Consider the following 47,233-nt stretch of genomic DNA (forward strand, 5'->3'; position numbering starts at 1 on the left):
TCAGCCGGGCGGCCCGAATGACAGGCCGGCGTACCATGAGGCGCCCGTTCCGGCGAAGCCGTTGACCGGCTCGTAGCGTTTGTCGAGCAGGTTTTCGGCGCGCACCAGCAGGTCCACGCCGTCGCGCAGGCGGTGGCGCGCCGCCAGGTTGACTGTCGAGTAACCGCCTTCGCGCACTCTCGCGAAAGTGACGCGGCCAATGTCGGTGGCCGGGCCGTTGACATTCCATTGCAGGTTCAGCGATGTGCCGGGACGGGGCCGCCACGACAAGTCAAACCCGGCTTTTCTGAGCGGGCGGCGCAGCAGGCGCCGGCGGTTGCCGTCTTTGGCGGAAGTCAGCGTGTAGTCAACGCGCAGGCCGAAGGTGTCCGACATCTGCCAGCGCAGGTAACTTTCCAGGCCTTCAATGGAGGCGCGGTTGCGGTTGGTCAGCGTTCGCCCGGAGGGCGCCGTGTCAATCAGGTCGCGTATCCGGTTGCGGAACCAGATTGCGCCGACGCCGACGCCGCCCGCCTCCCAGTCAAAACCGGCTTCGCGGCTGCGGCTGGTTTCCGGCCTGAGATCGGGGTTGGCGAAGAATGAAAAGGCCGGGAAATCCCGGAAGCGGTTGCTCAGCGACGGCGCCTTGAAGCCGGTGCCGAACGCCGCATGAAAGCGCAGGCCCGCGAACGGCGCGAACACGGCGGACAGGTTGTAACTTCTCTCGCTGCCGAAATCATCCGGGTCTTCGTTGCGCCAGCCGGCGCCGAAAGACAGATCGTCGGCGGGCGTCCATTCAATCTGCGCGTGCAGCGCGCGGCTGCGCGCGCTGCGGCTGAAGTCACCGCCGACGCGCAATTTTTCCAGTTCGGTCTCGGCGCCCGCCAGCAGCCGGAAACGCGGGCCGAGAACAAACCGGTTGCGCCAGGCGGCCTGAAAACGCCGGCTGTCGGTGTGGCCGGTGCGCGCGGCGCCTTCGCGGTTAATCTCTTCCCTTGAAAAAGACGCCAGCGACCAGCGCGGACGCCACAAGCCGCCGAAATAATCGCCGTCAAACCGCAGCGATGTGGCGCGCTCGTGGCCACTGCGCGCAGACGCCGGGTTTTCGCCGGCGCCGCTGTCGTATTCGGCGTCAAAATGGCTGTAACTGTGCGTCAGCGACAGCCGCGCCGCATCGGTGATTTGCCACCCCGCCTTCAGCCCGGCGGCGGCGCGTTCGTAGCCGTCGCGCTCGCGGCCGCCGCCGCCGCGCAGGCGGCGCGGCGTGTGGCTTTCGCCGTCGGTAACAAAACGCGACACATTCGCCGACCAATCCAGCGCGCCGGCGGCGCCCGACGCCTCCAGCGCGATGTCTTCGGAGCCGAACGAACCGGCCTCGGTGCGTGCGCGCAGCGACGGTTTGCCGGTGCCGCGCTTCGTGATGATGTGGATGACGCCGCCGATGGCCTCGGAGCCGTACTGCGCGCTGTGCGCGCCGCGCACAATCTCGATGCGCTCGACGCGGTCGAGGCGGAAGTCGGCGAAGGCAAACCGGTCGTTCGACGGGTCGGTCATCTGGACGCCGTCCACCAGCACCAGCACATGGTCGGATTCGGCGCCGCGCACAAACACCGAGGTCTGCGCGCCGACAACGCCGGTGCGCGCGACATGCAAACCGGGCACGCCCGCCAGCGCGGCGGACAACTCACGGTACTGATGGCGGGCGATGTCGGCGGCGGTGATGACGGTGACGCCGCCGGCGATACGCGCCGGCGGCGTCGGCATCCGCGTCGCGGTGATGACCAGCCGCTCGGCTTCGTCGCCGCCCGCGCGTGCCGCGTGCGCCGGCGGCGCGGCGAGCAGCGCGGCGAATAACATGGCCAGCGGCACGGCGGGCGGCGCGGCGTTCAGCATGGAGAGCGGCACAACACGCAACATAGCGAGCGGCGCGGCGGAAAAAGAACAGACAAGCTAAATCTTGCGGTAAATCTCGGCGCCCGAGTCCCGGAATTCCTTCGCTTTCTCGTCAAGGCCGGACTCAACGGCAATCCGCACATCGCGCAGCCCCCTGCTTTTGGCGTAGGCGCGAACATCCTGCGTAATCTTCATCGAGCAGAAATGCGGGCCGCACATCGAGCAGAAGTGCGCGACCTTGGCCGACTCCTGCGGCAGCGTCCGGTCGTGGAATTCGCGCGCGCGTTCGGGGTCGAGGCCGAGGTTGAACTGGTCCTGCCAGCGGAATTCAAAGCGCGCCTTTGAAAGCGCGTTGTCGCGCAGTTGCGCGCCCGGGTGGCCCTTGGCGAGGTCGGCGGCGTGGGCCGCGATCTTGTAGGCGATGAGGCCGTCGCGCACATCGTCGCGGTCGGGCAGGCCGAGGTGCTCCTTCGGCGTCACATAGCACAGCATCGCGGTGCCGAACCAGCCGATCATCGCCGCGCCGATGGCCGAAGTGATGTGGTCGTAGGCCGGCGCGATGTCGGTGACCAGCGGCCCCAAAGTGTAAAACGGCGCCTCGCCGCACTCGCGCAATTCGCGCTCGACATTCTCGTGCACGAGTTGCATCGGAATGTGCCCCGGCCCCTCGATCATCACCTGCACATCGTGCTTCCAGGCGGTGCGCGTCAGTTCGCCGAGGGTCTTGAGTTCGGCGAACTGCGCCTCGTCGTTGGCGTCGGCGATGCAGCCCGGACGCAGGCCGTCGCCCAGCGAGAAGGCGACATCATACTGCTTCATGATGTCGCACATCTCGTCGAAATGCGCGTAGAGGAAATTCTCGCGGTGGTGCGCCAGGCACCACTTCGCCAGGATTGAGCCGCCGCGCGAGACAATGCCGGTCACGCGCTCCGCCGTCAGCGGCACATGGCGCAGCAGCACGCCCGCGTGTATCGTGAAATAATCCACGCCCTGCTCGGCCTGTTCAATCAGCGTGTCGCGGAAAACCTCCCAGTCCAGTTCCTCGGCCTTGCCGCCGACTTTCTCAAGCGCCTGGTAAATCGGCACCGTGCCGATGGGCACCGGCGAGTTGCGCAGTATCCACTCGCGCGTCTCGTGGATGTTCTTGCCGGTCGAGAGATCCATCACCGTGTCGGCGCCCCAGCGCGCCGCCCACACCATCTTCTCGACTTCCTCGGCGACCGACGAGGTCACCGCCGAATTGCCGATGTTGGCGTTGACCTTGACCAGGAAATTGCGGCCAATGGCCATCGGCTCGGATTCGGGGTGGTTGATGTTGGCCGGGATGATGGCGCGCCCGCGCGCGACCTCGTCGCGGACGAACTCCGGCGTCACCTCGCGCGGCACGGCGGCGTTGAAATCGCGCCCGGCGTGCTGGCGCAGCAGTTTCGCGTAGGCCGGGTCGTCGCGCAACTCGCGCAGGCGCAGGTCCTCGCGGATGGCGACATATTCCATCTCCGGCGTCACGATGCCGCGCCGGGCGTAGTGCATCTGCGTTACATTGCAACCGGCGCGCGCGCGCCGCGGCGGGCGCCGCGCCTCAAAACGAACGGCGTCAACGCGGCGGTCGGCGGCGCGGTCGCGGGTGAAGTCCGAACCGGGGCGTTGCAGCGTCTCGCTGTCGCCGCGCCCGGCAATCCAGCCGTCGCGCACCGGCGCAAGCCCGCTCAGCAAATCCGTTTCCGCGTGTTCGGCGGAATAAGGCCCGGCGGTGTCGTACACCGGAATCGGCGGGTTGCGTTCGCTGCCGAAACTCGTCGGCGTGTCATCCTGCGTTATCTCGCGCATGCCGACGCGCACATCGGCGCGCGACCCGGCCACATACACCTTGCGCAGGCGGCGCTCGCCGGACGGCAGTTGCCGGACTATCTCCTGAATTTGCTGTGTTGCGGTACTCATCTCGCGCCGGAACCCGGAGACAGTATAATGCCATATTTCCACTGTGCCGCCATCATCACCGCCCATGCAGGACCTGCCGCCACGCGACCTTGAACGCTTTCTGGAAAGCCTCCCAGGGGGTTTCCCCGGCGGCGCGCACGCGCCGTGCACGCTGCTGGATGTCCGCGAGCAGTGGGAATTTGACATCGTGCACCTGCCCGGCTCGGTGCTGATTCCGCTGTCGCAACTGCCGCGGCGCATCGGCAATCTCGACGCAGGCCGCCCCGTCGTCGTCATCTGCCACCACGGCGTTCGCAGCCGCGCGGCGGCGCAACTGCTGGAACAAAGCGGCTTCACCCAGGTCATCAACCTGAAAGGCGGCATTGACGCCTGGGCACGCGAAGTCAACCCGAACATGGCCGTCTATGCCTGACAAAGTGCCGTTCGCCGCGCTGTTGATTGCATTGTTTGCCGTGCCGGCGGCGGCGAGTGATGCCGACGACCTGGCCGGCCTGTATGAACTGGCCGTTGAAAACGACGCGCGTTTTCATGCCAGCCGCGCGCGCTACGAGGCCGTCGTGCTGAACCCCGCCATCAGCCGTGCGCGCCTGCTGCCGCAAATTTCGCTGTCGGCGTCGCGCTCGCGCTTTCCGGAGCGCAAAATTCGCGGCCAGGCCTTCGGCCTGCGGCAGAACGAGCGGAATGAATTCTCGTACAATTTTCGCTCGCACTCGGTGAATGTGACGCAGTCGCTTTTCAATCTTGAGTACTACATTGAACTGCAAAAATCCAACTCGGAAGCGGAACGCGCGCGGCTTGATTTTGAGGCGGCGCGCCAGGATTTGATTGTCAGGCTGGCCGAGGCGTATTTCGGCGTGCTGTCGGCGCAGGATGACCTGGAATTCGCGCGCGCCGAGAAAGAGGCGCTGGCGCGCCAACTGGAACAGGCGCAAAGCCGCTTTGAACTCGGCCTGGACCCGATCACCGACACCCGCAGGGCCGAGGCCGCCTACGACCTCGCCGTCGCCGACGAGATTTCGGCGGCCAACCGGCTGGATGTCAGCCGCTCGGTGCTGCGCGTCATCACCGGGCGCGCCGCCGGTGAACTGCGCGCGCTGGCCGACACGGCGCCGACCGTCGCGCCGTCCCCGGACAACGCCGCGGCGTGGATTGAGGCCGCGCTCGGCAAGAACCTGCGCCTTCTGTCGCAGCAACTGGCGGCCAACATCGCCGCCGCCGAGGCCGAACGCCTGCGCGCCGGCCACTACCCGACGCTCGACCTCTACGCCGACCGCAACGAACGCGATGTGCGCGGCGGACCGTCGCCGCAAACGGTGCGCGATGTTGAGGTCGGCGTGCGCCTGAACCTGCCGCTGTTCTCCGGCGGCGGCGTCCACTACCGCACCCGGCAGGCCGCGCACCTGCACCAGGAGGCGATGCAGCAACTGGAGGAAACCCGCCGCGACACGCGCCAGATGGCGGAGGAAGCCTATCTGAACGCCGCCGCCGGCGTCAGCCGCGTCGCGGCGCTGGCGAAAGCGCGGGAATCGGCGCGGGTCTCGTACGAGTCGAACCAGGCCGGCTTCGCCGTCGGCACGCGCTCGTCGGTGGATGTGCTGCTGGCGCTGGAAGACCTGTTTGACGCCGAACGCGATTACAGCGACACGCGCCACGAATACATCCTGAACACGCTGCGGCTGAAACGGGTCGCCGGTTCGCTGTCGCACGAAGATGTGCGGGCAATCTCGCACTGGCTGAAATAACCGGCCCCGCATGACGCGCCTTCTTTACCGCAGCCTGCTGCAACTCGCGTTTCCCGCCGTTTTGCTGCACGCGGCGGCGCTGGCGGTGCGCGACCGCTCGGCGCGCTACCTGTTGCAGCGTTTCGGGCTGCGGCTGCCGGCGCCGGCGGCGGCGCCGCTGTGGATACACTGCGCGTCGGTCGGCGAACTGAACACTGCGCTGACGCTGGCCGCAGCCTGGCGCAAGGCGCGCCCCGGCGACGACATCCTGCTGACGAGCGCGACGGTGTCGGCGCACCGCCTGCTGCGGCGCAAGGCCGGCGCCGACCTGCGCCACTGCTACCTGCCGCTCGACTACCCGCTGCTGTGCCGGCGCTTCCTGAAGGCCGTCCGCCCGCGCTGCGCGCTGATGATGGAGGCCGAGATCTGGCTCAACCTGTTCGGCGAATGCGACGCGCGCGGCGTTCCCGTCATCATCGTCAACGGGCGGCTGTCCGGCAGGACGATGAAACCGGCGCGGCGTTTCGGCGGTTATTACCGGCAAAGCCTGTCGCATGTGCGCGCGGTTCTTGCGCGTTCGGATCAGGACCGCGACCGTTTTGTCGCGCTCGGCATGGCGCCCGCCGCCGCCGAAACCGCCGGCAACCTGAAATACTCCGCTGCGATGCCGGCGCAAATGCCCGACCGCATTGGCCGCCCCTACTGCCTCGCCGCCTCGACGCACGACGGCGAAGAGACGCAAATTGCGCGCGCGTGGCGGCGCGCCGACACCGGCGGCCTGCCGCTGGTTGTCGCGCCGAGACATCCGCAACGCTGCGCCGCCGTCGCCCGGCAACTGCGCCGCGCCGGTTTTGATGTCGCGGCGCACGATGGCGGTGATGGCGATGGCGGTAGTGGCGGCGGTGGCAGCGGCGGCGGCAGCGGCGGCGGCAGCGACGGTGGCGACAGTAATGGCGGCGGCGCCGCAAACAACGCCGCAAACAACGCCGAAGTGGTGCTGTTCTGCGAAGTCGGGCATCTGCCGGCGCTGATTCGTCATGCGGTGTGCGTGTTTCTCGGCGGCTCGCTGGTGCAGAAAGGCGGACACAACCTGCTGGAAGCGGCGCGCCTCGGCACGCCGCAGGCCACCGGCCCGCACCTCGACAACTTCGCGCAGGAAGCGCGCGCATTGCAACAGGCCGGCGGCCTGCTGATTGCAAACAACGAAGACGAACTGGCCGCATTCTTCACCCGCGCCGCCGCCGGCGAATGCCGCACACAAGCCGACAACGCCGCCGCCTTCATGCGCGAACACGACGATGTCGCCGCGCACTATGTCAAGCGGCTGCAATCGTTCGGTTTGTGAATGCCGGAGGAAACCGGCAGCAGCGCCGCCGGACGCGCGCGCAATGACATGGCCCGCGCCGCATCAAGCGCGCAATCCCCCGGTTTCCGGTTCGCGGTTTTGTCAGCCGCCGCAGTAGGCGTCGCGCAGTGCGTTGAAGTCGGCGCGGCTGAAGTACAGCGCGCTGTATTGCGCGGACAGTTTGTCGAGCGAGCGTTCAAGGCGCGCGATGTTGGCGCGCTTCCAGTGGTTGGCGGCGCGGCGGATGCGCGAGCGGTCGAAATCCACCAGCACGACCGCCGCGGCGTCCTTGTCCACCAGCACATTGTGGGCGTTCAGGTCGGCGTGCCACACGCCTTCGTCGTGAAAGCGGCGCAGCGTCTTGCCGATGGCGCGCCAGTTGGCCTCGCCGAGCGGCGCCGCGCGCAGCAGGCCGGACAGCGGCAGCGCCGGGCGGCAACTGGCGACAATCAAATCCGCCGTATAGACGGCGCCGCGGCGGCGGAACGACGCGGCCACCGGGCGCGGCGCCGGCAGGCCGCGCCGGTGCAGCGCCGCCAGCAGGCGCCATTCGGCGAACGGGCGCGTGTGGTTCCAGCCGCGGTACAGGTAGCGGTCTTCGGTCAGGCGCGCGGGCAGGCCGCCGCGGCCATAGTGCTTGACCAGGTATTCGGCGCCGTCGGCGCGAAAGAATTCGGCGCGCTGCCTGCCGCCGCCGGCTTCCTCCGCCGCCCACCCGCGCCGCCGGCGCTCGTCGGCTTCAAACCAGCCGGGGTCGAAGGCGCTGGCGCCATCGTATAGGATATGGCGGCCCGCAATCAGAATATGTGACGCTTGGAAACTCAATGTCCGGACTCTTTGCACAACCTCCGCAGAACCTGTGCCTGATTCGCCTGTCGGCGGTGGGCGATGTCGTCCATCTGCTGCCCATTGTCCATACTATAAAAAAATTCCGGCAAAACACAAAGATTGCGTGGATTATCGGCCAGGCCGAGCATTCGCTGGTGGCCGGGCTGCCCGGCGTCGAGTTCATCGTCTTTGACAAGGCGGCGGGGCCTGCGGCCTATGTCGGCCTTGCCCGCAAACTGCGGCGGCGGCGTTTTGACGCGCTGCTGCTGATGCAATATTCAATGCGCGCGCACCTGGCGAGTTTGTGCGTGCGCGCGCCGGTTCGCATCGGCTTTGACCGGGCGAGATCGAAAGACCTGCACGGCTGGTTTGTCAACCGCCGCATCAAGGCGTGCGAACGCGGGCATGTGCTCGACGGCCTGTTCGGTTTCACCGAGGCGCTCGGCATCGGCGAACGGCAACTGCGCTGGCAGCGCTGCCACGACGATGAAGAACAGGCGTTCGCACAACGCCGCCTGCCCGGCGCGCAAAAAACGCTGTTGATCAGCCCGTGTTCAAGCCATCCGCTTCGCAACTGGCCGGCGCCGCGCTACGCCGAAGTCGCCGATTACGCGGCGCGGCGCCACGCCATGCGCGTCGTGCTGACCGGCGGCAACAGCGCGGTTGAGCGCCACTACCGCGACGACATCGTGCGGCGTGCGCGCGGCGACATCATTGACCTGGTCGGGCGCACGACGCTGCGGCAACTGGCGGCGCTGATTGCGCGCGCCGACGCCGTTGTCGCGCCCGACTCGGGGCCGGCGCACATCGCGGCGTGTTCGGCGACGCCGGTCATCGGCCTGTATGCGGCGACCAACCCCGACCGCGCCGCGCCGCGCCTGAGCCGGCAATGGTGCGTCAACCGCTATCCCGAAACGGTGCGCGCCGAACTCGGCGCGGCGGTGGACGACATTGCGTGGGGAACCAAACTGGAACGCCCCGGCGTGATGGAGCGCATCACGACGGAAGAAGTGTGCGCGATGCTGGACCGGTTGATGGAGGGCGGGGGGCAGGCCGTGCGCGGTGCGCGGCGGCGGGCGTGAACACCCGTACAAAAAAGAAGCCATCCTGCGTGCAGGATGGCTTCCTGGTGATATGAACTTCCTTCTGAACTTCCTTTGCAATCAGATGGGCTTCTGGACTCTAATCCTGCTGTTCGCTTCCCTTATGCGGTCCCACTCGGCGCGCCTCGAATCAACCTCGGGCGTCGCGGGCGCCGCCGCCGAAGAGCCGCTGATGCTGCCGCCCATGCTGTCGTGGCCGCTGTAATAGCCGCCGTACATCCAGCCCGGGAGACCGCCGCTGATGCTGTCCAGTTGCTCGTCGGTCATGTCCGGAATCTCGTCCGGAACCACGACATGTATCTGGCCGGCCTTGCTGTGGTGAACCACAACTTCCACATCCGACGGAATCTCCCGGCCAATCAGTTTGGAGATTGCCGCCTTCGGGTCCTTGTCAAATTCCGCGCGAAACTCTTCGTTCTCGCGGTACGCCAGCGACCAACGCGCCGCGGCCAATTCAGGCGTTATCCGCCCTTCTTGCCTGTCTTCCATCATTCATACCTCCTGCTGGTTACAGAATGAAAACCAATGCCCGCACAATACCATGTGCCCGCGAAGGAATCAATGCTGACAAAGGTTTCTGAACGGCGGCAAGCGCCGCAAAAGACGGGCGTTTGCGCGGCGCCGGAGCAGCCGCCGGCGGGCGGGAGCCGGACATTCGCGGCGTGCGCTTGCGTGCGCGGACAGCGTACAAAAAAGAAGCCATCCGGCCCGAAGGCGGGATGGCTTCCCGGAACGGCGCGGCTTTGTCAGCCGCGCTGTCCTTCACACCCAACCGAAGGAAACCCGCCAATCATCCTGCAAATGGCGGCGTTGCCGGAGGTTGGCTGTTAATCCCCGATCGGGCCAAGAAATCCCAGTGTGGCCAGCGCCGTAACCACCTGAGTCAACTGCTCACGACTCGCGGTCACAGGCGCAGCGGGCGCTGCGGGCGCCGCAGGCGCAGCGGGCGCAGGCGCAGGCGTGTTGTACGGCTTTGCGAGGCCGCTGAAGGAATCCCAGTAATGCCCGGGCGGCGGATCCTGGTTGGTCCTGCCACCGCTGATGCTCCCCAGTTGCTCGTCGCCCATTTCCGAACTCGTGTCCGGAACCACGACATGCACCTGGCCGGGTTTGGTGCGGTGAACCACGACTTCCACATCCGGCGAAAGATCGCGGCCAACCAGTTTGGAGATTGCCGCCTTCGGGTCTTTGTCAAAAGCCGCGCGAAATTTCCCGTCTTCGCGGTAAGCGTTTGAAAATTGCGCCGACACCATTTCGGGCGTCATCAGCGCTTTCTTTTCGTCTGTCATGATGCAGTCCTCCTGATAAATTCATGAAAAACCATGCACAAAAAATACCATACATCCGCCCGAAAAGGCAATACTGACAAAGGTTTCTGAACGGCGGCAAGCGCCGCAAAAAGCGCGGTGTGCGCGGCGCCGGAGCGTTCGTCGGAGGGCGGAGCCGGACATTCGCAACGCGCGTTTGCGTGCGCGAACATCCGTACAAAAAAGAAGCCATCCTGCGCGCGGCGGGATGGCTTCTTGAAGTGCGGGTAATCCCGCCGGCCCGTCAACCCGGGCGCTCGCCCGGGCCATGCGGCATGATGTCGCCCCACTTGTTGCGGGGAGGATAGCTGGGCACCTCAGACCAATACCCGTCACCCCAGTTGCTGTTTCCGCGTGAGGGGGCCATAAAGCCCAGCCTGGTGCCTCCGCTGACATCTTTCAGTTGCGCGTCGGACATGCCCCGCATTTCCTCCGGAACCACGACATGCACCTGGCCGGGTTTGGAGTGGTGCACCACAATTTCCACATCTTGCGGAAATTCCTGCCCAAGCAGCGTGGAAATCGTCGCTTTCGGGTCCTTGTCAAAGTCCGCGCGAAATATCTCGTTCTTGCGGTAAAGCAAAGACCACTGTGCCGCCATCATTTCAGGCGTTATCTGCACTTTCTGTTTGTTTTCCATCATGTATTCCTCCTGATAAACAGATTGAAAATCACCGGAAACAGATTACCGGAATGCGCCGGAAGAATCAACACTGACAAAGGTTTCTGAACGGGGAAAAGCGTGCGCGGCGGCGGTATTTTTGCGCGGCGGCTGCGGGCGGCGTCACGCCCGGTGAACGCCCTGCCGATGTTGCGCGAGCCATTCAAGATAACGCCCGACGCCCTGTTCAAGCGAGGTGAATTCGCCGTCGTAGCCCGCCGCCCGCAGGCGCGTCAAATCGGCTTCGGTGAAATCCTGATAAACGGACTTCAATTCGTCCGGAAACGGAATGTATTCAACTTCGCCCGCGCCGTGCCAGGCGACGACCGCGTCGGCGACCTCCCTGAAAGTGCGCGCGGCGCCGCTGCCGAGATTGAAAACGCCGCTCGGCCTGTTTTCGGCGTCCAGCCACCACAGTTTGACGCGCACCACATCGTCCACATGCGTGAAATCGCGGCGGTGCTCGCCAGCGGCGCAGGTCTCGTTGGCGCCGAAGACGCGCACCCTGCCGTCTTCGCGCAACTGGCGGTTGAAATGCCACGGCGCGCTGCACATGAAATCCTTGTGCCCCTCGCGCGGCCCATACACATTGAAATACCGGAAGCCCGCGACCGGCGAGCCGTCCCCGGCCAGCACGCGCCGCACAGTGCGGTCGAAAAGCCATTTTGAGTAGGCGTAAATCGTCATCGGCCTTTCGTTGGCCTCGTCCTCGGCGAAGACGCCGCTGTTGCCATAGACGCCCGCCGACGACGCATATTGCAGCGGAATCGCGTGGCGGCGGCAGTAGTGCAGCAGGACTTTTGAGTACTCAAAATTGTTGTGCATCATGTAGCGCCCGTCCCACTCGACGGTGGAAGTGCAGGCGCCCTCGTGAATGACCGCCTCGACGGACGGGAAGGTGTGGCCGTCTTCAAGGCGCTCGAAGAAGTCGTCCTTGTCCATGTAGTCGGCGATTTTCAGGTCGCCGAGATTGGCCACCTTGCGCCCGTTCTCAAGGTTGTCCACGGCCAGGATGTCGTCCGTGCCGCGTTCGTTCAGCGCGGCGACGACATTGCTGCCGATGAAACCCGCGGCGCCGGTGACAATCAGCATCGGCCCTGCGGCGGCGTCGCCGTTGTCGTCGCCGTTATCGCCGCCGCGCGCAGGCGGCGGTGCAGCGACAGCACATAGATTGAGATGAACAGCGCCAGCAGGCACTCCTTCAGTTCGCCGCCTTTCATGTACAGCCACTCCGGCGCGGCGTCGCCGAACGACTCGACCAGCCCGTCAAAGGGGCTTGTAACCAACACCGCAACCGACACCGGCAGACAAACCCAGGTCGGCCACAACCAGTACGGCCAGGCATCGCGGTCGTCTTCTGACAGCAGCCGGGCGAGCCGGCCTTGCGTGGTGGGGCGGCGTGCGTTTTGCTTTGTGCCCTTCTCCGATGCCGGCTGACTGGTTTGCTCCTGCGCGGCGGTGCGAGGCGCGTTTTGCTCTGCGGCCTTCTCCGATACCGGCTGATTGAGCTGCCCCTGCGCGGGCGGGCGGCGTGCGGCGCGGCGGCGGTACAGCGGCACCGCGACGCCGCCGACAAACGCGGCCAGCGTCAGCAGCGCGCGCGGCAGTTGATCAAACAGCGCATGGACATTGTGCAGGTTGGTTTCCTGCTGCGGGTTCAGTTGCCGCCAGGTTTCCGGTGTCGCCCACTGAAAAACATGCTGCCCCCAGCTCAATTCCTCGCCGGCAAAATAAACCGCGCCGAGCAGCAGCAGCAGCGCCCAGACAACAAGCCAGCGCGGCCCGCGCCCCGTCGCCAACCGCAACACGCGCACGCCGTAAACAATCGCGGCCAGCAAAAACACCACCGTCAGCCACTCAATGGCGCCGGCCTCGCCATACAACCACGCCTGCCGCCCGCCAACCCACTGCGCCGCATAAGGCGCCACAACCACCAGCAACGGCGCCCCCAGATAAACAACGGCGGGCAATTCGCGGGTTTGCGTGGAATCATTCATGGCGTTTTTTGGCGGTTCACCGGGCGGCGCGCCCGGCATTATAGCAACCTGCGGGCAGGCGGGGCGGTGGCCGTGTATGCGGCCCTGCGGGTTGGCCTGATTGCCGACCTGCCATATAATGGCGCTGACCCCAAACCACAAAGCCCAATCACCATGCCGCCCGCTGAAAAACACGAGAAAATCACTAAAAGTGGCAGAAACGGAATACGCCAACCCGCCGCCGCACACAACCCGCAACACACGCTGCCGGGACAACGGCGGGCGGCAAGGCCGCGTTTGCAATGTGGAAAAAGAATAATGGCTTCTGAACAAAGGTGAAATCCGGATGCTGAAAAGTGATTTGCTGGAATTGATAAGCCGCGGCGAAGGGGCAAAAATCGAGTTCAAAACCGATGATGTCCGCCCTGAATCCATGGCAAAAGAGATTGTCTCTTTTGCCAATATGAACGGCGGATATATTTTAATCGGCGTTGAGGATGGCACTCAAAAAATCGTTGGCGTGCGAAGGGAAAATCTTCAGGCGTGGATTATGGACACGGTGATTGGACAGCATGTACACCCCGCAATACTGCCGGATTATGAAGAGATTCCGGTAAATGGAGCAAAGGTGGCTGTTGTAAACGTTCCCGGAGGGATTGCCAAACCATATGTGCTGAGACACAACGACCGCGAAGACATCTATGTTCGTTATGGCGACACATGCCAGTTGGCGACTCGTGAGCAAACCCTCCGGCTGTTTGATGCGGGCGGACTATTGTCTGTGGAGGAGTTACCTGTCCACGGCTCCCGGCTTGACGACCTGGATGAGCGCCGCTACACGGAATATTTTCAGAAAGTTCTCGGGGAAGCGCCAATGGAGAATCAGCGGGAAATACTGGTTAACCGCAGTTTCCTTGTAGGCGACGAAAACCCTGAAAATTGCAGTATTTTTGCTCACGTCCTGTTTGCCAAACAGCCCGGACTAAGGCTTCCTCAGGCAGTGGCACGGCTTACCGTGTATCCCGGCGAAGACAAAGACTATGACACAAACTTTGACAAAATACTGGATGTGCCATTTTTGGAATTTCGCGGCGAGATATCCGGCAATGATGTCATCGAACCCGCTTTGCACGAGCGATTGCTGGACCTTGTGGAGCCGTATGTCAGTGAAGACGAACTGCCCAGGGGAACACGCATAAGAAAGTGGGACTACCCAAGGAAGGTCATCCGGGAGTTAATCGTCAACGCACTCACGCACAGGGACTGGACAAAACAAGACTATGTGCGTGTGGTGGTTTACAAAAACCGCATGGAGATAACCAGCCCCGGGGCGCTGCCCAACGGAATGACAGTCGAAAGAATCAAAAGCGGAGCGCAGGTGCTTCGCAATCCGAAACTGGTGAGAATTTTCAGCGAATACGGTTATCTGGAAGATCAAGGGCTGGGCATCCGCCGCAAGGTGATTCCCTTGATGCGCGAGCACAACAACTCAGAGCCGGAGTTTGAGGCCACCGAGGATTATTTCAAAGTCACTCTGTGGAAACAAAAACCGCAATCCCCCGCTTGATTCCCGGCCTTCGCCGCGAGGAACCAACGGCGTGAATCGTCACAATTCCCGGCCACCGCCTCTTTATAAACTGTACGCCGCCACCCACCACATAACCTCACCCCCCCTTCCCAAGCCCCTCCGCCTCCGCACAAACCTCATCCGGAGTAATCTCGCTCAAACACCGATAATGCCCATACCGGCAGGTTTTCTTCCAGCACGGGCTGCATTCAATGCCGCGCCACAGCACGCGGGAAGCGGCAATCATCGGCGGTGTGTAGGCCGGCGAGGTTGCGCCGTACATCGCCACCAGCGGGCAGCCGACGGCGGCGGCGATGTGCATCAGGCCCGAATCATTGGTCACCGCGAGCGACGCCAGCGACATCAAGTCTATCGCGTCTTCAAGGCCGGTGCGCCCGCACAAATCAACAACCGGCGACGACGCGGCCTGTGCAATCTCCCGCGATGCCTGCGTATCGCCCGCCGAGCCGAACAGCCACGCCTGCCAGCCGGCGGCGGCAAAGCGGTCGGCGACGGCGGCGAAGGAAGCCGGCGGCCATTGTTTTGACCTGCCGAAAGCGGCGCCCGGCATCATCGCCAGCACCGGCTTTTGCAAATCAAGGCCGAGACGCCGCACGCACGCACCGGCGTTGTCGGCGTCCACGCGCAACTGCGGCGCGGGCGCGTCTTCGGCGGCGTGCGGGCGCGCGCCGCGCGGTTCGGCCAGGAACAGGAAGCGGTCCACAATGCGCGGCATCGCCGCGGCGTCGAACGGGCGCATGTCGTTGATCAGGCCGTAGCGCATCTCGCCGCGAAAGCCGGTGCGCACCGGCGCCCGCGCAAACCACGGCGCCAGCGCCGCCTTCAGCGAACGCGGCAGCACGATGGCCTGCCGGTACGCGCCGCGCAAACGCCGCCCCAGCGCGCGCCGCGCCGCAAGGCCGAGTTCGCCGTGGCCGGGCGGCATCTCAATCACGCCGGACACCTCGCGCATCCGGCGCAGCAGCGCGCCGCCCCACGCCGGCGCAATCACATCAATCTCAATGCCGGGTTCGCGCCGTTTCAGCGCCTTGTAAAGACTTTGCGACAGCACCATGTCGCCGACCCAGGCCTGGGCGACCACCAGAACACGCCCCGCCATCGAAACTACCGCCTGACCGGCCAAAGCGACAACCCGATATCGCCGCCAATCCCCGGAACACACCCCGCCATCCAAGCCACCGCCTGACTACTGCTTGCGGATGTCGGCAATCAAGCCGCTGGTTGAGACGCCCTCAAGATAATCCAGCACCACCACCTCGCCGCCGCTGCGCGAGACATGCGCGTAACCGGCGATGTCGCGCGGCTCGTAATCGCCGCCCTTGACCAGCACATCCGGCGACACGCACTCAATCAGGCGCTCCGGCGTCGGCTCCGAAAACGCCACCACCCAGTCCACCGCCTCCAGCGCCGCCAGCAGCCGCATCCGCAAATGCAGCGGGTTGATGGGCCGCCCGGCGCCCTTCAGCGCCGTGACCGAAGCGTCGTCGTTGACCGCGACCAGCAGTTTGTCGCCGAGTCGCGCCGCCTCGCTCAGGCACGCGACATGCCCGGCGTGCAGCAAATCAAAACAGCCGTTGGTCATGACGATGCGCTGCCCGGCGCGGCGCGCATCGGCGACCCGCGCCGCCAGTTCGTCGCGCGTGCAGACCGCGCCGGACGCGGCGCGCCCGAAGACGCCGTTCAGTTCGTCGCGGCTGACCGTCGCGGTGCCGGACTTCTCGACGACCAGGCTGGCGGCCCGGTTGGCAAGCCGCGTCGCCTCCACCAGCGGCAGGCCGAGCGCGCTCGCCGTCGCCAGCACCGAAATCGCGGTGTCGCCGGCGCCGGTCACATCGTACACCTCGTGCGCCTGCGTCGGCAGGTGGTGCACCACCTCGGCGCTTTCCACCAGCGACATGCCGTGCTCGCCGCGCGTCACCAGCAGCGCGCCAAGGCCGAGCCGGGTTTTCAGCGCAAGCCCTTTCTCGGCAATCTCGTCGTCGCTGCGGCACGGCCCGACAACCGCCTCGAACTCGGGAAAATTGGGGGTCAGCACGGTGGCGTCGGCGTAGCGCGAGAAGTCGTGCCCCTTCGGGTCCACAAACACCGGTTTGCCGGCGTCGCGCGCCAGCCGAATCAGGCGCTGGACATTGCGAAGACAACCCTTCGCGTAGTCGGAGAAAACAACGGCGTCGGCGCCGCTCAGTTGCGCGCTCAGCAGTGTCTCAATCTGCGACAGCGCCGCGCCCTTGAAGCCGTCCTCGAAATCAAGCCGAATCAACTGCTGGCCGCGGCTGACAACGCGCAGTTTGACGATGGTCGTGCCGCCGCGCACGGCGGCGAAGTGGGCGCCGACGCCGCGCTCGCCGAGCAGGCGTTCCAGCACGCCGGCGTCGGCGTCGTCGCCGGTCAGGCCGATCAGCGCCACGCTCGCGCCGAGGGCGCGGACATTGACGGCGACATTGGCCGCGCCGCCCGGACGCTCCTCAAACTGCTCGACATGGACGGCCTGCACCGGCGCCTCCGGCGAAATGCGCCGCGTCGCGCCGTGAAAGTAGCGGTCTATCATCACATCGCCGACCACCAGCAGCCGCGCGCCGCTGAAGTCGGGCGCGCCGCCCGCGGGCGTCACGCCGCCGGACGAAAGACCGTCAGACAAAATCCAGCCACTCCGGGTGCGAGTTGTCGCGTCCGTGCACGACATCGAAAAACAGCGACTGCAAACGCTCGGTAACCGGCCCGCGCCCGCCGCCGCCGATGACGCGCCCGTCGAGTTCGCGCACCGGCGTCACCTCGGCGGCGGTGCCGGTCATGAAACACTCGTCGGCGATATACACCTCGTCGCGCGTAATCCGCCGCTCGACCACTTCCAGCCCCTCGTCCTTCGCCAGTTGCAGCACCGTGCGCCGGGTGATGCCGTTGAGCGTCGCGTTCAGGTCGGGCGTGTGAATGACGCCGTCGGCGACGATGAAGACATTCTCGCCGCTGCCCTCGGCGACATAGCCGTCGGTGTCGAGCATCAGCGCCTCGTCGCAGCCGGCGGCCAGCGCCTCTTGCAGCGCCAGCATCGAGTTGATGTAATGCCCGTTGGCCTTGGCCTTGCACATCGCGGTGTTGACATGGTAGCGCGCGAACGACGAGGTCTTGACGCGAATGCCGCGCTGAATGTTCTCCTCGCCCAGATAAGTGCCCCACTGCCACACGGCGACAATGCAATGCACCTTCAGGTTGTCGGCGCGCAAGCCCATGCCCTCGGCGCCGTAGAAAACCATCGGCCTCAAATAGGCGCTGTCCAGACCGTTCTTTTTAACGGCCTCGCGCTGCGCGGCGTTCAGTTCGTCCGGCGTAAACGGCATGCGGATGCCGACGATGGCGGCGGAATCAAACAGCCGCCGGGTGTGATCCTTAAGCCGGAAGATGGCGGTGCCGTTGTCCGTACGGTAGGCGCGAACCCCCTCGAACACGCCGGTGCCGTAGTGCAGCGTGTGCGTCAGCACATGGACTTTCGCCTCGCGCCAGGGCACGAATTCGCCGTCGAACCAGATCCAGCCGTCGCGTTCGTCCATTAGAGAGACTCCTTTGCGTTGCGGTGTGCCAAAGTGCGCCGGATTGCCGCAGAAATCCGGCGGGGCTTGACTTGCCGGCACTTATCAAGAATAATTCTCATTCCCATTATTATTTGTGCCGATGACAAGCCGACAACCCCTACATCATACAGCATTGGCCGCATTTGCGCTGTACTGCCTGCTTGCGGGCGCCCCTGCCGCCGCCGAAGTGAATATCTACTCGGCGCGCCAGGAAAGCCTGATCAAGCCGCTGCTCGACCGCTTCAGCGCGCGGCACGGTGTCAAGGTGCGCCTCGTCACCGGCAAGGCCGACGCGCTGCTCGCGCGCCTCAAACTTGAAGGACAGGACAGCCCCGCCGACCTGCTGATTACCACCGACGCCGGACGCCTGTACCGCGCAAAGCAGGCCGGCCTGCTGCAACCGGTCCAGTCCGAAACGCTGGCCGCGAACATTCCGCCGCGCTACCGCGACCCGGAAAACCACTGGTTCGGATTGTCGCTGCGCGCGCGCACGATACTGGCGGTCGCGGGCAAGGCCAACACGGCGGCGCTCGCGCGCTACGAATCGCTGGCCGACCCGGTCTGGCGCGGGCGCATCTGCATCCGCTCGTCCGACAACATCTACAACCAGTCGCTGGTCGCCTCGATGATACACGCCAACGGCGACGCGGCGACGCTGGCGTGGGCCAAAGGGCTGGTGGCCAATTTCGCGCGCCCGCCCGCCGGCGGCGACCGCGACCAGATTCTGGCGGCGGCGGGCGGGCTGTGCGACATCGCCGTCGCCAACACCTACTACCTGGCGATGATGCTGCAAGGCAACAACCCGGCGCAGCGCGAAGCGGCGAAGAAAATGCGCGTCGTGTGGCCGAACCAGCGCGACCGCGGCGTGCACATCAACATCAGCGGCGCCGGTGTGACGCGCGCGGCGAAACACCGCGGCGAGGCCGTCGCGCTGCTGGAATACCTGGCCGGCGCCGACGCGCAGCGCTGGTACGGCGAGGCCAACAACGAATACCCGGTGCTGGCCGGTGTCGCGCCCGGCGCCGCGCTGCAATCGTGGGGCGAGTTCAAGGCCGACGACATCAACCTTGAACTGCTCGGGCGGCTGAACCGCGACGCGGTTGAATTGACCAACCGCGCCGGCTGGCGGTAGCGGGCGGCAGCGATGGCCGCCGTTGCGACATTGCGGCGCGCCGCCGGCGGCGGCTTCAGCGCGTTGCAGTTCGGCGCGCGCGCCGCCTCGGTGCTGATTCTGCTGCCGGTCGCGGCGCTGGCCGTCTGCGTGTTCCTGCCGAGCGGCGGCGTGTGGCCGCATCTGCTGGAAACAACGCTCGGCCTCTACCTGAAAGACTCGGCGCTGCTGGCCGCGGGCGTCGTGCTCGGCGCGTCGGTCATCGGCGGCGGCGGCGCCTGGCTTTGCACCGTCTGCGACTTTCCGGGGCGGCGCTTCTTTGAATGGGCGCTGATTCTGCCGCTGGCCTTCCCGGCCTACATCATCGCCTACACCTATACCGGCATGCTTGATTACGGCGGCTGGCTGCACCAGCGCGTCGGCTTGCAGGCGCTGCCGTCCATCCGCTCGATGGGCGGCGGCATCGCGGTGCTGAGCCTGGTGCTCTACCCGTACCTCTACCTGCTGGTGCGCGCGACGCTGCTGCAACAATCCGCCAATCTGGTCGAGGCGGCGCGCACATTGGGGCTTGGCCCGTGGCAAACCTTCACGCGGCTGATGCTGCCGGTGGCGCGCCCGGCGATTGCGGCGGGCGCGGCGATTGTGGCGATGGAAACGCTGTCGGACTACGCCACCGTCAAGCACTTCGGCATACAGACTTTCAGCGTCGGCGTGCTCCGCACCTGGTTCGGCCTCGACAGCCTCGTCGGCGCGGCGCAGTTATCCACGCTGCTGCTGTTCTTCACCGTCGGCCTGGTCGCGTGCGAACGGCTGGCGCGGCGGCGCGCCGGTTATTACAACGCCGGCCAGCGCGAGACGCTCGGCGCGGTTTATCCGCTGCGCGGCGCGCGCGCGTGGGCCGCCGCCGGCGCCTGCGCGCTGCCGGTGACGCTCGGCTTCGCGCTGCCTGCGGCGCAACTGGCGGCGTGGGCGTGGCCCGCGCGCGCCGCGGTTTTCAGCGACGATTACCGCGAACTGATCGCCAACACGCTGCTGCTCGGCGGCGGCGCCGCGCTGGCGACCGCCGCCGCCGCCGTGCTGCTGGCCTACGCGCGGCGGCAGCGCCCGCACGACCGCCTCGGCTGGCTGCACCGGGCGGCGACTTTCGGCTACGCGGTGCCGGGCGTCGTCGTCGCCGTCGGCGTGATGCTGGTGTGCACGACATTTGAGAAAGCCGCCGCCGGCGGCGCGGCGCTGGCGGGCATCGCGTCGCCGGGGCTGTTTCTGAGCGGCACGCTGTTCATCCTGTATTTCGCCTACACGACGCGCTTTCTGACGCTCGGCTTCAACAGCGTCGAGAACTCGCTGCTGAAGGTGTCGCGCAACATGGACTGCGCGGCGGCGACGCTGCGCGCGTCCGCCTTTGAGACGCTGCGCGCAATCCACCTGCCGATGATACGCACCGGCCTGCTGACGGCGATGCTGCTGGTGTTTGTGGATGTCATCAAGGAACTGCCGGCGACGCTGGTGCTGCGCCCGTTCGACTTCAACACGCTCGCGGTGCGCGCCTACGAGATGGCGTCGAACGAACAACTGCCGGCCATCGCGCTGCCGTCGCTGACGATCGTCGCGGCGGGCCTGCTGCCGCTGACGGTGCTGGCGCGGCGCATCACGCGCCGCCCGGCGCGCACGCTGATGCGGCGATGACGGCGCCGCTGTCCATCGAGGGCGTCAGCGCCGACATCGGCGACACCGGGCCGAGGCGCGTCGTCGAGCGCGTCTCGCTGCGCCTCGACGCCGGCCAGATCGGCTGCCTGCTGGGGCCGAGCGGCGGCGGCAAGACAACGCTGCTGCGCTGTGTCGCCGGTTTCCACCGCATCAGCGAGGGCGTCATCCGCCTCGGCGGCGCCGTCATTGAAAGCGCCGCGCAACATGTCGCGCCGGAGCGCCGGCAAATCGGCATGATGTTCCAGGACTACGCGCTGTTCCCGCACCTGACGGCGGAGCAGAACATCGCTTTCGGCGTGCGCAAACTGCCCGCCGCGGGCCGCCGCGAGCGCGTCGGACAACTGCTTGAACTGACGGCGATGACGGAATGCGCGCGGCGCTACCCGCACGAACTGTCGGGCGGCCAGCAGCAGCGCATCGCCCTTGCGCGCGCGCTGGCGCCGCGCCCGGGGCTGCTGCTGCTGGACGAACCCTTCTCCAATCTCGACGCCGAACTCAAACTGCAACTGGCCGGGGAGATACGCGACATCCTGCGCCGCGAAAACATCACCGCGCTTTTCATCACGCACGACCAGAGCGAGGCGCTGGCGATGCCGGACATGCTCGGCGTCATGCGCGGCGGGCGCATGCTGCAATGGGACACCGCCTACAATATCTATCACCGCCCGGTGTCGCGCGAGACCGCGACCTTCGTCGGCATGGGCGCGATGCTCAAGGGCGCCGTCAGCCGCGGGCGCGGCATTGACACCGCGCTCGGGCGCCTCGAGCCGCCGCCGGCGGGCGGCCTGCCGGCGGCGGGCGCCGTGCTCGCGGGCCTTGAAGACGGCGCCCGCGTCAGCGTGCTGATCCGCCCCGACGACATCGTCCACGACGACGCCAGCGGCCTGCGCGCGGTGATAGAGAAAAAGCAGTTCCGCGGCGCCGAATTTCTCTATCATCTGCGGCTTGAAAGCGGCGAAACCGTCCATTGTTTCGCCCCCAGTCACCACGACCACCAGCTCGGCGAGGCCATCGGCATCCGCCTCGACATCGAGCACCTCGTCGTCTTTCGCTGAACAACATCAGCGCAGGCTGCGCGTCGCCCACGCCGGCGTCACCGACGCCGCGACAAACGGCGTCGCCACCGCCAGGTTGGCGAAGTTCAGCACCTCGCCGAAGCCGCGCGCGAACGCTGACATGCGCTTGATGTTGCCCATCGAGTCGTACCAGTAGCCGCTGTTCAGGAAGTCGTGCGGCCCGGCGTACGCCTCGTGCACCAGGTCAAGCCACGAACCCGGCTCGTAGGCGTGGCCGAAGAACGCGCCCGGCCCGCCCTGGACGCCGCCGAACGGGCTGGGCACCTGTTCGGCCAGCCACGAGACGATGCGCCCGCCGGCCAGTTTGAAGCCGTCGCCGAAAAAGCCGGCGCTCTTGCCCGCCGCGTTTCGCGGGTCGAGTTTTGACTGCGCGATCATCCTCTCGCGCATGCCCATCGCCGCCGCCGACAACGCGGCGGCGCGGAAACTCGCCTTGAAGCCGTCGGCGAACTTGCCGCCGTGCAGCACTTCCGACGCGCCGCCGGCGAGGCTGTCGGCAAAAACGCGCGCCGCCGAGTAGTTGCCCGGCGAGAACCAGGCGTTGACGCCGCCCGACAGCGAACCGCCGAGCGCGCCGCGCAGGCCGTTGCCGAGCAGGCCGTTGAAGTCGCCGTTCAGCGCCGACGACGACGCGCTGAAGGTGGCGCCGCCGACCGCCCCCTGCAGCAGGCGGGCGTTGGTCAGCGCCCACGCCGGCGCCTTGGCGGTGGCGGCGGCTGCGGTGGCGCCCCATTTGCCGAGGTATTTGGCGTAGGCCCACGAGCCGGCGACATAACTGACCACGGCGGCCACCGCGAAGCGGAAGATGCGCTTCTTGAACAAACTGCGGATTCCGCGAAACAACGACTTGAAGGCCTTCTTGAAGAAGAAGCCGCTGGGGTCGGTGTATTTCATCGGGTTGTTCATCACATAACTGTAACGGTTGTGGCTTTGCGTGCGGTCGGGCGCCTGCACATGCGGGTCGGGGCTTAAGAAGCGCCCGATGGCGGGGTCGTAAACGCGCCCCTTCATGTCAATCAGGCCGAACGCATCAAGGTGCTCGTGGCCGGTGTAGCCGCGCCGCGTCCACGCCGACGGCGTGTCGCCGACGCCGGTTCCCGGGTGCGCGCGGCGCTCGCCGAACGGCGTGTAACTGAAGGTCTCGACGATGCGCCCGCTGTGGTCGCTGACCGCGTCGGGAGACCCCAGCACATCCCAGTGGAAGTAGCGGAAGTCGCCGGTTTGCGGGCCGCCGCCGCCTTCAATGGACTTGATGGCGACCAGCCGGTTCTCGGCGTGGATGTAATGCCGGTGCTGCACGACGCCGTCGCGGATGAATTTCTCGTAGAGATTGCCGACATGGATAGTCTGCCCTCCCGCCGAATCCGTCTGCCTGATCTTGCGGCGGTCGGCGTCGTAGTACATCCGCAGCACGCGCCCGTCGGACTTGCGCGTGATGGACGACGGCTTGTTGTACCCATTCCAGGCGGCGGTGAAGTCCGGGCTGTCCACCATACGCCCGCTGCTGTCGTAGCGGTAGCGCCCGCGCGGCGTGCTGCTGACGGCGTGCGGCGTGCGGCCCTGGTCGCCGTAGGTGTAATCACCGACGCCGGACTTCGAGACCAGGTTGCCGGTTTCATCGTAGGTGTAGAGCGCAATCCGGTTGTAGTCGTCACCGAGACCGGCGCCGGTCACCATGGACGACACCAGGCGGTCGAGTTCGTCGTAGGCGAACGACTCCTCGATGCCGCGCACGCGGTCGGTGCGATTGGCCAGATTGCCGAGCGCGTCGTAGGTGTAGGCGTGGCGCCGCACATCCCGGCCCGATGGCGTTGTCGTCACGCTTTCAAGCAGGCGCCCGGTGGCCGGATGGTAGCGGTTCTCGCCGTGCAGTCCGTTGCCGTACACCTCGGACAAAACCCGCCCCGCCGCATCGCGCGACACCGCGCGCCAGTGATGAACCTGCGCGCCGGCGGCGTCGTTGATGGCTCGGTAATGGCCGCCCAACTTGCCGTAGTGTTCGCCGCGCTGCTGCTGCGCGACGATGTTTGCACGCGCCTTGTCGAGTTCGTCGAGGTCGGAGTGCATCGCGCGCAGGTCCTCGGCGACGAGCACCCAGCGCGCGACGGTCTTCCAATCATCGCCGATTTCATCGCGCACCAGCGTTTCCAGTTCTTCGGCTTTTTCGCTGACTTCGTCGCGTTTGTCTCTTGCTTGTTGCCACAGGGTTTGTGCCCGGCTCTCGTAGTACACACGATCCCAGTTCGCCACCAACTGATATTGATATGAGGTGCCGCAAGTCCATTCGCCGGACGATGACCCGCCGGTATCCCAACTGTTGACATGCAGCCCGATTGGCTGAAAACCGCCCGGCACAAATTGGCAGGAATGCACAGGCGCAAAACCCATCCGGTACTGCGGTTCGTTCATGGCCAGCCGGTGCATCGCCCAGCCATCCTTATTGAGTTTCGCAATCTCCTCGCGCAGTTTGGCGATTTTGCGGGCGAGGCCGTCGGCGATGGAGCCGAGGCGCTGCGCCAGTTCCTCGGCCTTGTCGCCCGACCACGGCAAGTCCTCGGGAGCCTCGAGATACGACTCCGCCGTTTGCCGGTAAAGGGCGATGCGGCCCTCGTACTCGCGCACCTTGCCCCGGTAGAACGCAATCCGTTCGGCGGCCCTGGCCTGCGTTTGCAGCGCCTCGCGCTGCGCGCGCGTCAGCGCGGCGGCATTGAAGTCGGGTATCTGCGCGCGCGGGCTTTTCAGCGACAGCAAGCGCCCCTGCGCGTCGTAGGCGTGCTCGACGACAAAGCCGCCGGGCCGCGTGACGCGCGCGGCGCGCCCGTGGCGGTCGTAGTCGGTGCGGATGACATACCCGCGCAAGTCGTTGACCTCGGCCAGGCGCCCGAGATTGTCGTAGCGGTACTGCTCGATGTGCCCGTCAAGGCTTTTCTTCTTCGCCAGTTTGCCGACGCCGTTGTCGGCGCTGTCGTAAGTCCATGCGTTGTGCCTGCCGGCGGCCAGATAATGGTGTTCAACCCGGCGGCCCAATTTGTCGTACACCAGCGTCGTCTCGTTGCCGGGCGCGTCATCCCAGACGACATTGCCGAAAGCATCGTAGGCGTAACTTTTCCAGCCGGCATCGGGGTCTTCCAGCCTGATTTTCTCGCCACGCCGGTTGTATTGCATCGTCGTCTCGTTGCCGTGCGCGTCGCGCACCGCAATCAGCCGCCCCGCCGCGTCGTAGGTGTTCTCGACAACGGCGCCCTCCGGCTCGGCGATGCGGACGGTGCGCCCGAGCGCGTCCTTGACAATGGTCTTGTCCATGCCGCGCGCGTTGGTGTAGTCCACCGCCAGCCCGCGGTACTCTACGCCCGACACGGCAACGCCGTCTTCAAGCGGCGTTTCCGTCGAGACGACGCGGTCGAGCACATCGTACTGGCGGCGCGTCCAGTGCGCCTCGTCGCCGCTGAAATACGGCAGACTCTCGGCAATCACGCGGCCAAAGCGGTCGTGGACGAAGTCGCGCAACACGGGGCGCCCGCCGTCGCCGATGCCCGCTTCGCGGATTTTTCGCCGAAAGCGGTCGTGCCAGGTGATGCGCGGCGTCTCGCCGTCGGTCTCCCCGGTCACAGCGTACACCGCGCCCGCCGGCGCGCCGCCCCACTGCCGGCCATTGGTGCAGTTGCGTGCGCGATGCGAACAGTTCCACAGATGGCGGCGTCTCGTCTCGACTCCGTCGGGGCGGCTCTCGCCGGTCTGGCGCCCCCACAGATTGTAGTGCTTGACCGTCGCCAGGCCGTTGGCGTCGGTCACCGAAAGCAACTGGCCGAAACGCGCGCCGAACCATGAACTGACGGTATGCCCCATCGGGTTCACCGTCTTGACCGGAAAACGCCCGTCGTCGTTGTAGGTGGTCAGTGTCTCGCGCTCCACGGTTTGCCAGCGGTGCAGCACGCCCCCCGGCAGATATGACTGTCCCCGCTCGACCTTGGCGATGCGGTTGCCGAAGTTGTCGTAACGGTACAGATATTCGCGCTTCCGCGCGCCGGAGCCGAGGACTTCACGGGTGACGGCGCCCGTTTCCGGGTCGCGATCAAACTCGCGTTCCTCAAGCGAAACATCCGCCTGGCCGTCGGCCTCGTTCATCACCGCGACATGCCGCAGTTGCCCGGGCAGCCATTTGTCCTCGTCATTGTCGTAGCGCTTGCGGGTGGTCGTCGTGAAAACCCGCCCGTCGCCGCTGACTTCCTCCCGCATCAGCGTGACATTGCCGAACTCGTCGTACTCAAAGTCGCTTTCAGTCTGCGAGATTTCCTCAAGGCCGAGATCATGGCGCGCCTCCTCGCCGCTTGTCCGGCGCACGAAGATTGAGGCGCCGTGGTTCAGCTCAACGCGGTCGTAGCCGTTTTGCAGCGACGACAGCACATCGCCGTTGTCGTCCCAGGCGCCGCCGTCGTGCAGTTTGGAGACCACCGACGCCACCTGCCCGGTGTACGGAAAGTCCTGCAGAAAGCGCGTGCGCGTGATGATGCCGCGCGCGGTGTCCACCTCGTCGCGCCGACCGAAGCCGAGAAAGCCGTGGCCGCCGAGATGGATTTTCGCGTTGCCGTAGCGGTAGAGCGTGCGGTTGTTCAACTCGCCGTGTTCGTCCTCGGTCAGCACGCGGCGCACGACGCGCACCGGCGGGTATGCAAAGACATTTGGCCAGGCGCTTTGCCGGTCGGCGCGGTGAACGCCGGGGTCGGCGGGATGGCCGTAGGCGATGTCGGTGCGCACGCCGAAACCGTCGGTCACCCGCACGATTGCGTGCCCCGGAGTCCATCCCCTGGTGTCGGTGTGCCCGCCGTGGCGGTCGCTCCAGTAGATGTCGCTCGCGCCGTCGCCGTTGAAGTCAACGAATTGCAGATGGGTCGGCGACAGGCCGGTGAAGCGCACCGTGATTTGCGCGCAGCTCTGTCTTTCGTCAATAATGCAGATGGAGCCGTTGGCGCCGTTTTTCTCGAACAGATCGCTTTTGCCGTCGCCGTTGAAATCGGCGACCTGCACGCCGGCGAGTTTGTCGGCGCCGTACGACGGGCTGAAAATCCCGCGGTGGCGGGCGCTTCGCGTGTGGTAAGTGCCGTCGCCTTTGGACAGGTGAACCACATCGGTTTCCAGCGCCTTGCCGCCCGAACGCAGGCCGTTGTAATACACATCGGCGAGGCCGTCGCCGTTGAAGTCGGCGAAGCGGTAGCGGTGGACAAAGGTGTCGTTGGAGCCGAAGCGGTCGGCGCTGCCGACGCCGTTGACGCGCCGATAGACGCCCGGGCGCACGGTCAGGTGCAGGTCGTCCATGCCCTCCTGCAGGTAGTAGATGTCGCTGCGCCCGTCGCCGTTGAAGTCGGCGATGTGCAGGCGCTGCACATCCACGCGCGCATTGTTCTCGCCGCGGCGCACGACGGCGCCGATGCCGGCGACCTTGCGGAAAGTGCCGGCGCCGGTGGACAGAAAAATGCCGTCGCCGCGCATGCCCATGTCGCGCTTGCCCATGCGGTAGATGTCGCTGCGCCCGTCGCCGTTGAAGTCGCCGAACTTCAGGCACGCGATGTCGAGGCAGCGGCCAATGTCGGGCCGCGAGCCGGCGCCCGTCGCGATGCCGCTGACGCGCTCGAACGAAACCCGCCCGCCGTTCACGCGCGACAGGTAAATCACATCCATGTCGTGGCGGTAGCGCAACTGGTACACATCGGTGAGGCCGTCGCCGTCGAAGTCGGCGAAGTGAAACTGGCCGGCGCCGGCGCTGCCGGACAATTCGGTCGCGGCGCCGTCCACCGCGTCAAAACGCCCGTTGCCGAGGTTCAGGTACAGCCGGTCGGTGACGCGCCCGCTGTTGCCGCGAACTTCGTAGATGTCGTTCAGGCCGTCGCCGTTGAAGTCGCCGAAACCGAGCCGGAAGTCGTCGCTGTGGCGAAACAGGCTCAGCACCGCCGACGCGCTGGTCTTGACCGTCCAGTCGGCGGCGGCGTCCGCCGCCTGCCCGTGCCAGTCAAACCGCGTCGGCGGCAGGCATTCATTGCGGATGCACTCGGTGATCGAGGCCAGCCGCGACGGGTACAGCGAAGGCAACGCCGCCGCGCCCGCCGGGCGCGGCGCGTAGGCCAGGTCGTAACGCCGCACCATCTTCCAGCTCGTCCAGGTACTGATGGAAGTCAGGCGGTGGCGGTGCGCCGTCTCCGCGCCCGCGGTGAAACGCCGCCCGGCATCGTCGCGCTGCCCGTACTGAAACACCACCCGGCTTTTGCCGTTGCCGTAATCCACCCGCGCAACGCGATGGCCCCGCTCGCCGTCCTTGTGGTAGCGAATCAGTATCTCGTTGCCGAAGCGGTCGCTGATGCGGTCGAGCAGCCAGACCCTGACCGCGCGCGCGCCGTTGTCTTCGGGGGCGTGCAGGCGCGAGGCTTCGCTGCGCCCGTAGTCCATCACCACGCCGTCGCGCCGCCACACCTTGAACTTGCGCGGCCCGAGCGAACGCCCGTTGCCGCCGGTTCCAATCCGGCCGTATGAACGAACGCGCGAGAAACTCTCGATGCGGGTGCGGTATTCGCCGGCGTCGCCGCCGTAATCGCCGGAGACGACGGCAAGGCGCTGCCCGTCCAGGCAGAAGCGGTCGCGGTCGTCCATCACCACCTGCAGCGGCCCGTCGTAGTCGCCGTCCTGCGCGAGGTCGCGCGCACAGCGGCTCACAACCGACAGCCCTTCCAGCATCCAGCCGAGGCCGGCGATGCCGTTGCCGGCCTGGCTGTTGTACGCCAGCGCCAGTTGCGGCTCGAAACCGCGCGCGGCGGGCGGCACCTGAATGGCGACGCGCCAGGTCGCGGCGCCCTGGCCGCCGACCTCAAAGTCGCCCTGTATCGCGCCGACCGCGTCGGCGGCGGCGCCCTGCGACAGCGCGATCAGGCCGCCGACGGCCAGCGCGCGCCATGAGATAAGTTGTGTCCAATGCTGTTTCATTGTTCCTCCCCGGAAATGTCGTTGTCGCGCAAACGCCTGCCGGCGTCTTCCAGCGCCTGGTGAATGTCTTCCAGATGGAGGGGAACGCGGTCGAGAAACTTCGCCGGCAAACCCGCGTCGAGAATCAACTCGTCGCCGCGGTGCACCAGCACATCCGCTTCCCGAATCCAGCGCCGCGGCAAAGCCTCCGCATCGCCGCCGATGGAATCGTTGTCCGCGCCGCCATCGCCGCCCGGCGCACCGACGGACTCCCGGCGCGCAAGCGGCGCGGGGCCGTCTGCGGCGGTGTCCGCCGTGTTCGCCGTGTCCGCGCTGTCCGCGGCCCGTTCAGCGGCTGCGCGCGCCTGCGTTGCGGATGGCGCCACCGGCCCGGTTTCGTATCCGTAAAGCCAGATACCAAAACCGGCCAGCAGCAGCGCCGCCCAGAAAACAGGCTCGCGGCAGCAGCCGACGATGACAGGTTTCCAACGATTCATCATGCCTCCCTGGTTCGGAAGGCAATCTAAAAGCGTTCATAAGAGAGCGGTTCAGCCAATGGGCTGAACGGTGGCATTTACCGGTATGAATGACAGAAACGGCGTCCCCCCGTCGGACGAACGGTCAATTCGGCGAAGTATTGCCGCTTCCGGCGATGCGGGCGCGCCGGCAGCGTACACAAAAAAGGCCGCCCGAAGGCGGCCTTTATGGTGCCGGCAATGCGGCGCAGTCAGCGCTTGCGACGCTCATTGCGGCGATCTTCAAGACGCTCCATAATCAGCGCAATAATCACCGGAGTGATGAATGCTACAGCAACCACCAAAGAAAGGATTAACGGAGTGGTCATTTCCGGGTGGTGGGTCGGCGGCTGTTATGTCGGTCAACCAGGGCAGCGACAATCCCCGTGACGGTGAATATCACGCCAACCACCAGAACAACAATTAGCGGAGTGGTCATTTCCATGCTGTCGGGTTAGCGGTCGCGGCGCTGGGCAATCAGGCCGGCGACAATCACGGTGATGAGTACCGCGGCGAACACCAAAACAACGATTAGTGGCGTGGTCATTTCCATGCTGCCGGGTTAGCGGTTGCGGCGCTGGGCAATCAGGGTAGCAACAACCACGGTGATGAGTACCGCGGCAAGTACCAAAACAACGATTAACGGAGTGGTCATTATTTATCACCCATGCACATGCCATCCTTAACGTCTGCGGAATTGGTCAATCAAGGCGATAATCCCCGGGATGCTGGCTATCGCGGCGACCACCAAAACAACGATTAGCGGAGTAGTCATTCTTCCTTTTCCTCCTTTACTTTGATGCCGTTGACAAGAATTACTGCGGTCCCAACAGAGGCCATGATAACTGCCACAGCAGTTTCCGGCGTGGTAAAACCCTGGATAATGCCGGCGGCGACGACAACCACGCCACACTGCCGCCCGCTGGCCATCAACTCTTTCAGGTCAATGTACTTCATGCCCCCAGCATAACACAAAAAACGCAGCCGTTCGTCGGAAAGTCTTGTCCTGTATGGCTTTCCGGCGCCATCAAACGCTCTCAAATGCCGTTCGTCGGGCGGAAATTCTGCTATAATCAAGGCGGTTTCAATGCATCTTGCAAGGAGGTTTATCATGATTCCGAAAGTCAACAGAATAAACCGTTCGCGGCCCGTTGAGCGGGGCCTGCATGAACTGTACGCCGACGACCCCGAGCGCGCCGACCGGCTGGTGTTCGGCAGGCGCTGCAATGCTTCCCGACGCGGCTTTCTGAAAGGGGCCGGGCTGGCCGGCATGGCCGCGGCGCTGGGTTTGCCGGTGGTGTTTTCCGGCAGAATGCCCGCCGGGCTGATACCGGCGGCGCTCGCCGATTCCACCGCCGACTTCAACTGGGCCGCCTACGGCAAAAAGGGCCTTCGCATTCTGAACGACCGCCCAATCAATGCGGAAACGCCGCCGCATCTTCTCGACGATTCGGTGACACCCGCCAAATACATGTTTGTTCGCAACAACGGCATCGTGCCGCCGCGCGGGGAACTCGACCCCGGCGAGTGGACGCTGACGATAGACGGCGAGTCCATCGAGCGCCCGCGCACGCTGACCATCGCGCAACTGAAAAAGGAATTCAGGCACCACACCTATCAGTTGCAGATTGAGTGCGGCGGCAACGGCAGGGCCGAATACGACCCGCCGGCGCGCGGCAACCAGTGGACCACCGGCGCCGTCGGCTGCGCCAACTGGACCGGCGTGCGCCTGCGCGATGTGCTGGAGTCTGCGGGCGTGCGCCGCGGCGCGGTGTACACCGCCAACTTCGGCAAGGACAAACACCTGAGCGGCGACCCGAACAAGCGCCCCATTTCGCGCGGCGTTCCGCTGGCCAAGGCGATGGAGGACGAGTCGCTGATTGCGTGGGCGATGAACGGCGAGGACATCAACATCCTGAACGGCTATCCGCTGCGCGTGATCACCGCGGGGTGGCCCGGTTCAACCTGCGGCAAATGGCTGACCGGCATCGCGCTGCGCGACCGCGTGCACGACGGCGCCAAGATGACGGGCAAGGCATACAAGGTGCCGAAGAACCCGGTGGCGCCGGGAACCAAAGTGGATGACAGCGACATGATGATCATCGAGAGCATGCCGGTGAAGTCGCTGATTACGCGGCCCCGCACCGCGATGGAACATGCGGCGGGCAGCGCGCTGGAGGTCGGCGGCCATGCGTGGGCCGGCGACTTGAGCGTGCGCGCGGTTCATGTGTCGGTTGATTTCGGCGCGACCTGGCGGGAAGCGCGGCTGTCCAAACCCAAAAACCGCCTCGCGTGGCAGGACTGGTCCGCCAGCGTGCGCTTTCCGAAGACCGGGTATTACGAGGTGTGGGCGCGCGCAACCGACGAACGCGGCGCCGCGCAGCCGATGCTGGTGCCCGGCTGGAATCCGAAGGGCTACCTGAACAACCGGTGCCACCGGATCGCCGTCCATGTAGTTTGATTGTGCGGGCGCGGCGGCGCGCCGGTTTTGCGGTGTCGCCGGGCGCGGCGCTGCCGTCCATGCGTTTGAGCGGGCGGCTGCGCGTTGTTCGTTTTGCGGTGGCGCCGCCGATGTGTTCAGTCGTGCGGCGTGCCTGGCGGTTGGGCGCCGTTGTTTTTGCGTTGTTTGCGGGCGCGGTGTTCGCCGGTGATGCGGGCGCGCCGGACGCCGGCGGTTACGACCCCGGCAGCGGGTTTTTCATGGCGCCCGGCTACCAAGCGGCCATCGCGCATTGCACGGCCTGCCATTCGGCGCAACTGGTGATTCAGCAGGGCCAGCCGCGCGGCGGCTGGATGGAGTTGATTGAGTGGATGCAGTCGGAACACGGCCTGTGGCAGATTCCGCAGCCGCAACTGAACGAGTTGCTGGATTACCTGTCCGCACACTACGGCCCGGGCCGCCCTCATTTCGGGCGCAACGAGTAACAACGGGCAGTACTTCGGCGGGTTGGTAGCGGGGGGAGGATTTGAACCTCCGACCTTCGGGTTATGAGCCCGACGAGCTGCCAGACTGCTCCACCCCGCACCCGTTGTTATTCTACCGGATTATACCGCAAAGCGGGCGGATTTTCAGGCGGTGAAATACCGCAGCAGCCAGTAAAGACCCCAGGCCGTCAGCGCGACGCCGGCGCCGACGCGCACCGCAGTGCCCGGCGGCACGACCTTTTCCATCAGCACGAAGACCGCGAGCAGCGCCATCCACAGCACATTCATCACGCCGACCGCGAACATCACCAGCATCAGCGCCCAGCAGCAGCCGAGGCAGAACAAACCGTTGCGCGCGCCCATGCCGACGGCGCCCGCGGCGCCGTCCTTCCAGCACGACAGCAGAAAGCCGAGCGGCGAACGGCAGTAATCAAGGCAGGCGGTTTTCAGCGGCGTCCACTGATAAACGCCCGCGACCAGCAGCACAAGGCCGCCGAACAGCAGGCCGCCGCCCTCCATCATCCGGTTCAGCACATTGGCGACATGCAGCGGCCACTGCACCAGCGCGGCCAGCGCGCTGAACGCAACCCACACCAGCAGGTAGCCGAACACAAACAAATAAGTCTCGCGGCGGAAACTGCCGCCGGGATGGCGGCGCTTGCCGAGGGCGGCGTAGATGGCCGTCGCCGGCAGCACCGTCGGCAGCATCATCGCGACCATCATCACCGACCACATGAAGAACAGCGCCGTCAGGTCATAGAGCGTCCACGGGCGCCCGCCGGCGGCGGGCGGCATCCACATCTCCCAGCCGCCCGTGTGCATCTGCTGCATCTGCCACGACATGAACAGCAGGTAACCCCACGACACCGCCAGCACGGCGGCCATGCCGGCAAAAACAACACTCCGGTCCTTCCAGTCAAGCGGTGGCAGCGCCTCCGCCGCCTTCGCCAAAGCGGGATTTGTCTTGAACATGAATCTCCCTGAAATCCCCCCGAAATCTCCCTGAAAGGGGGGCCGCCATCATACCACGCGGGCACGCCGCCGCCCGGCGCCCGGCGGCGGGCGGGGGTTTCGGGCGGGGTTGTGCCGGTGGGGGCAAAGTAGTATGGTACCGGCATTCTATTTCACCACTTCACCACACCTATGGAGGAAGAAATGTCCAAGAACTGGAAAATCGAAGGCAATTACTTTGAGTCCTGCACCTGCGATGTTGTCTGTCCGTGCATCTTTCTGAAGTCGCCGACCAAGGGCCATTGCAAGGCGCTGGTCGGGTGGGCCATTGAGAAAGGGCACATGGACAGCACCGATCTGGCGGGCCTGAATGTCGGCATCTACCTGAACGCGCCCGGCGACCTGACCGACGGCGGCTGGAGAATCGCCCTTTACATTGACGAGCGCGCCAGCGCAGACCAGAAAGCGGCGCTCGAGAAAATCTACGGCGGCGAAGTCGGCGGCCATCCGGCGGTCATCGCGAGTCTGGTCGGCGAGGTGATGGGCGTGCACTCGGCCTCCATCCAGATTGACTACGGCGACAAGGAAAAGAGCATGGTCATCAAGGGCGTCGGCGAAGTGAAAGTCCACGCGCTTGAAGGCGCCGACGGCAAGCATGTCACGGTGGACAACCCGCCGCTGGCGGTCGCGCCCGGCCACGCGATTGCGGTACACGAGACCGATGTCATGAAATACGACCACGAAGAGAAGCACAGCCACACGGGCACGGTCAGCCTGGCGTCGGCTTTCACCTACCAGCCGGACTGAAAAACCGGTCGAATAAAACTCCTGTGAAAACGCCGCGGTTTGCCTTGCAGGCCGCGGCGGCGAAAACCACGTCAGCATCGTCTTCGCCAGCTGAGGCCGCAGGCCCGAACGGCAAAGAGGCCGCGCCGCCCGTCCGGGCGACGCGGCCTCTTCAGTATTCAATCGCCGGCTGGTGCCGATGGCCGGACTCGAACCGGCACGGCTTGCGCCACTGCCCCCTCAAGACAGCGTGTCTGCCAATTCCACCACATCGGCGTTGATTGGCCGGCTTTGCCGCCGATTGTACTACCTTCCGGTTTCCTCCGGCAGCAGCGGCACATCGCCGGGCGGTTCGCCGGCGGCGGGGACATCGGTCGGCAGGCCGGAAGGCAGGCCGCCCGGCGGCGCATCGGGAATGTCCGGCGCGGCGGCGGGGCTGTCCGGGACGGCGTCGTCGGCGCCTTCGCCAAACTCTTCGCCGGCCTCCTCCATCAGCGGCGACCCGACGGCGCCGTCGTCAATCACGCTGTCGCCGAAATCGCGGTTGGCGATGTAGGTCAGCGACAGGCTGTTGATCAGAAAAAGCGCCGACAGCACCGCGACCACCTTCGTCAGAAAAGAGGCCGAGCCTCTGGCGCCGAAGACCGAAGTCGAGCCGCCGCCCGAAAAAACCGCCCCGACTTCCGCGCCCTTGCCGCGATGCAGCAGTATCAGCACAATCAGAAGAATGGCGATGATGACTTCTATGCCAAGCAAAATTCCGTAAAGCATTGTTTCCTCACCGTTGTCAGTCGTGTTCCGGCGGCGGCGCCGCGCGGCAGATGTCCGCAAAAGCCTCCGCTTTCAGCGAAGCGCCGCCCACCAGGCCGCCGTCCACATCATTCATTTGGAACAACGAGGCCGCATTATCCGTCTTTACGCTGCCGCCGTAAACCACCCGCACGCCTTCGGCGCGCCCGCCCGCCAGGCCGCCAAGCCGGTCGCGGATGAAGGCGTGCGCCTGCTGCGCCTGTTCGGGCGCCGCCGTCTCGCCGGTGCCGATGGCCCAGACCGGCTCGTAGGCGATGACAAAAGCGTCCGCGGCAAGGCCCGACAGCACCGGCGCGGCGGCGTCCAGTTGCCGCCGCAGCACTTCGCGGGTCTCGTCGGCGCGGCGCTGGTCGAGCGTCTCGCCGACGCACAGAACCGGCTTCAGGCCGGCGGCGGCGGCGGCGCGCAGTTTCCCGGCAATCTGTTCGTCGCTCTCGCGGTAAATCAGGCGGCGCTCCGAATGGCCGACAAGGACATAATCGCAGCCCAGTTCCTTCAGCATCGCCGCCGACACCTCGCCGGTGAACGCGCCGTCGCGGTGTTCGCTGATGTTTTGCGCGCCGACGGCGACGCCGCTGCCTTCCAGCACCCGCGCCAGATGCGCGATGTGCACGAACGCCGGGCACACCAGCACCTCAACCTCAGCGGGCGGCGGGCGGCGCAGAAAGTCGCGCGCCCAGTCGCCGGCAAAGCGCAGCGAACCGTGCAGTTTCCAGTTCGCGGCGACCAGCGGGCGGCGGGCGGCGTTCATCGGGTCAGGCGCCGAGCGAGCGGCGCGCCTCGTCGGCGATGCGCCCGGCCCACAGGCGGCTGGTGTCCTCAAGTTGCGACTCAACCATGATTCTCAGCAAAGGCTCGGTGCCGGACGCGCGCACCAGCACCCGCCCGCCGTCGCCCAATGCCCGCCGCGCCGTCGCCGCGGCGCGCTCAACTTCGGGAACCTGCCCGTCAAGGCGCCGCCGCAGCGGCACATTGACCAGCACCTGCGGGCACTTGTGCACGGCGGCGGCGGCGGCGCCGAGATCGTCGCCGCTTTCCACCAGCGTTTGCAGCACCACCAGCGACGCGATGATCGCATCGCCCGTCGTCGTCTTGTCGAGGCAGATGATGTGCCCCGCCGGTTCGCCGCCGAGCGTCCAGCCCATGTCGGTCATTTTTTGCATCACATAACGGTCGCCGACGGCGGCGCGCTCAAAGCCGATGCCGCGTTCGCGCAGCGCCGTCTCCAGGCCGAGGTTGCTCATTTCGGTGCCGACAACGCCGCCGCGCAGGCCGCCGCGCCGGTGCAGGCCGTCGGCGATGATGAACAGCAGTTCGTCGCCGTCCACGAGGCGCCCGTCAGCGGCCACCATCAGCACGCGGTCGCCGTCGCCATCAAACGCGATGCCGAGATCGGCGCCGCCTTCGGCGACGGCGCGCTGCAACGCGGCGGGCGATGTCGTGCCGCAATCGCGGTTGATGTTGCGGCCATCGGGCGCGGCGCCGAGCAGCGTCACTTCGGCGCCGAGCGAACGATAGACTTGCGGCGCAACCTGCCAGACCGCGCCGTGCGCGCAATCCACCGCAAGGCGAACGCCGTCAAGGCGCATCGTTTCGGGCACGGCGGCCAGGCAGAAACGGAGGTAACGCTCGCCGGCGCCGTCCACTTGCGCCACCGCGCCGGGCACGGCGGCGGCCTCGCACGACGCCTCCATCCGGCGCTCGATTTCAAGTTCCTCGTCGTCGGACAACTTGACCGCTTCGGATGAAAAAAACTTGATGCCGTTGTCCCGGTACGGATTGTGCGATGCGCTGATGACCGCGCCCGCGACGGCGCCCAGTTCACGCGCCAGATACGCGACGGCGGGCGTCGGCAGCATGCCTAACAGGCCGACGCCGACGCCGGCGGCGGCCAACCCATCGCACAGCGCCGCTTCCAGCATCTCGCCCGAAACCCGCGTGTCCCTGCCGATAACGACGCGCCCGCCGCCGCCGCGAGCAAACACCCGCCCCGCCGCCCAGCCGAGTTGGCGCACCATCTCCGGCGTCATCGGCGGCGTGCCGACAACACCGCGAACGCCGTCGGTGCCGAAATATTTTCTGTTCCGGTTCAGTGCAGCCGGGCCGGGCGGCCTATCTGGTCGTCGCCGTCTTCCTGCGGCTCGGCGGCGATGTCGTCGGCGCCGGCGTCGGTGTCGTCGTCGTCCCAGTGCTGCGGCGGCCTCGGATCCCTGCCTTCCATGATGTCGTCAATCTGGTCGCTGTCGATCGTCTCGTATTTCATCAGCGCCCCGGCCATGATGTGCAGTTTGTCCATGTTGTCTTTCAGTATCTTCTGCGTCGCGCGGTAGTTCTCGTCAATGATGCGGTGAATCTCCTCGTCTATCGCCTGCGCGGTGTCGTCCGAGAAGGTCTTGGCCTGCTGCGCGACACTGTGGCCGAGGAAGGGGTGCCCCTCCTCCTCGCTGTACGACAGCGGCCCGAGCCGCTCCGACAGCCCCCAGCGCGTGACCATGTTGCGCGCAATCTCGGTGGCGCGTTCAATGTCGTTGGAGGCGCCGGTCGTGACCGAGCCGGAACCGAACACCAGTTCCTCGGCGACGCGCCCGCCGAACAGGCTCGCAATCTGGCTTTCCAGTTTCGTGCGCGTGTGGCTGTAACGGTCTTCCTCGGGCAGAAACATCGTAACGCCAAGCGCCCTGCCGCGCGGGATGATCGTCACCTTGTACACCGGGTCGTGCTCCGGCACCAGGCGCCCGACGATGGCATGGCCCGACTCGTGGTAGGCCGTGAGTTTTTTCTCGTCCTCGCTCATCACCATGGACTTGCGCTCGGCGCCCATCATGATCTTGTCCTTGGCGCGCTCGAAGTCCGCCATCTGCACCGTGCGCTTGTTGGCGCGCGCCGCGAACAGCGAGCCTTCGTTGATCAGATTGGCGAGGTCGGCGCCGGAAAAGCCCGGCGTGCCGCGCGCCAGCAAATCGGCGCGAACATCGTCGTCGCACGGCACCTTGCGCATGTGCACCTTCAGAATCTGCTCGCGCCCGCGCACATCGGGCAACGGCACGACGACCTGGCGGTCGAAGCGCCCCGGCCTCAGCAGCGCCGGGTCGAGCACATCGGGGCGGTTGGTCGCCGAGATGACGATGATGCCCTCATGCCCCTCAAAGCCGTCCATCTCGACGAGCAACTGGTTCAGGGTCTGCTCGCGCTCGTCGTGGCCGCCGCCGAGGCCGGCGCCGCGGTGGCGCCCGACCGCGTCAATCTCGTCAATGAAGATGATGCACGGCGCGTGCTTCTTGGCCTGCGAGAACATGTCGCGCACGCGCGACGCGCCGACGCCGACGAACATCTCGACGAAGTCGGAGCCTGAAATCGAGAAAAACGGCACCTTGGCCTCGCCGGCGATGGCCTTGGCCAGCAGCGTCTTGCCGGTGCCGGGCGCGCCGACCATCAGCACGCCTTTCGGGATGCGCCCGCCCAGTTTCTGGAATTTGCCCGGGTCTTTCAGGAACTCCACCAGTTCGGAGACTTCCTCCTTGGCCTCTTCAACGCCGGCGACATCCTTGAAAGTCACCTTGATCTGGTCCTCGCCCATCAGGCGCGCGCGGCTCTTGCCGAACGACATCGCGCCGCGTCCGCTGACGCCGCCCTGCATCTGCCGCATGAAGAAAATCCAGATGCCGATCAGCAGCAGCATCGGGAACCAGCTGACGAGCAACTCGGTCAGAAACGAACGCTTCTGCTCCGGCCCGGTCTTGATCTCGACATTGTGGCCCAGCAGGTCGTTGACCAGTTCCGGGTCGCCCGGATTGTAGGTCGTGAAGCGCCCGCCGCTCGCGTAGTTGCCGGTAACGGTGCGGTTGTCGGCGTCAATCTCGACGCTTCGCACCTGGCCGTTGCGGACATCGGCGATAAACTGCGAATACGGCAGCGTCGTTGACGACTCCTCGCGCACGACAAAGTTGTTGAAGGCGATCATCAGCACGGTGGCAATGACAATCCACAGAATCAGGTTCTTCATCACATCGCTCATGCCGCACCTCCTCCGGTGGGTGAGATTTTCATGCGCTGATTATAACCCATCAAGGGAAACGCCGTTTGCGCCGTTGCAAGGCGGCGAAAGCGTTGATATAGCGTGCAATACGGCGCCCCGCAAGGCCCTGTGTCAGGCGCCGGGCGGCGGCTGAAACAGCGGAACGCCGCCAATCCGGGCAATGCGCCGCCCCGCAAGGCGCGCGTCAGCCGCCGCGCAGCGGGTGGAACAGGCGCACGCCGCGCACGCGGTAGTTGTCAATCCAGTCCAGGCCGCGCGGCGATGTCAGCCACTCGACCAGGCGCCGCGCGCCGCGGTGGTTGATTGCCGGGTGCTTTTCGGGGTTGACCAGAATCGCGCTGTACGGGTTGTGCAGCGGCGGCTCGTTCTCCACCAGCAGCGCGAGCGCGGCGCGGTTGTTGAAACTGACCCAGGTCGAGCGGTCGGTCAGCGTGTAGGCCACCAGTTCGTTGGCCAGGTTCAGCACCGCGCCCATGCCGGCGCCGGCTTCGCGGTACCAGGCGTCGGCGGCGCCGGGCGCAAGCCCGGCGGCGCGCCACAACTGCAATTCCTTTTTGTGCGTGCCGCTGTCGTCGCCGCGCGAGATGAACGGGCGGCGCCCGCGCGCAATCAGGCGCATCGCGTGCACCACATCGTCGGCGGCGCGCAGGCCGCCGGGGTCGGCGCGCGGGCCGACCAGCACATAGTCGTTGTACATGAAAGGAACGCGCGCCACGCCGTGGCCGTCGGCGACAAACTCCTGCTCGGATTCGCGGTCGTGGACAATCAGCAAATCGGCGTCGCCGCGCCGCCCGATGCTGAGCGCGCGCCCGGTGCCGACGGCGATGACCCGCACCCGGATGCCGGTGTCGGCGGTGAATTTCGGCAGCAGGTAGTCGTAGAGGCCGGAATTGTCGGTTGAGGTCGTCGAGGCCAGCGTAACCGCGGCGCCGGCATTGGCGGCGGCGGCGAACAAAAACGCCGCGCACAAGCCCGCCACAAGGCCGGCAAGACCCGTCAGAAAGTCTGTGCTTCGATGAATTCGCATACGATGTCGTTCGCCGGGCGCGCGAAAAAATCGTCCATCGCGTCCTGCTGCACCAGGCGCCCCTCGTGCAGAAAGACCACTTCGCCGCAAAGCCGGCGCACCTGCGCCAGGTTGTGCGATGTCAGGATAATCTTGATGCCCTCGCGCCGCAGTTCGCCGATGGTCCGCTCAACCCGCGCGGCGGAACGCACATCAAGTTTGGAGGTCGGCTCGTCCATCAGGATAACCGCCGGCTTCAGCGCCCACGCGCGCGCAATCGCAAGGCGCTGCTGCTGGCCGCCGGACAGCACGCCGGCCTGGCGCTCCATGCAGTCGCCCAGCCCCGCCAGTTCCAGCGCCGCCGCCGCGCGCGCGCGCCGCGCCGCGCGCGCCGCGCCCTGCAGGTAGAGCGCATGCTCGACATTGGCGCGCGCGCTGCGGCGCAGCAGCACCGGCTTCTGAAAGACCATCGTGATGGCGGCGCCCAATGCGCGCGGCGGGCGCGAATCCCAGCGTATCCGCCCGGCGGCGGGTTCAAGCAGGCCGTGGCACAGGCGCAGCAGCAGACTCTTGCCGGCGCCGTTGGCGCCGAGCAGCGCGGTGCAGTGCGCGCTGTCGCTGACAAGGCTGATGTCGTCCATCAGCGTGCGCCCGCCGGCGCGGTACATCAGGTGCTCAATTTCCAGCCTCACGAGCGGCTCCTGCGCATCGTCGCGGTGTGCAGCCACTGCGCCGCCGACGCCACCAGCAGCGACACCAGTATCAGTATCAGGCCGAGCGCCAGCGCCAGCGCCAGATTGCCCTTGCTGGTCTCGAGTGCGATGGTCGTCGTCATCACGCGCGTGGAATGGTTGATGTTGCCGCCGACGATCAGCACCGCGCCGACCTCGGCGTTGCCGCGCCCGAAACCGGCGAGAATCGCGGTAACGAGGCCGAAGCGCCCCTCCCACAGCAGCGTGCGCGCCGTCGCCAGCGTGCGGCTGCCGAGCGAGCGCAGTTGTTCGTGGTATTCGTCAAACAGCCCCTGAACAACGCCGCAGGACAGCGCGGCGATGATCGGCAGAATCAGCAGCGTCTGCGCGATGATCATCGCGACCGGCGTGTAAAGCAGGCCGAGCGGCCCGAGCGGCCCGGCGCGCGACAGCAGCAGGTACACCATCAGGCCGACGACGACCGGCGGCAGGCCCATGAAAGTGTTCAGCAGGTTGATCCAGAAGCGCCGCGTCGGAAAGCGGCTGACCGCCAGCAGCGCGCCCAGCGGCAGCCCGACCAGCGCCGCCACCGCGACCGCCGTCAGGCTGACCCTCAGCGACAGCGCGATGATTTCAATCAGGCCGGCGTCGAGATTCACCAGCAGCAGCAGCGCCGTTTGCAGCGCGTCGGAAAAATCGGTCATCGCGGGCGCAACATTATACAGGAAGGCGCACCAGGGCGGCGCCGCGTACAAAACAAAGCCGCGCTTCCCGAAGGAATTGCGCGGCTTTTCCGGCGAGGCGGCCCGCGCCGCCTCAACGGGTGGATGCGGCGTCCTTAACTCGCAAAAGCAACATTGACACTGTTGCTGCTGCCCGAGTTGAAGGCGCCCACTCCGGCGGCAATGCCGACGCCGAGGCCGGTCGCCACCGTCGCGCCAATCACGCCGATTCCGATGGGCATCGCGATCATCCCGGCAACGACCAGCGCGCCGGCGAATGTGGCGGCGCTGGTGGCGCCGATGACGGTGCCGCCCAGGGTCAGGCCGGTGCCGAAGATCAGGCCGATGCCGACCTGGCAGCCGATCCAGCTGAGGGTCACGCCGGTCAGGGCGCCGAAGATCTCGCCTCCGTGTATCCCCGTCAGTTCGCTCTCCTTCAACTTCCGCAGCGCCATGCTGAAATCGGGATAGTCGGGCACCACGATGTTCAGTTCATCGGCGGTGTTCTGCTGATAGACGACTTCCAGATTGTCAACCGAAGAGAGGCTTTTCAGCATGGCCTCCTCCAGTTCCGACCCGGCATCGGGGTCGCTCAGCGCACGGCCAATAACGACAGCCGCGATTTCATTGACCATCGGAACCGGGAAAGCCGACCCGATATTGGCTCTGCGACTGTCCCCGCGATGTTCATTTGCCATTGAAGCCGGTCTGACCGGCTCGCCCACGCCTTGTGATAAGCGCGTTTCCATTGTTTACCTCCTGTGGGTGTTGGTGATTTCCGCCGGAACAAAACGCCACAAAGCGCGGTCCCGACAACATGGCGCACATTAGACTGCGGCGCGGCGCGGGCCGCAAGACTGACAAAGGTGTCTGAGCCGCCCGCAACGCCGTCGCAGGGGACTGCCAGAGGTTACTGAACCGGCGGCGGCGAAACGGGGCGCATCGCCGGGCGGCGAACACCGCCGGTGCGCGGCGCGTTATCTGTTCTTCAGTACCGCGGCGACTTCTTTCGCGCCCATGAAGTTCATGTCTTTGGCGGAAAGTCGGGAGACCTGGCCCCAGGCGGCGCGCAGGTTGGGCATTTCTATGCGCGACACCAGATGCTTGAACATCTCAAGGCGCTCGGCCAGCACCGCCTCGACATCCGGGTCCAGATGGCCGCCGTCGCGGCGCGCGGCCTGCTGGCCGCCGACGCGCTCGCCCAGCGCCTTGAACTCCGGCGCCGGCAGACTGTGCTGCAACACCGTGAGCAGCAGGTCAAGGGCGGTGATGCGCGACTGCGCCAGCGTCAGCGCCAGCGAAAAACCCTCGGCGCGCGCCTGGTGCCAGGTGCCGGGCGGCATGTAAATCACATCGCCGGGGTTCAGCGTTACCGAGACGAACTTCTCGTCATTCTCCAGGGCGGGCTTTTCTATCGTAATCCACGGCAGTCGCAGCACTTCGCGGTCGGGCGGAAACACGATGTTGAACTGCGGGTTGCGAATGACCGGCTCGCGCCCGATGCGCCAGTGTTTGCGCCCATCAACCTGCATCAGCCACACCGGGTGCGTGTCGAAGTGGGCGATGTAGCCCTTGCCGTCGGGCGAATAATAGGCGTTGAAATGCGGCGTCGCCGCCGAATACACGCCGGCGCGGAACGAATCCAGAAACGCCTTCAGTTCGCCCTCCGCATCCAGCACCGAGGCGCCGACCGTCATGCCGGACTCATACACCTTCTCCGCCTGCGACGGCTCCAGTTCCACTTCCGCCGACCAGTTTCTGGAATCAAAGAAATTGGCCCGCAAGTGGCCGCAGTGGTGCACCGTGTGCTCCATGAAGCGCTCGCGGCTCAGCAGGTGCGAGAACCGTCCGGGGTCGTTGTGGTGCATGAAGAAACTGCGTTTCTCCCAGTAGTCGCTGAAAAACTCCTCGCGGTCGAAATCCCCGAGCAGCAGTTCAAGCGCGGATGCGGCTGGCCTTGTGTCGTCCATCAGAAGAACATTATAACGGTTCAGGCGCCCCTCAGTCAGCCTTTTTGACATTCAGCGCAATCAGGTCTTCGGTGGACATTTTCGCCAGTTGCGCGAACTTGCGGCGCAGGTCTTCCATCTCAATGCGCGACACCAGGTCTTTGGCGGCGGCCAGGCGTCCGGCCAGCGCCTGCTCGACGCCGCCGGGCAGCGCGCCGTTGCCGCCGCGCGCCGACGCCGCCACGCCGCCGACGCGCTCCGTCAGCGCGCTGCATTCGGACGACGACAGGCGATCCTGCATCACGCCGCACACGAGGTCGGCGACGGTGATGTGCGCCGAGGCCAGCGTCAGCGCCAGCGAATAACCGCGCGCCGACGCCCGGTGCCAGGTGCCCGGCGGCATGTACGCGACATCGCCCGGCTCCAGCGTAACCGACATGAACTGTTCGGGGTCGTCCAGCGGCGGTTTGTTGACGGTAATCCACGGCAGTTTCAGCACCTCGCGGTCGGGCGGAAAGCCGAGGGTCATCGGCGGGTTGCGAACCACGGGCTTGCGCCCGAGATACCAGTGCTTGCTGCCGGCGACTTGCAGAAACCACACCGGATGGGCGTCAAAATGAACGCTGTAGCCTTTCCGGTCGGGCGAGTAATAGGCGTTGAAATGCGGCGCCACGCCGAACAGGCAGGCGCGGAAAGAATCCAGAAACGCCTTCAGCGCGCCGCTCTCGCGCATCATGGACGCGGCGACGGTCATGCCCGACTCAAACACCTTCTTCGCCTGCCCGGGCCGGATAACCACTTCCGACGGCCACCCCTGCGGGTCCAGATAGGCGCCGCGCAACACCCGGCAATGACGCACCTCCTCGTCCATGAACTGCTCGCAACTCAGCAGGTGCGCGAAACGCTGCGGGTCGCCGTGGTGAATAACGCAGGTGCGCTTCTCCCAGTGGTTGGCAAAAAAGTCCGCACGATCAAAATCCCCAAGCAGACTGTCAAGCGCCGACATTGGCGCCGATTGCCCGTTCACCGCCGCGCCCGCACGAGCCGTTGTCACACTGTTGCCGTTCATTGTTCTATTGTACGAAATAACACGCCCCTCCGCCTGCACTAATCACCGGCATTCACCAATGCCAGTCCGTCGCCCTATGGCGGCGGACGGGTGCCAGTGCCAGTCCGCCGTCCTACGGCGGCGGACGGGTGATCACATGCAGCGCGGCAAGGCGCGATTCGGCGTCCGGCGCCACCTGCGTCGGCGGCGGCGGCGAGAATTCCGAGAAGGCCTGCCACAGTTCGTGCCCCGACCACGATTCGGCGCCGCCGTACAGCGCGCGCTTCAATGCGCCGATTTCGCGGTGCAGGCGGTCGCCGCCGGGGGCCGCCGCGCACAGGTCGGCGGCCTGGCCGATGGTTGCCGGAGCATCACCGGGCCAGACCAGCGCGGCCCATTCCATCAGCGCGTCTTTGGCGGCGCGCGCATCGCCGGCGGCGCAGGCGTGCTTCAATCGCGCGCGGCACAGACGCAGAAAACGCGCGCCTTCGCGCCAGCGCAGCCACCAGCCTCGCCACACGGCGCGGCTGAAAAACGCCAGCGTCGCAAGCCACGCGGCGGCCAACGCAAGGCTGAACCACATCCACGGACTGGCGCGGCGCGGCGCCTGCGGCGGCGGCGCGGCGGCGGCGACGCCCGCGGCTTCACCCAAAGTAACCACCGCGCCAACATCACCTTCGGCGATTTCCAGTTCGCGCGCCGCCAGCACCGCGTATTCGAGGCGGTCGGTGTCGGTGTTCCACCACGGAATGCGAATCGCCGGCAGCGTGCGGCGCCCGGCCCTGGACGGTATCAGCACGATGTTGCGGCGGCGCTCGCCGGTGGAGTTCTCGCCGTCAATGCGCCCGCTCAGGCGCGCCTGGTCGGGATAGACATTGAAGTCATCCATCTGCGGCCATTCAATCTCCGGCAACTGGTTCGCCGAAACGCCCTTGCCGCGCAGTATCAGCGTGCGTACCAGCGAGTCGCCGACCTTCCAGCCCGCCGGTTCCTGCGACCACTTCTCCTTCAGTTCCACCGAGCGCGCCGGCAGCCAGCCGCCGGGGAATGAAGGCGGCGCCGGGCGCACGGTGACGCGCACCGCCTGCGACTGTTCACGCACATTGAAGCGCCGGTTGTTTTCAATATACGACCCGGCCAGCACAATCGGGTCAAACGCCAGTTCGCCGCTGTTCTGCGCGAAAAACAGGTAGCGCTGCTCAAACACCTGGTAACTTCTGCCGTTGCGCGGCGCCTGGTAGCGTTTCATGCCGCCGAGGTTCTCGACGACGACATCGCCGTGCGGTTTCAGCGGCGTTACCGAACCTTTCAGGCTGCGCGTCGTGAACACCCGCAGCACAAACAGCGACTGCTGCTGCACATACGGCGAGCGCGGCTGAACCTCGGTTTCAATAAAGGTGTCGCCGGGCGGCGTCTGCGCCAGCGCCGAAGGCGGCGCCCAGCACTGGAATGCGACGGCGCACGCTGCGAGCGCGCGCCTTGCCACGGCGGCTCGCCGGAACCCAGCAACGCAGGCCGCGAGCAAGCGTCCTGCGGCGGCGGCGCAAACCGAAAGCAACCGCCTTACCACGGCGACTCGCCTCCGCGTTCGCCGCTGGCCCTTTCCTTGCGCCGGTTCAGGTGATGGAGTTTGCGTTGAAGCAGCCGCCGCGGGTCGTCGGAAATGCGGCGCAGGTATTGCTCAATCGCCTGTTCGTCCTCGGTCATCGCCTGCGTCGCCGAATCGTCGGCGCCGGCGGTGTCGCTGCTGTCGCCCTGCGCCTCGTCGGAATCACCCGCCGCGTCCTGGTTGTCGCCGCTGTCGGACTCGTCATTGTCGGCGCCGGCCTGGCGCTGCTGCGCGCGCCGCGCCTGGTCTTCGCCGTCGCCCTCTTGCTGCTGCGCCTGCTGCTGCTCGCCTTCGCCGCCCTGCTGCATCTGTTGCTGCATCTGCTGCATCACCTGCTCGACCAGGTTCAGGTTGTGCTGCGCGTCGTCGTTGTCCGGCTCCAGTTCCAGCGCGCGGCGGTAGGCGGCGACGGCCTGCTGCAAGTCGCCGGACTGCGCCAGCGCGTTGCCGCGGTTGTACCAGTCGCCGGCGCCCGCCAGCGGTTCCAGCGTTTTGGCGGCGTCGGCGAAGTCGCCGTTGCGGTATTGCGCCGCCGCCTTCCATCGCGCATCCTCAAACAGGCGCGCGGCGCGGGCGGCGTCGCCGTGCGACAGCGCGCGCGCCGCCTGCTGGTCGGGGCGCAGCCAGGCGTCCAGCCAGTCCTGCGCGTAACCGGTTTGCGGCAGCGGCAGCAGCAGCGCGGCGGCCACGGCCAGCACGCCGCGGCGAAACGCCAGCGCCGCCAGCGGCGCCAGCAGCAGCAGCAGCCACGGGCCGCGTTCGCGCCAGACTTCGGTGGCCGCCTTCTCGCTGTCTTCGGCCTTCGCCGCCGGCGATGTCTTCGCCCACGCCGCGAGGTCGGACACATCGGCGCTGCCGGCAAGACCGAGGCGGCGGTAGATGCCGCCGCCGGCCTGCGCCAGCGCGCGCAGCGCGTCACCGGCCAGCGCCGGCACGACAATCTCGCCGCCGTGCGTCAGAAAATCGCCCGACTCCAGCGGCACCGGCGCGCCGCTGTCGGTGCCGACGCCCAGCACCGACACGCGGTAATTCCTGCCGGCCAGGTGGCGCGCCTCGGCGGCGGCGCGCGCGTCGGCGTAGTCGGTCACCATCAGGATATCGCCCGCCGGCACGCCGGCTTGCAGCAGCAGCGCGCCGGCCTCTTGCAGCGCGCGGTCGGGGCGGCTGCCCTGCGCCGGCAGCAGGTCGGTCGTCAGCGATTGCAAATACAGTTCTATCGCGTTGCGGTCGTCGGTCAGCGGCACGACGACGAACGCCTGGTTGGCGTACACCACCAGCGCCGTCTGCCCGGATTCGCGCTGCGACAGCAGGTCGGTAATCTTGAAGCGCGCGCGCGACAGGCGGCTGGGTTCAATGTCGGTCGCGTCCATTGAGCGCGACAGGTCAAGCGCGATGACAAACGCCGACTGGTCGCGGAACACCGGCTGCGGCAGGCGC

At 66.1% G+C, this 47,233-nt stretch carries 37 protein-coding genes, 2 tRNA genes and 1 pseudogene; 11 read left to right on the forward strand and 29 right to left on the reverse strand.

Translation table 11 applies throughout. From position 1 onward, the window contains the following. On the reverse strand, positions 1 to 1,896 hold the full coding sequence (locus OXU50_03060) for a TonB-dependent receptor (GenBank protein MDD9868865.1): 1,896 nt from the start codon (positions 1,894 to 1,896) through the stop codon (positions 1 to 3). A 33-nt stretch (positions 1,897 to 1,929) separates the two neighbouring features. Next, positions 1,930 to 3,810 (reverse strand): phosphomethylpyrimidine synthase ThiC, encoded by a 1,881-nt coding sequence (gene thiC, locus OXU50_03065; protein ID MDD9868866.1) that lies wholly within the window; start codon positions 3,808 to 3,810, stop codon positions 1,930 to 1,932. A gap of 64 nt (positions 3,811 to 3,874) precedes the next feature. Here thiC and OXU50_03070 point away from each other — a divergent pair, with 64 nt between their 5' ends. The 3 genes from OXU50_03070 to OXU50_03080 are packed head-to-tail and all read left to right on the forward strand — an operon-like array spanning position 3,875 to position 6,876. Beyond that, positions 3,875 to 4,222, forward strand: coding sequence for a rhodanese-like domain-containing protein (locus OXU50_03070; protein MDD9868867.1), 348 nt, complete (start codon positions 3,875 to 3,877; stop codon positions 4,220 to 4,222). Beyond that, positions 4,215 to 5,552 carry a TolC family outer membrane protein gene (locus OXU50_03075; GenBank protein MDD9868868.1) on the forward strand — a complete coding sequence of 446 codons (1,338 nt, stop codon included), beginning with the start codon at positions 4,215 to 4,217 and terminating at the stop codon, positions 5,550 to 5,552. Before OXU50_03070 ends, OXU50_03075 begins: the two co-directional genes overlap by 8 nt. Before the next feature lie 10 nt (positions 5,553 to 5,562). Beyond that, on the forward strand, positions 5,563 to 6,876 hold the full coding sequence (locus OXU50_03080) for a hypothetical protein (GenBank protein MDD9868869.1): 1,314 nt from the start codon (positions 5,563 to 5,565) through the stop codon (positions 6,874 to 6,876). 102 nt (positions 6,877 to 6,978) lie between these two features. Here OXU50_03080 and OXU50_03085 read toward each other — a convergent pair whose 3' ends face one another. Then, positions 6,979 to 7,701: a 3-deoxy-D-manno-octulosonic acid kinase gene (locus tag OXU50_03085; protein ID MDD9868870.1), complete on the reverse strand. Its 723-nt coding sequence runs from the start codon at positions 7,699 to 7,701 to the stop codon at positions 6,979 to 6,981. Between OXU50_03085 and OXU50_03090 the strand changes: the two genes are divergently transcribed. Further along, on the forward strand, positions 7,701 to 8,786 hold the full coding sequence (locus OXU50_03090; protein ID MDD9868871.1) for a glycosyltransferase family 9 protein: 1,086 nt from the start codon (positions 7,701 to 7,703) through the stop codon (positions 8,784 to 8,786). The genes OXU50_03085 and OXU50_03090 overlap by 1 nt on opposite strands. Positions 8,787 to 8,867: 81 nt before the next feature. On the opposite strand, the gene OXU50_03095 is transcribed toward OXU50_03090, so the two are convergent. The 5 genes from OXU50_03095 to OXU50_03115 all read right to left on the reverse strand — a co-directional run bounded on the left by OXU50_03095 (position 8,868) and on the right by OXU50_03115 (position 12,772). Next, positions 8,868 to 9,299 (reverse strand): hypothetical protein, encoded by a 432-nt coding sequence (locus tag OXU50_03095; GenBank protein MDD9868872.1) that lies wholly within the window; start codon positions 9,297 to 9,299, stop codon positions 8,868 to 8,870. A gap of 335 nt (positions 9,300 to 9,634) precedes the next feature. Further along, the gene (locus tag OXU50_03100) at positions 9,635 to 10,096 is read right to left on the reverse strand and encodes a hypothetical protein (protein ID MDD9868873.1); all 462 of its coding nucleotides are present in this window, start codon (positions 10,094 to 10,096) and stop codon (positions 9,635 to 9,637) included. Positions 10,097 to 10,358: 262 nt separating this feature from the next. Then, positions 10,359 to 10,757 carry a hypothetical protein gene (locus OXU50_03105; GenBank protein MDD9868874.1) on the reverse strand — a complete coding sequence of 133 codons (399 nt, stop codon included), beginning with the start codon at positions 10,755 to 10,757 and terminating at the stop codon, positions 10,359 to 10,361. Between the two features lie 141 nt (positions 10,758 to 10,898). Next, entirely contained in the window at positions 10,899 to 11,867 is a 969-nt protein-coding gene (gene rfaD / locus OXU50_03110; protein MDD9868875.1) for an ADP-glyceromanno-heptose 6-epimerase, read from the reverse strand. Beyond that, a complete protein-coding gene (locus tag OXU50_03115) occupies positions 11,861 to 12,772 on the reverse strand; it encodes a hypothetical protein (GenBank protein MDD9868876.1) in 912 nt (303 codons plus the stop codon). Before OXU50_03115 ends, rfaD begins: the two co-directional genes overlap by 7 nt. 325 nt (positions 12,773 to 13,097) lie before the next feature. Here OXU50_03115 and OXU50_03120 point away from each other — a divergent pair, with 325 nt between their 5' ends. Continuing rightward, complete coding sequence (locus OXU50_03120) at positions 13,098 to 14,318, forward strand: putative DNA binding domain-containing protein (protein ID MDD9868877.1); 1,221 nt, start codon at positions 13,098 to 13,100, stop codon at positions 14,316 to 14,318. A gap of 97 nt (positions 14,319 to 14,415) precedes the next feature. Here the strand turns inward: OXU50_03120 and waaF are convergent, their stop codons facing one another. The 3 genes from waaF to OXU50_03135 all read right to left on the reverse strand — a co-directional run bounded on the left by waaF (position 14,416) and on the right by OXU50_03135 (position 17,884). After that, positions 14,416 to 15,438 carry a lipopolysaccharide heptosyltransferase II gene (waaF, locus tag OXU50_03125; GenBank protein ID MDD9868878.1) on the reverse strand — a complete coding sequence of 341 codons (1,023 nt, stop codon included), beginning with the start codon at positions 15,436 to 15,438 and terminating at the stop codon, positions 14,416 to 14,418. Between the two features lie 87 nt (positions 15,439 to 15,525). Further along, positions 15,526 to 16,950 (reverse strand): bifunctional D-glycero-beta-D-manno-heptose-7-phosphate kinase/D-glycero-beta-D-manno-heptose 1-phosphate adenylyltransferase HldE, encoded by a 1,425-nt coding sequence (gene hldE / locus OXU50_03130; GenBank protein ID MDD9868879.1) that lies wholly within the window; start codon positions 16,948 to 16,950, stop codon positions 15,526 to 15,528. A 19-nt stretch (positions 16,951 to 16,969) separates the two neighbouring features. Further along, positions 16,970 to 17,884: a branched-chain amino acid transaminase gene (locus tag OXU50_03135; GenBank protein MDD9868880.1), complete on the reverse strand. Its 915-nt coding sequence runs from the start codon at positions 17,882 to 17,884 to the stop codon at positions 16,970 to 16,972. A 154-nt stretch (positions 17,885 to 18,038) separates the two neighbouring features. Between OXU50_03135 and OXU50_03140 the strand changes: the two genes are divergently transcribed. Genes OXU50_03140 through OXU50_03150 form a run of 3 tightly spaced genes read left to right on the forward strand, consistent with a single transcriptional unit; the run spans position 18,039 to position 21,778 of the window. Continuing rightward, positions 18,039 to 19,037 (forward strand): Fe(3+) ABC transporter substrate-binding protein, encoded by a 999-nt coding sequence (locus tag OXU50_03140; protein ID MDD9868881.1) that lies wholly within the window; start codon positions 18,039 to 18,041, stop codon positions 19,035 to 19,037. A 12-nt stretch (positions 19,038 to 19,049) separates the two neighbouring features. Continuing rightward, the gene (locus OXU50_03145) at positions 19,050 to 20,702 is read left to right on the forward strand and encodes an iron ABC transporter permease (protein MDD9868882.1); all 1,653 of its coding nucleotides are present in this window, start codon (positions 19,050 to 19,052) and stop codon (positions 20,700 to 20,702) included. Then, positions 20,699 to 21,778 (forward strand): ABC transporter ATP-binding protein, encoded by a 1,080-nt coding sequence (locus OXU50_03150; protein ID MDD9868883.1) that lies wholly within the window; start codon positions 20,699 to 20,701, stop codon positions 21,776 to 21,778. The genes OXU50_03145 and OXU50_03150 overlap by 4 nt, the downstream gene beginning before the upstream one ends. Positions 21,779 to 21,784: 6 nt before the next feature. Here the strand turns inward: OXU50_03150 and OXU50_03155 are convergent, their stop codons facing one another. The 3 genes from OXU50_03155 to OXU50_03165 all read right to left on the reverse strand — a co-directional run bounded on the left by OXU50_03155 (position 21,785) and on the right by OXU50_03165 (position 30,219). Beyond that, positions 21,785 to 28,768, reverse strand: coding sequence for an FG-GAP-like repeat-containing protein (locus tag OXU50_03155; GenBank protein ID MDD9868884.1), 6,984 nt, complete (start codon positions 28,766 to 28,768; stop codon positions 21,785 to 21,787). Next, positions 28,765 to 29,244 carry a hypothetical protein gene (locus OXU50_03160; protein MDD9868885.1) on the reverse strand — a complete coding sequence of 160 codons (480 nt, stop codon included), beginning with the start codon at positions 29,242 to 29,244 and terminating at the stop codon, positions 28,765 to 28,767. The genes OXU50_03155 and OXU50_03160 overlap by 4 nt, the downstream gene beginning before the upstream one ends. Before the next feature lie 789 nt (positions 29,245 to 30,033). Then, the gene (locus OXU50_03165) at positions 30,034 to 30,219 is read right to left on the reverse strand and encodes a hypothetical protein (GenBank protein MDD9868886.1); all 186 of its coding nucleotides are present in this window, start codon (positions 30,217 to 30,219) and stop codon (positions 30,034 to 30,036) included. A 154-nt stretch (positions 30,220 to 30,373) separates the two neighbouring features. Between OXU50_03165 and OXU50_03170 the strand changes: the two genes are divergently transcribed. Together OXU50_03170 and OXU50_03175 are read left to right on the forward strand one after the other, a co-directional pair. After that, complete coding sequence (locus OXU50_03170) at positions 30,374 to 31,723, forward strand: sulfite oxidase (protein ID MDD9868887.1); 1,350 nt, start codon at positions 30,374 to 30,376, stop codon at positions 31,721 to 31,723. After that, positions 31,693 to 32,187, forward strand: coding sequence for a hypothetical protein (locus OXU50_03175; protein ID MDD9868888.1), 495 nt, complete (start codon positions 31,693 to 31,695; stop codon positions 32,185 to 32,187). Before OXU50_03170 ends, OXU50_03175 begins: the two co-directional genes overlap by 31 nt. A gap of 23 nt (positions 32,188 to 32,210) precedes the next feature. Here OXU50_03175 and OXU50_03180 read toward each other — a convergent pair. Further along, positions 32,211 to 32,287, reverse strand: a tRNA-Met gene (locus OXU50_03180). A 44-nt stretch (positions 32,288 to 32,331) separates the two neighbouring features. After that, positions 32,332 to 33,159 (reverse strand): DUF2182 domain-containing protein, encoded by an 828-nt coding sequence (locus tag OXU50_03185; GenBank protein MDD9868889.1) that lies wholly within the window; start codon positions 33,157 to 33,159, stop codon positions 32,332 to 32,334. Between the two features lie 183 nt (positions 33,160 to 33,342). Here OXU50_03185 and OXU50_03190 point away from each other — a divergent pair, with 183 nt between their 5' ends. Next, the gene (locus OXU50_03190; GenBank protein MDD9868890.1) at positions 33,343 to 33,945 is read left to right on the forward strand and encodes a DUF1326 domain-containing protein; all 603 of its coding nucleotides are present in this window, start codon (positions 33,343 to 33,345) and stop codon (positions 33,943 to 33,945) included. Between the two features lie 170 nt (positions 33,946 to 34,115). Here OXU50_03190 and OXU50_03195 read toward each other — a convergent pair. The 13 genes and pseudogenes from OXU50_03195 to OXU50_03255 form a co-directional block, all read right to left on the reverse strand. Beyond that, positions 34,116 to 34,200: transfer RNA gene (locus OXU50_03195), tRNA-Leu, on the reverse strand. 30 nt (positions 34,201 to 34,230) lie between these two features. Further along, complete coding sequence (gene secG, locus OXU50_03200; protein ID MDD9868891.1) at positions 34,231 to 34,695, reverse strand: preprotein translocase subunit SecG; 465 nt, start codon at positions 34,693 to 34,695, stop codon at positions 34,231 to 34,233. Positions 34,696 to 34,711: 16 nt separating this feature from the next. After that, positions 34,712 to 35,485: a triose-phosphate isomerase gene (gene tpiA / locus OXU50_03205; protein ID MDD9868892.1), complete on the reverse strand. Its 774-nt coding sequence runs from the start codon at positions 35,483 to 35,485 to the stop codon at positions 34,712 to 34,714. 4 nt (positions 35,486 to 35,489) lie between these two features. Further along, the gene (gene glmM, locus OXU50_03210) at positions 35,490 to 36,827 is read right to left on the reverse strand and encodes a phosphoglucosamine mutase (protein ID MDD9868893.1); all 1,338 of its coding nucleotides are present in this window, start codon (positions 36,825 to 36,827) and stop codon (positions 35,490 to 35,492) included. A gap of 62 nt (positions 36,828 to 36,889) precedes the next feature. Then, positions 36,890 to 38,737 (reverse strand): annotated as a pseudogene (ftsH, locus tag OXU50_03215) (ATP-dependent zinc metalloprotease FtsH). Positions 38,738 to 38,954: 217 nt separating this feature from the next. Next, entirely contained in the window at positions 38,955 to 39,797 is an 843-nt protein-coding gene (locus tag OXU50_03220; protein ID MDD9868894.1) for a substrate-binding domain-containing protein, read from the reverse strand. After that, entirely contained in the window at positions 39,767 to 40,468 is a 702-nt protein-coding gene (locus OXU50_03225; protein ID MDD9868895.1) for an ATP-binding cassette domain-containing protein, read from the reverse strand. Before OXU50_03225 ends, OXU50_03220 begins: the two co-directional genes overlap by 31 nt. Beyond that, on the reverse strand, positions 40,465 to 41,172 hold the full coding sequence (locus tag OXU50_03230; GenBank protein ID MDD9868896.1) for an ABC transporter permease: 708 nt from the start codon (positions 41,170 to 41,172) through the stop codon (positions 40,465 to 40,467). Before OXU50_03230 ends, OXU50_03225 begins: the two co-directional genes overlap by 4 nt. 134 nt (positions 41,173 to 41,306) lie before the next feature. Further along, positions 41,307 to 41,825, reverse strand: coding sequence for a hypothetical protein (locus OXU50_03235; GenBank protein MDD9868897.1), 519 nt, complete (start codon positions 41,823 to 41,825; stop codon positions 41,307 to 41,309). A gap of 342 nt (positions 41,826 to 42,167) precedes the next feature. Beyond that, positions 42,168 to 43,160 (reverse strand): cupin-like domain-containing protein, encoded by a 993-nt coding sequence (locus OXU50_03240; protein MDD9868898.1) that lies wholly within the window; start codon positions 43,158 to 43,160, stop codon positions 42,168 to 42,170. A gap of 31 nt (positions 43,161 to 43,191) precedes the next feature. After that, on the reverse strand, positions 43,192 to 44,208 hold the full coding sequence (locus tag OXU50_03245; GenBank protein MDD9868899.1) for a cupin-like domain-containing protein: 1,017 nt from the start codon (positions 44,206 to 44,208) through the stop codon (positions 43,192 to 43,194). Between the two features lie 112 nt (positions 44,209 to 44,320). Further along, on the reverse strand, positions 44,321 to 45,673 hold the full coding sequence (locus tag OXU50_03250) for a hypothetical protein (GenBank protein ID MDD9868900.1): 1,353 nt from the start codon (positions 45,671 to 45,673) through the stop codon (positions 44,321 to 44,323). Positions 45,674 to 45,750: 77 nt separating this feature from the next. Further along, on the reverse strand, positions 45,751 to 47,233 hold a 1,483-nt coding region (locus OXU50_03255), incomplete at its 5' end, for a VWA domain-containing protein (GenBank protein MDD9868901.1).

It is taken from the genome of Gammaproteobacteria bacterium, from assembly GCA_028817225.1.
In the GTDB taxonomy this organism is placed as follows: domain Bacteria; phylum Pseudomonadota; class Gammaproteobacteria; order Poriferisulfidales; family Oxydemutatoraceae; genus Oxydemutator.

What these genes read in the sequence shown, in the direction of transcription:
- OXU50_03060 (MDD9868865.1), bottom strand. Translation starts at nt 1,896, where the DNA reads ATGTTGCGTGTTGTGCCGCTCTCCATGCTGAACGCCGCGCCGCCCGCC.
- thiC (MDD9868866.1), bottom strand. Translation starts at nt 3,810, where the DNA reads ATGAGTACCGCAACACAGCAAATTCAGGAGATAGTCCGGCAACTGCCG.
- OXU50_03070 (MDD9868867.1), top strand. Translation starts at nt 3,875, where the DNA reads ATGCAGGACCTGCCGCCACGCGACCTTGAACGCTTTCTGGAAAGCCTC.
- OXU50_03075 (MDD9868868.1), top strand. Translation starts at nt 4,215, where the DNA reads ATGCCTGACAAAGTGCCGTTCGCCGCGCTGTTGATTGCATTGTTTGCC.
- OXU50_03080 (MDD9868869.1), top strand. Translation starts at nt 5,563, where the DNA reads ATGACGCGCCTTCTTTACCGCAGCCTGCTGCAACTCGCGTTTCCCGCC.
- OXU50_03090 (MDD9868871.1), top strand. Translation starts at nt 7,701, where the DNA reads ATGTCCGGACTCTTTGCACAACCTCCGCAGAACCTGTGCCTGATTCGC.
- OXU50_03095 (MDD9868872.1), bottom strand. Translation starts at nt 9,299, where the DNA reads ATGATGGAAGACAGGCAAGAAGGGCGGATAACGCCTGAATTGGCCGCG.
- OXU50_03100 (MDD9868873.1), bottom strand. Translation starts at nt 10,096, where the DNA reads ATGACAGACGAAAAGAAAGCGCTGATGACGCCCGAAATGGTGTCGGCG.
- OXU50_03105 (MDD9868874.1), bottom strand. Translation starts at nt 10,757, where the DNA reads ATGATGGAAAACAAACAGAAAGTGCAGATAACGCCTGAAATGATGGCG.
- rfaD (MDD9868875.1), bottom strand. Translation starts at nt 11,867, where the DNA reads ATGCTGATTGTCACCGGCGCCGCGGGTTTCATCGGCAGCAATGTCGTC.
- OXU50_03115 (MDD9868876.1), bottom strand. Translation starts at nt 12,772, where the DNA reads ATGAATGATTCCACGCAAACCCGCGAATTGCCCGCCGTTGTTTATCTG.
- OXU50_03120 (MDD9868877.1), top strand. Translation starts at nt 13,098, where the DNA reads ATGCTGAAAAGTGATTTGCTGGAATTGATAAGCCGCGGCGAAGGGGCA.
- waaF (MDD9868878.1), bottom strand. Translation starts at nt 15,438, where the DNA reads ATGGCGGGGCGTGTTCTGGTGGTCGCCCAGGCCTGGGTCGGCGACATG.
- OXU50_03135 (MDD9868880.1), bottom strand. Translation starts at nt 17,884, where the DNA reads ATGGACGAACGCGACGGCTGGATCTGGTTCGACGGCGAATTCGTGCCC.
- OXU50_03145 (MDD9868882.1), top strand. Translation starts at nt 19,050, where the DNA reads ATGGCCGCCGTTGCGACATTGCGGCGCGCCGCCGGCGGCGGCTTCAGC.
- OXU50_03150 (MDD9868883.1), top strand. Translation starts at nt 20,699, where the DNA reads ATGACGGCGCCGCTGTCCATCGAGGGCGTCAGCGCCGACATCGGCGAC.
- OXU50_03155 (MDD9868884.1), bottom strand. Translation starts at nt 28,768, where the DNA reads ATGAAACAGCATTGGACACAACTTATCTCATGGCGCGCGCTGGCCGTC.
- OXU50_03160 (MDD9868885.1), bottom strand. Translation starts at nt 29,244, where the DNA reads ATGAATCGTTGGAAACCTGTCATCGTCGGCTGCTGCCGCGAGCCTGTT.
- OXU50_03165 (MDD9868886.1), bottom strand. Translation starts at nt 30,219, where the DNA reads ATGAAGTACATTGACCTGAAAGAGTTGATGGCCAGCGGGCGGCAGTGT.
- OXU50_03170 (MDD9868887.1), top strand. Translation starts at nt 30,374, where the DNA reads ATGATTCCGAAAGTCAACAGAATAAACCGTTCGCGGCCCGTTGAGCGG.
- OXU50_03185 (MDD9868889.1), bottom strand. Translation starts at nt 33,159, where the DNA reads ATGTTCAAGACAAATCCCGCTTTGGCGAAGGCGGCGGAGGCGCTGCCA.
- OXU50_03190 (MDD9868890.1), top strand. Translation starts at nt 33,343, where the DNA reads ATGTCCAAGAACTGGAAAATCGAAGGCAATTACTTTGAGTCCTGCACC.
- secG (MDD9868891.1), bottom strand. Translation starts at nt 34,695, where the DNA reads ATGCTTTACGGAATTTTGCTTGGCATAGAAGTCATCATCGCCATTCTT.
- tpiA (MDD9868892.1), bottom strand. Translation starts at nt 35,485, where the DNA reads ATGAACGCCGCCCGCCGCCCGCTGGTCGCCGCGAACTGGAAACTGCAC.
- OXU50_03220 (MDD9868894.1), bottom strand. Translation starts at nt 39,797, where the DNA reads ATGCGAATTCATCGAAGCACAGACTTTCTGACGGGTCTTGCCGGCCTT.
- OXU50_03230 (MDD9868896.1), bottom strand. Translation starts at nt 41,172, where the DNA reads ATGACCGATTTTTCCGACGCGCTGCAAACGGCGCTGCTGCTGCTGGTG.
- OXU50_03235 (MDD9868897.1), bottom strand. Translation starts at nt 41,825, where the DNA reads ATGGTCAATGAAATCGCGGCTGTCGTTATTGGCCGTGCGCTGAGCGAC.
- OXU50_03240 (MDD9868898.1), bottom strand. Translation starts at nt 43,160, where the DNA reads ATGGACGACACAAGGCCAGCCGCATCCGCGCTTGAACTGCTGCTCGGG.
- OXU50_03245 (MDD9868899.1), bottom strand. Translation starts at nt 44,208, where the DNA reads ATGAACGGCAACAGTGTGACAACGGCTCGTGCGGGCGCGGCGGTGAAC.